The sequence below is a fragment of the Streptomyces sp. PT12 genome (genome assembly GCF_003311645.1).
Classification (GTDB): Bacteria; Actinomycetota; Actinomycetes; order Streptomycetales; family Streptomycetaceae; genus Streptomyces.
This window is the reverse complement of sequence record NZ_QEST01000235.1, coordinates 1-57,339: the sequence shown is the minus strand read 5'-3', so window position 1 is coordinate 57,339 and position 57,339 is coordinate 1. Positions and strand designations below refer to the sequence as shown.

The following is a 57,339-nucleotide window of genomic DNA, read 5'->3' as shown; positions in this document are numbered from 1 at the left end:
GCCGCCAGCCCCTCCAACGCCTCGGGCAGCACGCGGTAGTAGACCCAGGTCCCGCGCCGCTCGCCGTCGATCAGCCCGGCCTGGCGCAGCCGCTTCAGATGGTGCGAGATCGTCGGCTGGGACACGTCGAACGCGGGCGTCAGCTCGCACACGCACACCTCGCCGCCCTGCCGCGAGGCGATCAGCGACAGCAGCCGCAGCCGCAGCCGCACCGGATCGCCCAGCGCCTTGAACACCTTCGCCAGCTCCCCCGCCCGGTCCTCGCCGAGCGGCGCTGCGGACAACCCGGGCGGCACGAGCCGTCCACGCCCTGACCGAGCACCACGAACTCCTGTTTCGACATGACTCTGTATTGATGACTTTCGATCCACCGCGCAAGCCGCGTCCATGGACCCACGACCGGCGCCTTGAGGCCCAGCGGGCGGTGCCGACGTCCCGTTCAGCCCCAGGTGAGCGGGTCCAGGTGCAGGTAGAAGCGCTGGCGTTCGGAGTCGAGCGCGGTGCCGCGGCGGCGGGCGAACGCCTCGTCCGCCGCTCTCGCCCGGTCCGCGTCGGGCCAGGTCTCGCGCGCGTTGGCGAGCAGGAGCGCGATGTCCGCGTACGGGTCGGCCCTGCCGAGGCGGCCCAGGTCGATGAAGCCCGCCACCTCACGGGTCTCGGGGTCGAGGACGATGTTCGGCAGGCACAGGTCCCCATGGCACACGACGGCCTCGGCGGCCTCCTGGGCCAGGCGGCGTTCGAGCTGGGGGGCGAGGCGGGCAAGCAGCGCGTCGGGGGGCGTGTGCCGCTGCTCCTCGGGGAGGAAGTCGGGGTTGACCGCGCCCCGCGCGACGACGTCGCGCGCCAGGGCGAACATCCCGGCGAGGCCGCGGCCGAACGGGCAGCGCCGCACGGGCAGTTCGTGCAGGCGACGCACGGCGTCCGCGATCGGCTCCCACGCCGCCCACAGCTCGGGCGCCGTGAGGCGGTCGGCGGGGACGCCCTCGACCGCGCTGGTCACCAGGCGGGCGCCCGCGGCGTCGGCGTGCCAGTCGAGGACGCGCGGCGCGGGGATCCCCTGGGCGCCGAGCCAGCCGACGCGGTCACGCTCCGCCTCAAGCGCGGGCGTTGCCTCGGCGGGAACGCACTTGGCATAGCGCGAGCCGTCGGCCGAGCGCAGGACGCGGGCCCCCGACTCCCCCGCCGCCACAGGCTCCCATTCCGCACGCATGGCCGTCGGCACTCAGCTCAGGCGGGCAGGCGGGCCCGCAGAAGGCAGAATTCGTTGCCCTCGGGGTCGGCCAGGCAGTGCCAGGACTCCTCGCCGGTCTGGCCGACGTCGGCGGGGCGGGCCCCGAGCGCCAGCAGGCGTTCGAGCTCGGCGTCCTGGTCGCGGTCGGTGACGTTGACGTCGATGTGCAGCGGCAGCTTGCCGGACCTGGGCTCGGTCGAGGGGCTGAAGACCAGGGTCGGCTGCAACCCGCCGAAGCCCTCCCTCGGGCCGATCTCCACCGCGCCATCGTCCTCGGTGCCGAGCACGACGAAGTCGAGCACCTGGCACCAGAACGCCGCCAGCCGCCGAGGGTCGCGGCAGTCGATCACGAGCTCGGAAATGCGACAGGCCATGACCGGCACTCTAAGGGGCGGCGCCCGCGCGCGGCCAACCGTTTGAACGGTCGGGCGGTCGGGCGGTCGGGCGGTCGGGCGGTTGAACGGTCGGGCGGGGGTGACGGAGGGCGCTGCTAAGCCCCCTCACATGCCCGCCCCGCCTTCGTCACCGCAGGGCCGCGCCGTTCCTTCGTCCCAGCGAGGACTGCTCACCGAGCGCATCGCACGCCAGCCCGGGCACGAGATCAGGTCAGGGGAGATCGCGGTCGGGACGAAGCTGCCGTCCGAGCGCGAGCTGGCCGCGCAGTTCCGCGCGCCTCGACCAGCGCCCGCTGCCCGCCGTGGAGGACTGGGACAGCGCCGCCTATCTGCGGCACGTTCCGCGCGTGGTGGAGGCGGTGCGCGCGGAGTTCGGGCCCCCGCGCCCTCCGCGCCGCCGCGCTCCCCGGGGCGGCGGTCTCAGCCGGGGCGCCGTTCGACGATGACGACGGGCAGCGTGCGGCGGGTCATCGACTGGTAGTCGGCGAACGCCTCGACCTCGGCGGCGGCCCGCGCGAAGAGGCGGTCGCGCTCCCGGCTCCCGGTGGGGACGAGGCGCCCGAGGGCGGCGTAGGTCTCCTGGCCCGTCTCCACCGTCATCCTCGGGTCCTTGATGAGGTTGTGATACCAGGCGGGGTCGGTGTCGGCGCCGCCGTTGCTGCCGATGATCAGGAGGTTCCCGTCGTCCAGCCGGAACGACAGGGTGGGCACGGTGCGGGGCCGCCCGCTCCTGGCGCCCACGGTCGTGATGAGGATGAGCGGGGCGCCCTCGAACGGCGGTCCCACCCTGCCGCCGTTCTCGCGGAACTGCCTGATCACCGGGAGGTTGTAGGCGCCGGGGGCGTCTTCGGCCGGGCTGGTGGGCGCGGGGTCGAACGGCGGGGTCTGCTGGGGGTCTGCTGGGGGGTCTGTTCGGGGGGCATGGGCGTTTCCTCTGCTCGGTGGGGCAGCTCGATGGGGCGCGGTCAGCGGGGCGTGGCCGGGCGGGGCACGCCGAGCGTGGGCAGCAGGTGCTCCTCCTCGTAGGCGAAGTGGGCTTCGAGCCCGTCGACGGTGCGCTCCAACTCCTCGCGCACCCGCGGCAGATCGCCTCCCTCCTCCGATTCGAGGAGCGCCGTGAGCCGGTCGAGCGCCGCGTACACGCGCTGGTGCTCCGCGCGCAACCGCTCGATGACAGGGGCGAGTTCGGGGAAGCGGCGCTCGAAGACCGCGAACGCGCCGTTCTCCTTGGAGTGGTGGTGATGCAGCCCCGCGCAGTAGGTGAGGCAGCGCAGCCGCAGCTGGTCGGGGAGCGCGAGGCTCGCGCGGGCGGCGCGCGGGTCGGGCGGGCTTGCGCCCCCGTCCGCGAGGGCGGCCCTGATCCCGGCGAGCTGGGCCCGTAGCTCACGGTGGCCCGCGAGCAGCTGCTCCCCCGCGGCCCGGGCGGCGATGCGCTCACCGGCTTCCTGACCGGCTTCCATGGACAGCCCCTTCATCTTTGCTTTCAAAGCAAACCTAGATGCAGGGTAACGAGCCCCGCCGCCCCGCGTCAATCGCGGACGCCGGGCAGGAGCGCCCCTTGACCGGCCCGCCGATGCCACCCCGCGCCACCACGGCGACCTCGACGCGCCGATCCCGCGGGTGTGGTACCTGTCGGGGATGGACGACGCAGGGGAGGCCGAGTGCCCCGGGCCGCATCGGCAGTGTCAGGCATGCGGGGGGCAGACGATCGAGTTCCGCGAGACGCTGTACGTCCCGCGCGCCGGGCGGCCCATGGGTCTGGCGGCGCCGCACGCCTGCTGGCACTGCCGGGGCAGCGGCCACGTGTGCGAGGCCGAACGCCGCTGCTCGCCGCCGCGCGACTGACGCTCACACCCCCGCGGCGCGCAGCGCCAGGTGCCACGGGTAGGCGTCGGGGCTCGCCTGGCCCGGGGGCAGCGGGACAAAGCCGTCGGGCGCGCCGAGGAGCACGCGCACGCCCGCGTCGCGCAGCGTGGCGACCGAGCGGCCGAACTGCGGATGCGTGGCGTAGGCGGCGTTCACGCACGGCATCACCAGCAGCGGCCAGCGCTTCCCGATGGCCTCGCACGCGTAGGCCGCGACCCACGAGGGGGTGAGGCCGAGGGCGATGGTGTTGACGGTGTTCAGGGTCGCGGGCACCACGGCGGCCACGGTCGCCGGGGGCCAGTCGTCGGCCGCGCCGGGCGTGCGGTGACCGACGCGGACGGGGCGGCCTGTCAGCTCGGCGAGCTCGGGCAGCCGGTCGCCGAACCACGACGCGGCCGTCGGCGTCAGCCCGACGCACACCTCCCAGCCACGCTCCGTGGCGGCCCGCACCGCGCGGCCGACGTCGAGCACGGGAGGGGCCGCGCTGCCGAGGAGGTAGAGCACCTGAGCCATGCCGCCATCCCACCACACGCGCCGGGCCCGCCGCGGCGGAGAAGCGGTTGCGGCCGTTTCCGGCGTGGTTCTTAGCATGGAGGGCGTGAACGGCCGTGATCTTGCTGGGGAGTTCTACGCGCGCGAGGTGAGGCCGCTGCTCGGGGACGTCCCGCACGCGGCGGCCCTGCTCGGCGACGGCTCCGAGGTGCTGGGGTTCGACGACGGGGTGTCCCCCGACCACGACTTCGGCCCGCGGGTGCAGGTGCTCGTCGGCTCGCCGGGGGACGCGGACGCGGCGCGGGCGGCGCTTGGCGCGCTGCCCGAGGCGTTCGAGGGGTTCCGCGTGCGGTTCGCCGGGGGCGATCACGCGGTCGAGGTGGCCACGGCCCCCGCGTTCTTCACCGCGCGGCTCGGCGTCGACCCCGCGGCGGGGATGGGGCTGGCGGACTGGCTGCTCACGCCCACCCAGCGGCTTGCCACGATGGTCGAGGGGCCGGTGTTCCACGATCCCGCGGGTGAGCTGGCGCGGCGGCGCGCGGCGCTGCGCTGGTATCCGGCGGATGTGTGGCGCTATGTGCTGGCGGCGGCGTGGCTGCGGGTGTCGCAGGAGGAGGCGTTCATCGGGCGCGCCGGGAGCCGCGGCGACGAGCTCGGCAGCGCGGTGGTGGCGGCGCGCGTGGCGCGCGACCTGGTGCGGCTCGCGTTCCTGGTCGAACGCCGCTGGGCGCCGTACGGCAAGTGGCTAGGGACGGCGTTCGCGCGCCTGCCGCTGGCCCCGCGCGTGGGGCCGCACCTGGACGCGGCGCTACGGGCGGGGGCCTGGCGCGAACGGGAGGCCGCGGTGTGCCGGGCCGCGAGCGAGCTGGCCGCGGCGACAAACCGCCTCGGCCTCGCCGAGGAGTTGGACCCTGGGCCGCGGCGCTTCCACGCGCGCGATATCAGGGTGCTCGCCGGGGAGCGGTTCACCGAGGCGCTGGTGGCCCGGATCACGGATCCCGGGGTGGGGGCGCTGGTGGACCGGCTGGGGCGGCGGGCCGACGGCTCGGTGGGGCGGCTGCCGGGGGCGATCGACTAGGCGGTGGACACCGTGGACGTGCTGACCCACCCGGGGCGCTGCCGGGCCGCGGCCCCGATGCTCGGCCTGTGAACGCCGCGCGGCCCCCGCGAGAGCGCGCCCAAGCGCGGGCCTGACGCGCCCAAGCGCGGGAGGCACGGGAACGCGCCCCTGGCGTGGGCCCGGGGCGCGAGGGCGGCATCGGAGGGATCGGGGCGGACGAGGGCGGACCGGGGTGGACCGGGGTGGACCGGGGTGGATGGCGCCGGTCAGTACGCGCTGTCGACGTTGTCCATCGAGCCATAGCGGTCGGCCGCGTAGTTGCAGGCCGCCACGATGTTGGCCACCGGGTCGTACAGGTCCTTCTCCGTGCCCTTGACGTGGTAGGCGTCGAAGGTCGGGTCGATGACCTGGAGCAGGCCCTTGGAGGGGATGCCGTTCTGGGCGTTGACGTCCCACGTGTTGATCGCGTTCGGGTCACCGCTCGACTCGCGCATCACGTTCCGGTGGATGCCGTCGTAGCTGCCGGGGATGTCGTTCTTGTCCATGATGGACAGGGCCTCGCGGATCCAGCCGTCGAGGTTGTTCTCGTAGGTCTCGGGCTTGGCGTCGCCCTTGCTTTCACCCTTGCTTTCGGGCTTGTCGGCCGCGGGCTTGTCGGGCGCGCGCTGACCCGGCGCGCCCTGATCGGGCGCCCTGGGCGTGCCGGTCCGGCTGTCGGCGCTGAACGCGGCCGGGGCGGCGGTGGCGGAGGCCACGCGCTCGGCGGTCGCGGGGGCGGCCGAGGCGTCGCCGGGGACGAGCGAGACGGCCACCGCGGCGGCACCGGCGGTGGCGATACCGGCGAGCGAGACCTTGCGGGCGTTGAGGGGACCGCGGGCCTTGAGGGGACCGCGGGCCTTGAGGGAACTGCGGGCCTTAAGGGAATTAGGGACACCGAAACGATGCGCGGACATGAACGCCCACCTCTCAAAAGTGGTCTGATAACACAATGTGCTGACATTTGCCATGTGTAGTCGCTGGCGAGCGGGGGCACAAGGGCGTGATCTACGGCCCCGCGCCGTAGCCCACGCCCCCCGGCGCGACCACTCGCCACGGGGCCCGACGGGGGCGCGGACGCCCCTCCTATCGCCCCTCGTATGTGGCGCGCGTCACGTGCCGGGCGTCACACCCGAGCGCGCGGACGGTCGACGGAATCGCGCCAACTGCCTGCGGAGCGTCATGGGTTGCCGCCCGTCGAGGCGGCCGGTCATGTCATAGGGTCGGCCTCGGGCCGGTACGCGGATGTCCGGCGCCCCTGTGGGAAGGAGAGCCCGTGACGGAGCGGCGGACCGATGAACCCTCACTGACCGGAGTGCGGAACTTCCGCGACCTGGGCGGGCTGCCCACCGCGGACGGGCGCACGGTGCGCGGCGGGCTGCTGTTCCGCAGCGGCCATCTGGCGCACGCGACGGCCGAGGACCGCGCGTTCATCGAAGGGCTCGGGCTGCGCACCGTCTTCGACTTCAGGAACGCCGCCGACGAGGCCCTCGAGGGCCCCGATGTCGTCATCGCGGGCGCGCGCCACATCAGCCTGCCGCTCACCGAGCCCGACGACGGCGCGGCGTTCTGGGCGCTGGTGCGCGAGGGCAGCGTCGTGGAGCTGCGCGCCGAGCTGACCGACGGGCGGGGCGAGGCCCGGATGGTCGCGATGTACCGGACGATGGTCCGGGCCAGGACCGCCGAGCACGGGCGGGTACTGAAGATCCTCAGCCGCGACGGGCTGCCCGCGCTGCTGCACTGCTCGGCGGGCAAGGACAGGGCAGGGCTGACCATCGCCGTGGTGCTGCTCGCGCTCGGCGTGTCACGTGAGGTGATCCTGGCCGACTACCTGGAGTCCAACGCCCCCCACCGCCGCTACCCCGTGCGGCGCGGCCCCGGCGCCGATGGCTGGGACGCGGGGGTCGCCGACGAGATCACGCGGCTGCTCGCGCCGGCGTTCGACGCGAGGGCGGAATACCTCCAGGCGGCGTTCGACCACATCGACGAGGGCTGGGGCGGCACCCAGGCGTATCTCGCCGACGCCCTTGGCCTGACCCGTGAGGACCGCGCGCGGCTGAGCGACCGGCTGCTCGTGGACTCCTGAGTCGCCGCGACGGCCGGTGGCCGCCCGAGGCCGCTCCCGGGCGGCCGACGCGCCGCCTACCTCTGGCGGATCACCACGAAGTCGGCGAGCGCGGTCAGGCGTTCGCGGACCTCGGTCGGCATGGGGACGCGGCCGAGGGCGGCCACCGCCACGTCGTACTGGCGCCTGGCCTCGGCCTCGGTCCAGGACCGGCCGCCCGCCTCCTCGATCAACGCGGCCCTGACGGCGAACTCCGCCTCGTCGAATTCCTCGAACTCCTGCTGCGACTTCTTGGTGTCGGCCGTCATCAGGGCCGTAAGGCGCTCGGCCGCGCTCCCCTCGGCGCCGAGCGCGGCCACCACGGGCAGCGACTTCTTGCGCTGCCGCAGATCGCTCCACGCCAGCTTGCCGGTCGACCGCGGGTCGCCCCAGATGCCGAGCAGGTCGTCCACCGCCTGGAACGCCAGGCCCAGGTGCTGGCCATAGGTCTCGAGCGCGTCGGCGAGCGCGTCGTCCGCGTCCCCGAGAACCGCGCCGATGGAGGCGGCACACGCGAGCAGGGCGCCCGTCTTGTTGCCCTCCATCTCCAGGCACTCATCGACGCCGACCCGCTCCCTGTGCTCGAACGCGATGTCCTGCGCCTGCCCGTCCACGAGCCTGCGGCTGGCCACCGCGAGCCGGCGCGCGGCGTCCCCCGCCCGCCGCGAACCCGCCCCCAGAAGCAGCTCGTTGGCCAGCGCGAACAGCGCGTCGCCCACCAGGATCGCCTGGGCGGGTCCGTGCACCTTCCACACGGTGTCGCGGTGCCTGCGCTGCTCGTCGCCGTCCATCAGGTCGTCGTGGAGCAGGGAGAAGTTGTGCACCAGCTCGACGGCGACCGCCCCCGGCACCCCCACCTCGGCCTGAACGCCCGCCGCCTCGGCCGAGAGCAGCGCGAGCGCGGGTCTGATCGCCTTGCCGCTGCCGCTGTCCGAGGGCCGCCCCTCGGCGTCGATCCAGCCGAAGTGGTAGGCCGCCACCGTGTTCATCGGCGGGGCGAGCAGCCCGACGGCGTCCCTGAGCGCCGGGGCGGTCAGCGCCCGGCAGCGGTCGAGCAGCGCGGGAACGCCACCGTCGGGGGGATTGTCTGCCTGGTTCACACGCTCTCTCCTCCATCCGTTCCGTGGGACCCGGCCGTTCCGTGGGACCCGGCCGTCGCGTGGGACCCGGGCCCTCTGTGGGGCCAGGCCGCCCCGCCCGCGACCGCCCGAGCCGCGGCGAGGCCGCTGCGCACCGCGCCCTCCATCGTGGCGGGCCACCCGGTCGCGGTCCACGCGCCGGCCAGGTACACGCCGGGGAGGCGCGTGCGGGTCTCCGGCCGCAGCCGCCCGACGCCCGGCGCGGGCGCGAACGTCGCCGTGCGCTCCCGGGTGACGAAGAAGTCGCGCACCCGCGCGCCCGCCGCCCGCGGCAGCAGCCTGGCCAGCTCCGGCAGATACCGCTCGCGCAGCGCGTCCACCGGCCGGTCGATCTCGTCGTGAGCCGCCGACTGGGACAGTGCCAGATACTGCCCGGGAGGGCTCCCGGGAGCGCCGACGAGCCGCGCGGGGCCCGTGCGGTCGAAGATCCACTGCACGGGGCCGCCGAGCGCCGCGACGAACGGAACGCGCATCACCTGGCGGTCGTAGACCACATGGACGTTGAGGATGGGCGCGGTGCCGATGCCGAGCAGCCGGTCGGGATCGTCGAGCGCCCCCGGGGGCAGCAGCCCGTGCGCCGCGTCGTGCGGCACGGCGAGCACGACCGATTCGGCGGCCAGCGCGCGCCGTTCGCCCCGTGCCGCGACGTCGACGAGCCACCCGCCGCCCTCGCCGCGGCGCAGCGCGCGGGCCTTGGTGGCGAGCAGGGTGGTGACCCCGGAGCGGTCGAGGGCGGCGCGGGCGTGCGTGTCGTGCAGCTCGCCCAGCGGAACGCGCGGGATGCCGAGGTCGGCGGCGCCAGGGGCCGTCAGCAGGCCCGTGCGGAACACCATGGCGGCCAGCGCGAGCGAGACGTCGCCCGCCCTGGCGTTGAGGGTGGCGACGCCGATGAGGTCCCACAGGGCGGCGATGGCGCGCTCGCTCTGGCCCCTGGCGCGCAGCCAGCCGCCGAAGTCCTGGCCGTCGAGCGCGGGGTCGGCGGGGTCGAGGTGGCGCAGCGCGAGCGTGGCGCGGGCCGCGGCGGCGCGCTCGCCCGGCGACAGATGGGGGTAACGGGCCAGGCTGGCCGCCAGGTGCAGGGGCGCGGGCAGCCCGTTGCGGCGGATCCGGCCCGCCCGGCCGCGCCCCGCGTCCAGCACGGGGACGTCGAGTCGGCGTTGCAGCGGGGCCAGCGCCGTGGCGCCGAGGCGGCGCAGAAAGCCCGCGTAGGCGGTGCAGCAGCGCAGATACACGTGCTGGCCGTTGTCCACGGTCAGCTCGCCCACCGGGGAGTCGCGGCGGAAGGAGAACGCCAGGCCGCCGAGCCTGGGCCTGGCCTCGATCAGGGTGACGCGGGCGCCGCGGTCGGCGAGCGCGAGGGCGGCGGTCGTCCCGGCGAGGCCGCCCCCCACGACCACCGTGCGGGCCCCTGCGCCCCCGGCGCTCGCGCTCAAGGGCCCGGCCGCCGCGCCGCGGCCCTGCGGGCCTCGATGCCGGTCAGGCCCCGGACGGCGACCAGCACCTTCTGGGTGCCGGGCAGGCTCACCCGCCCGCGCAGCACGGCCACGGGGTTGGCCGCGATGCGGTCGAGCAGGCGGTGGTAGATGCCCGCCATGGCGGACACGCAGGCGCCAGAGCGGCGGTCGAGCAGCGGCAGCAGCCGCAGCCCCTCCGCGAACAGCTCGCGCGCCCGCCGCTCCTCGAAGCGCACCAAGCCGTCGAAGTCGGCCAGCGCGCCCGGCGTGACGATGCCGGTGTTCTCGGGGCAGCCGAACTTCCGCAGGTCCTCGGCTGGCAGATACACCCGGCCGCCCTCGGCGTCCTCGCGGATGTCGCGGAGGATGTTGATCAACTGGAGCGCGAGGCCGAGCGTGTTGGCGAACGAGGGGGCGCGATCGGCGTCGGGCACGCCGGGGCGCACGCCGAAGACGCCGAGCGTGAGCCGCCCGATCGCGCCCGCGACGCAGCGGCAGTAGTCCCGCAGCTCGTCCCATGTCTCGTACGTCCGGCCCTCCACATCCATCAGAACGCCGTCGATCAGCTCGTCAAGCCCTTCGAACGGGATGGGGTAGCGGCGGACGGCGTCGGCCAGGGCGACGGCCACCGGGTCGGTGTCGTCCTCGTCGACCGCGCCGTCACGCACCCGCCCCACCAGCGCCCTCGCCTCGGCCAGCCTGGCCGTCTTGACGTCGGGCGGCAGCCCGCCGTCGCCGATGTCATCGACGCGCCTGGCGAACGCGTACAGCGCGGACAGCGCCCGCCGCTTGGGCGCGGGGACCAGCCGCGCGCCATAGCTGAAGTTCTTGGCGTGCTGACCGGCGACGACCACGCAGTAGTGGTAGGCGGCGACCACGGAGGGGGACGGGGCTGTGCTGGTACTCACGGGCTCGAAGCTCACGATCCTCTGCGCAGTGTGGTGGCCATCGCGCGGAGCAGTCCGCTCCGTGACGCGGTGGGCGGCCCCGCCAGCACGTCGTACCGGGCGTCGGCGATGGCCTGGGCCGCCGCCCTGCCGCCGCCGATGAACCCGGCGAGCAGCAGCCGCAGCCGCCCGGACACGCCGGACATCAGGGGCGCGCCCTCGTCGAGCAGCCTACGTGCCCGATCGTTGAGCCAGGCCACCAGGGTGCGCACGGACGCGTTGGCGGTCGGCGCGGCCAGGTCGTCCTCGGTGACGCGGAAGCGGGCCATCGCGTCGGCCGGGAGGTAGATCCGGTCCCTGCGCAGGTCCTCGGCGACGTCCTGGAGGTGCTCGATGAGCTGGAGCGCGGTGCACACGGCGTCGGAGCGGCGCGCGCGCTCGGGGCTCGCGGTGCCGGTGACGGCCAGGACGAGACGCCCCACGGGGTTGGCCGAGAGCTCGCAGTAGCCGAGCAGCTCGTCAGAGGTGGCGTAGCGGCGCTTGCGCTGGTCGAGGCGGTTGGCCTCGATGAGGTCCTGGAACGGCGCGGGCGTGAGGCCGCCCCTGCGCACCGCGGGGATCAGCCCGCGCATCAGGGGGTGGCTGGGCGGCGTGGAGCCGCGGGCGGAGGCGAACACGCGGTGGAGGTCGGCCTCCAGGGCGTCGAGCAGGACCAGCCGGTCTTCGGCGCTCGGGTCGCCGGGGGCGATGCCGAGCAGGGCGGCGTCGGCGCCGCCGGGGGCCAGATCGCCGTCGCCGATGTCGTCGACGAGGCGGGCGAAGCCGTAGACGGCCATCAGGTCGTCGCGCCAGGCGCGGGGCAGGAAGCGGGGGGCCACGGGGAAGTTCTCGTGGGCGGCCTTGGCGAGCACGGCCTCGGAGGCGGGCGGGGCCGCGCCGGTCAGCACGGGCGGCCCGCGGTGGTGTTTGCCGTCATGGTCACCCTGCCACCCTATAGTCGGACAACTCCCGCCCCGGATCGGCCACCTCGCGGCCGACCGCTTCCCCGGGGCGGGCACATCCGCCGCGGCCTACTTGCCGGTCTCCTCCTCGTACGCCTTGAGGACCTGCTCGGTGGGCCCGTCCATGACCAACTCGCCCTTCTCCAGCCACAGCACGCGGTCGCAGGTGTCCCTGATCGACTTGTTGTTGTGGGAGACGAGGAAGACGGTGCCCGCCTCGGCGCGCAGCTCGCGGATCCTGGCCTCGGAGCGCTTCTGGAACTTCTTGTCGCCCGTGGCCAGCGCCTCGTCGATCATCAGGACGTCGTGGTCCTTGGCGACGGCGATCGAGAACCTGAGCCTGGCGCCCATGCCCGACGAGTAGGTGCGCATCGGGAGGCTTATGAAGTCGCCCTTCTCGTTGATGCCCGAGAAGTCGACGATGCTCTGGTAGCGCTGCTTGATCTGCTCGCGGGTCATGCCCATGGCCAGGCCGCCGAGTATGACGTTGCGCTCGCCCGTGAGGTCGTTCATCAGCGCGGCGTTGACGCCCAGGAGCGAGGGCTGGCCGTCGGTGTAGACCCGGCCGCGCTCGGCGGGCAGCAGCCCCGCGATGGCGCGCAGCAGCGTGGACTTGCCCGAGCCGTTGGTGCCGATGAGGCCGATCGCCTCGCCGTGGTAGGCGACGAAGCTGACGCCGCGCACGGCGTGCACCTCGCGGACCCGGCCGCTGGGCTGGCGGCGGATCATGCGGCGCAGGGCCGCGGTCGCGGCGCCGCGCCCGCCGCCGCCGTGCACGCGGTAGACGATGTGGAGGTCGTCGGCGATGACCGTCGGGATGCGTCCGTCGTCCACGACGACGGCGGGATTGTTGCGCTCAGCCACGGCCGTACCGCTCCTCCGCCTTCCAGAAGTACAGGAACCCGCCGATCCCCACGACCAGGGCCCAGCCCAGAGCGTACAGCCCCGTCGCGGCCGGGATCGTGTCGCGGTAGTCGCCGTCGATCAGCGCGTAACGCACCAGGTCCATGTAGACCGCGGCGGGGTTGGCGGCGAGCACGTCGGCGGTCCAACTCGGCCAGTTCGCCCGCGTCTCGACCATGTGGCGCAGCGGGAACATCACGCCCGACGCGTACATCCACGTGCGCAGGATGAACGGCATGAGCTGCGCCAGGTCGGGCGTGCTGCTGCCCAGGCGGGCCATGATCATGGCGAGCCCGGCGTTGAAGACGAACTGGAGCGCGAGCACGGGCACCACGAGGAGCCACGCGAACGACGGCATGTGCCCGAAGGACACCGTGATGACCAGCAGGATGACCATCGAGAAGAGCAGCTGCTGGAGCTGCTGGAGGGAGAACGAGATCGGCAGCGACGCCCTGGGGAAGTGCAGCGCCCGCACCAGCCCGAGGTTGCCCGAGATCGACTTCACGCCCGCGAGCACCGACGCCTGGGTGAAGGTGAAGACAAAGACCCCGGTCACCAGGAACGGGATGTACTCGCTGTTGTCCATGCCCCCGCGCCCCTGGAGCAGGATGCCGAAGATCAGGAAGTAGACCAGCGCGTTCAGCAGGGGGGTGGCCACCTGCCACAGCTGGCCGAGTTTGGCCTGGCTGTACTGCGCGGTCAGCTTCGCCTGGGAGAAGGCGACTATGAAGTGCCTGCGCCCCCACAACTGCCGCACATACTGCGGCAGGGAAGGCCGGGCACCACTGACGGACAGACCGTGACGGGCCGCGAGCTCGGCCAGCGGAACATCACGGGGGGGCGCACTGTCGTGCGTGGTCTCACTCACCTTGAACTCTCGTCCTCACAGGGCACAAGCGGGAAGTTGCCGCTACGCGGCGGCATCTGGATCGTCTCAGACCCGAGCTTGTCAGATGACAGGAGGTCGCCCCAGCCGGGTCAGGCGCCACACCGTACGCCACCTCATGGGTCTGCGGGGACCGCACGGCGTCCGCCAGCCCTCGACGAAGCCCCCGAACCACGCCCGCAGCGCCGCCCGCGACGGCCTGCGCAGCACGGTCAGCAGCAGCCAGTCCAGCAGATAGACGGGGATGAGGGGCAGCGGCAGGTTGCGGCGTGCCAGCCACACCCGGTTTCTCGCCACCATGCGGTGGTAGACGGCGTGCCGGGACGGCGCGGTGGCCGGGTGGTGCAGCACGAGGTCGGCCCGGTAGTCGATGCTCCAGCCCGCGTCCAGGGCGCGCCAGGCGAGGTCGGTCTCCTCGTGGGCGTAGAAGAAGTTGTCCGGAAGTCCCCCCACCTGCTTGAAGACCTGGGTGCGCACGGCGTTGGCGCCGCCGAGGAACGTCGTCACGCGCGAGGAGCGCAACGGGTCGGACGCGCGCAGCCTGGGCACGTGGCGGCGCTGTGTGGAGCCGTCCTGGGGGTCGCTGATGCGGAAGCTGACGATGCCGAGCTGGGGGTCGGCGTCGAAGGCCGCGCGGACCAGCTCGGCCGTGCCGGTGTCGGGCAGCAGCCCGTCGTCGTCGAGGAACAGCAGGACGTCGACGTCGCCGCCCGCGGGGCCGAACGCCTCGATGCCGACGTTGCGGCCGCCGGGGATGCCGAGGTTGTGCGGCAGTTCGAGGCTGCGGACGCCGGGCGGGAGATCGGGCAGGGAGGCGCCGTTGCCCACGACGACGACCTCGATCGGCGCGCCTTCCTGCGCGGCCACGGAGCGCAGCAGCGCCCGCAGTTCGTCGGGCCGGTCACCCATGGTGAGGATGACCGCTCCCACTCGCAGCTGCGCCGTACCCACCACGGTCACCTCAGCCTGCTGGACGCCAGTACGGACACCAGGTGCAGAAGGGTCTGCACCAGCGCCACGGCTGCCAGGAGGGCCACGCCGAGGCGGGTGAAGAACAGCTCGCCCTGGATCAGGTCGAGGACGGCCACGAAGAGGATCAGCAGGGACGCCTCGACGCCGCCGACCAGCCGGTGGAACTTGAGCGCGGCCGCCGCCCTGCGGGCCACCGCGAGCCCCGAGGAGCGCGGGGTGGCCGACTCCTCCCTGGCCGCGGGCAGGCCACCGCGCGAGCGGGCGACGTCCACCAGGTCCGTCTCGGCCTTGATCAGGATCGCGCCGAGCGCGGCGAGCGTCCCGAGGAACGCCCACAGCCAGTTCGGCGCGGGCTCGTCGACCGCGAAGACGTCGGCCGCGCGCAGCCCGAAGCCGGTCAGCAGCGCGGCCTCGGCCAGGTAGTGGCCGACGCGGTCGAGGTAGACGCCGGTGATGGAGGTCTGTCCCCGCCAGCGGGCGACCTCGCCGTCCACGCAGTCGAGGAGCAGGTACAGCTGGATGAGGAGCGCGCCCGCGAGCGCCCCGGCGAGCCCTGGGATCAGCAGCGCCGCGCCCGCGGCGACGCCGGTGAGAACCATCAGATAGGTGAGCTGGTTGGGGGTGACCCTGGTGGCCACCAGGTGCCTGGTCCAGCGCAGGGAGATCTCCCGCATGTACAGGCGCCCGGCCCAGTGCTCACCGCTGCGCCGGTCCTTGACCCCTTCGGGGTGCACGACCGGCCTGAGTTCAGCTACCGATGGTTTTGACATAGTCGGCGTAAGAGTCCCTGATCTGGTCGGTGGTCAGGTCGAGGTGTTCGAGGATGGTGTAGCGCCCCGGCCTGGTGCGCGGGGCGAAGGCGACGGCCGTCACGAACTCGTCGGCGGAGAAGCCGATGTCGTCGGGCAGCACGGGCAGGCCGTGGCGCCGCAGCGTCTCGACGATCAGCCCGCAGCCGTCCTGCTGCCCGCGCAGGTGCATGGCGAACGCGGCGCCCAGGCCCACCTGTTCGCCGTGTGGGGCCGAACGCTTGGGGTAGAGCAGGTCGAGCGCGTGGGAGATCTCGTGGCAGGCGCCCGAGGAGGGCCTGGTGTGGCCCGCGATCGACATGGCGATGCCGGAGAGCACGAGCGCCTCCGAGAGGACGGTCAGGAACGCGTCGTCCGCGCAGCCGCCGGGGTGGCGCAGCACGGCCTCGCCCGCCTGCCTGGCCATGGCGGCGGCGAGCCCGTCGATCTGCTCGCCGGTCTCCCTGTGGGACAGCTCCCAGTCGGCGATGGCCGAGATGTTGGAGACGGCGTCGCCGATGCCGGAGCGGACGTAGCGCAGGGGGGCGTGGCGGATCACGTCGAGGTCGATGACCAGCGCGATGGGCGTGGGCACGCCGTAGGAGCCGCGCCCCGCGTCGTTGTCCAGGGTGGAGACGGGGGAGCAGATGCCGTCGTGGGAGAGGTTGGTGGCGACGGCGACCATGGGAAGGCCCACGCGGGCGGCGGCGTACTTGGCGACATCGATGATCTTTCCGCCGCCCAGGCCCACGACCGCGTCGTAGTGGCCCGAGCGCATGGCGTCGGCGAGCTGGACGGCCGCGTCGATGGTGCCGCCCGCGACCTCGTACCAGTCGGCGCCTGGCAGGGCGGGGCTGACGCGTTCGCGCAGCGTGGCGCCCGAGCCGCCGCTGATCGCGATGGCCAGGCGGCCCGACGAGGAGACGCGCTGGTCGGCGAGGACGCCCGCGAGGTTGTCGAGGGCGCCCGCGGTGATGTCGACGGAGACGGGGGACGGGATGAGGCGGGTCAGTACCGGCACGCGATCTCCCGTCCCCTGGCGAGGTCGTCGTGGTTGTCGATCTCGACCCAGCTGACGTCGCCGATGGGCGCGGTGTCGATGCGGAAGCCGCGCTGGATCAGCTCCTGGTACCCGTCCTCGTAGTAGAGCTGGGGGTCGCGCTCCCACGTGGTGCGCAGGGCGTCGGCCAGGTCGTCGGCCGCCTCGGGCTCGATGAGGGTGACGCCGATGTACTCGCCGGTGGCGCTCGCGGGGTCCATCAGCTTGGTGATGAGCGAGACGCCCTTCTCGGGGTCGGCGACGACCTTCATCTCCTCGTCGGCCAGCCGCTTGACGGTGTCGACGGCGAGGATGACGCGGCCGCGCCCCGGCAGCGCGGTGCCGCGGGCGGCCAGCAGGGTCTTCTCGACCGATGGCGGGTGGACCGTGTCGCCGTTGGCCAGGATGACGCCCTCGCGGATGATGTCGCGGGCGCACCAGAGGGAGTAGGCGTTGTTCCACTCCTCGGCCTTGTCGTTGTCGACGAGGGTGAGGGTGACCCCGTAGCGGCGCTCGAGGTCGGCCTTCCGCTCGTAGACGGCCTCCTTGCGGTACCCCACGACGATGGCTGCGTCGGTGAGGCCGACCTCGGCGAAGTTCGCCAGGGTGAGGTCGAGGACCGTTCTGCTGTCCGCCGCGTCCGGCGAGATGACCGGCACCAGCGCCTTGGGCAGGGTGTCGGTGTAGGGGCGAAGGCGCCGTCCGGCGCCAGCGGCCAGCACAAGGCCGATCATGCGGGTTCTCCTGTTTCGTCGTGTACGGCCGGTGCCTGGGAGGAGACCCAGAAGCGGATGCTCTCCCCCAGGACCAGGAGCGCCGTGGCCCCGCCAAGGACCGTGAGCGCGGTGGTGAAGCCCTGGCCGCTCGCCCAGAGGGCGGCCGCGGCGGTGACCGCCAGGACGCGGCCCTCGTGTCCGCCGGTGGCCAGGACCAGCCGCCTCGGGGGCGCCCCGGCGCCGCCTCGCAGGCGGTACACCGTGTCGTAGTGATGGTAGGCACAAGCCGCCACCAGAAAGAAAGCCGCGGGCAACGCTCCGTTCACCCCGCCGCGGGCGGCGAGGATCAGGACGGCCAGGTACTCGCCGCAGCGGAGGAGCGGCGGGACCAGCCAGTCGAACGGGCGGGAGAGCGGCGCCGCGATCGCCAGGCCCGCGCACAGCGCGTACCACGCGGCGGCGAGCACCGCGGTCCAGCCGCCCCGGTCGTCGGGCCCGAACAGCAGCCAGCCGAGCAGCCCCGCGGTCCCGGCCGCCGCCCACAGCGGCGCGGCGAGGGGGCCGCCCGGCGAGCGGGGCGCGACGCGGGCGACGGCCTCGGCGACCGGGCCGCTGTCGGCGAGACCGGCCAGCGCCCGCGCGCCCTCGGGGCCGCCGCCCGGCAGCCTCCTGGAGCGCAGCAGGCGGCCCGCCGTGGTGTAGCAGGCGGCGCAGCCCGAGGCGATCAGCAGCACGGTGAACGTGACGCGGGGCGTCGTCAGGGCGGTGAGGACGGCGATCAGGGCCCAGCGTTCGCCGATGGGCAGCACGATCACGCGCCGCAGCCAGACGGTCCAGGCGATGCGGTCGAGGCGCCCCGAGAGCGCGGTGGCGCCGCCAGGGGCCGCACCCTGGGCGGCGGGGTCCGGCGCGGGGAGGGTGAAGGTGAAGGCGAAGTCCACGACGTGGCGGGCGGTCTGGAGAACCATCGCGCCCAGGGCCAGGGCCCAGACGTCGTCGTCGCCGCGGGCGGCGCCGAGGGCGAGCCCGGCGTAGAAGGCGTACTCCTTGGCCCGGTCGAACGTGGCGTCGAGCCAGGCGCCCAGGGTGGAGAACTGGAGCGAGTAGCGGGCGAGTTGGCCGTCGACGCAGTCGAGCACGAACGAGACGAGCAGCAGGGCGCCCGCCGCGATCATCCCGGGGCGGGTGCCGGTGGCGGCGCAGCCCGCGGCGATGAGGGCGGTGACCAGCGACGCGGTGGTCACCTGGTTCGGCGTCAGGCCGCGGCGGGCGCACCAGCGGGCCAGGTGGCGGGAGTAGGGGCTGACGAAGTGCGTGGTGAAGAAGCCGTCGCGGGACTTCACGGCCGAACGCAGCCGCACCGCCTCGTCGTCCACGGCGGCCACCGCCGCCTCGGCCTCGGCGCGGGCGGCCTCGGTGGTGGGCACGGTGGCGACCAGGGTGCCGAGGTCGGGCGCGTGGACGGGGGTGCCGGCCGCGGCCAGGCCCGCGGCCAGGCGGTCGGGCAGGCAGTCGGTGGCGGGCGGCGCCGCGACCGAACGGCCGCCGCCGCCTGGGGCGATGGCGGCGCCGTCGCGGCCCGCGGCGCTCCCCGGCGCGAGCGCGGCGGTCAACGCGCCCCGCGCGCCCGGCAGTACGGTCAGCGCGCCGGGGACGGCGGCGGCGGGGAAGCGCGGGTCGGTCAGGCCGAGCCTGAGGCTGTGCAGGTGCCCGGTGAAACGGGCGTCGACCACGGCGACGCGCTCGGCCGCCGGCACCGCGGCGATCGCCCGCGCCACTCCGCCGTTCCCGTCCGCCACGCGCACGGTGAAGCCCAGGGCGCGCAGGTCGCGTTCGATGGACGCCCCGGGGGGTGGGGCGCCGGTGAGAATGGCGGTCGACAGCGAACTCACTCCTTGGGGCAGAACCGTCTCTGCGGCTGCACGTCGGCAGAGATTATCTGATGACCACCGCGCGGCAAGCATGGCGTTGACACCAGGAAACCCGGAGTTCATGTCGGGGCGCCTCCCGGGCGGTCAGTGCGACCCTACGCGATCGGGCGACTACGTCTAGCAATCGACGTGTGCGGCACAGACGTTAGGCTGCCGCCATGACCTGGTTGATCACCGGTGGTGCCGGTTACATCGGGGCGCACGTCGTGGAGGCGATGCGGGCCGATGGCGAGTCCGTCGTGGTGCTCGACGACCTCTCCACCGGGGTGGCCACACGCCTTGGCGCGGATGTGCCGCTGGTGACCGGCTCGGTGCTCGACCGGCCGCTGCTCGACGCGGCGCTGGCGCGGCACGCGGTGACCGGGGTCGTGCACCTGGCAGCCAAGAAGCGGGTCGGGGATTCGGTGGCCGAGCCGCTGCTCTACTACCGGGAGAACGTCCACGGGCTGACCGTGCTGCTGGACGCCGTGGCCGCCGCGGGGGTGCGGCGCTTCGTCTTCTCCTCGTCCGCCGCGGTCTACGGCACGCCCGATGGCGGCGACGGCGGCGTTCCCGACCTGGTGACCGAGCGGTCGCCGTGCCAGCCCGTGAGCCCCTACGGCGAGACCAAGCTTGCGGGCGAGTGGCTGGTCAGGGCGGCCGGGCGGGCGCATGGCATCGCGACGGTGTGCCTGCGGTACTTCAACGTCGCGGGCGCGGCAAGGCCCGAGCTCGCGGACGCCGGGGCTGCCAATGTCATCCCGATGTTCTTCGAGCGGATTACGCGGGGCGAGCGCCCCGAGATCTTCGGCGACGACTACCCCACGCCCGACGGCACGTGTGTGCGCGACTACGTCCATGTCGCCGACCTGGCGCGGGCGCACCTGGTGGCCGCGCGGCACCTGGCGGCGCCCGCCGCGGGTGCCGCCGGCGACCTGACCGTCAACGTCGGCACGGGCCGCGGGGTCTCGGTTCGCGAGCTGGCCGAGCTGGTGGCCGAGGTCACGGGCCACCCCGAGCTGACCCCGCGGGTCGCCGCGCGGCGCCCGGGCGACCCGGCGCGCGTGGTGGCGTCGGCCGATCTGGCCAGGGAGAGACTGGGGTTCACAGCGGAGCGCGCGTTGGGTGAGATGGTGGCATCGGCCTGGGATGGCTGGCGCCTGCTCCACCCCTGACGAGGATCGCCTCCGCGACCGGACCGGTGCGGCCAACTGGCCGCGACCGAAGGACCGACATCGAGAGAAATGCCAGGGAAAACGTGGACATGCCCCGCAGCACCGCCGTCGCGGCGGACCCGGTCATGCTTGAGCTGGTCGACGAGGAGGGCGCGACGGTCGGCACGTCCGAGAAGCTCGCGGCCCACCGCGCCCCGGGGCGCCTGCACCGGGCCTTCTCCGTCTTCCTCTTCGACACGGCGGGGCGGCTGCTGCTCCAGCGGCGGGCGCTCGCCAAGTACCACTCGGCGGGGGTCTGGTCCAACACGTGCTGCGGCCACCCGTTCCCCGGCGAGCCGCCGTTCCTGGCGGCCACCCGGCGGACCGCCGAGGAGCTGGGGATCGCCCCCTCGCTGCTCGGCGAGGCGGGGACCGTGCGCTACAACCACCCCGACCCGGGCTCCGGTCTGGTCGAGCAGGAGTACAACCACCTCTTCGCCGGGCTGGTGACCGCGCCGCCGAAGCCGGATCCGGCCGAGGTGATGGAGACGGCGTTCGTCAGCCCGCGGGAGCTTGACCGGATGCGCGAGGACGGGGCGTTCTCCGCCTGGTTCCCCACGGTGCTCGACGCCGCGCGCCCGGCGATCAGGGAGCTGACGGGGGCCTCGGGCGGCTGGTGAGGGGGCGAGCCCAATGGGCCGGGCGACCGGGGCGGGTCAGCTGGCCCGGTCGAGCGGGAGCGCGGCCCACACCACCTTGCCGCCTGTCGCGGTCGCGTCGACGCCGCAGTCGCCGCCCGCGTCAAGGGCCGTGGCCTGCACGAGCAGCAGCCCGCGGCCGCCGGTGCCCTGGCTATCGGGGTCGGCGTGCAGGGCCTTGGGGCGATAGGGGTGGCCGTCCTCGACCGACAGGCGCAGCCAGTGGGCGTCGAGCGTGACCTCGACGCCGATCCGCGGGGTGAGCAGCGCGGCGTGCCGCACGGCGTTGGTCACCAGCTCGGAGACGATCAGCAGCGCGCCGTCGACCGCGTCGCGGGAGAGCGGCGCGCCCCGCCGCGCGATGAGGTCGCGCACTGCGTGGCGCACCTCGGGCACCGACACGTCGACGGGCGCGACGGTGAACCTCCAGACCCCCGTGTGGGTCGGCGCCTCGGCGGCCCCAGGAAACGCCGCCGCGCCTGATCGACTTTCCATGGTCTCCCGTTCCCATCGTCTCGCTGCGCGCTGGCTCCCCCTCGTATCGAGTGTTGGCATGTGCCACGGCGACATGACCCAGTGAGCGTAACTCGCCACATATGAGGCGCACCCCGATCAACTCGTTTCATTTCTGATCGATTTACGACCGAGGCGGGTCCGGCTCGGGGATGCGCGGTCCCGTTGCGCCGGCGGGCGCGCGGCGCGTTCCGCGGGCGCCGCCCGACCCACGCGTCACCCGAGCGGACGGGCGCACCGTTGCGAACGCGCGGCGGACCGCCGCGACGGCGTGAGCGCCGGTGTGTGCTCGTCATGCGACGTGAAGACAAGCAAGATGAGAAATCGCACCGACAAGGAGCGAAGCATTCGTTCGTTTTGGCGCACGCGACGGCCGCCATGACTACTATCACCATGTATATGAATTATCCTGAACCAGAAGCAAAAGGGGCAGACCCTTTCCCTATCGACATTTCGGCGAGTGTTCGACGCGTATCAGGGGCAAGGTCATTCCGACTGAATCCCCAGGACGTTGGAGTCCGTCGTCATGGCTCTGCCGCAAGGCCCCCTCGAGCATCGTTACCAGGGTGAACACCCGGTCCGCACGCTCGCCTACCTCTTCCGCGGAGACCGCATCCGGCTGTTCGTCGCCGTCTTAGCGTTCATCGTCAAGCACAGCCCCGTCTGGCTGCTTCCCCTGGTCACGGCGAACATCATCGACGTCGTCGTGGAGAAGCGGCCCATTTCCGAACTCGGCGCCAACACGATCGTGCTCGTGGTGGTCCTGATGCTCAACTACCCAACCCATCTCCTGTATGTCCGCTGTATGCACGGCAGCATCCGCCGCACCGGCACGGGGCTGCGGTCGGCGCTCTGCCGCCGCATGCAGGAGCTCTCCATCGGCTACCACTCCCGGGTCAGCGCCAGCGCGTTGCAGACCAAGGTCATCAGGGACGTGGAGAACATCGAGGTCTCGGTGCAGCAGAGCGCGGACACGGGGCTTGCCGCGTTGATCACCCTCGTCGGCGGCCTCGCGGTCATCACGGTCCGCGTCCCCGCGGCGCTGCCCGCGTTCCTCGTGGTGGTCCCCGCCACCGCGCTGCTGATCCGCAGGCTGCGCGGCAGACTGCGCAGCCACAACGAGAAGTTCCGCAGACAGGTCGAGCAACTGTCGTCCCGCGTCGGCGAGATGACCAGCCTGATCCCGGTCACCCGCGCCCACGGCCTGGAACGGGCCGCGCTCGGGCGGGTGGACGGGACGCTGCGCCAAGTGCTCACCGCGGGTATACGGCTCGACCTGCTCAACGGCCACTTCGGGGCGCTCGCCTGGATCCTGCTGAACGTGATCAGCATCGGCTTCCTCTCCGGCGCCGCCCTCATCTGCTACTACGCCTGGCTGCCGATCACGGCCGGGGACGTGGTCATGCTGAGCACGTTCTTCACCACCCTGACCGGGTCGATGACGATGATGATGGGGCTCGCGCCCATCATCACCAAGGGCCTTGAGTCGGTCCGTTCGGCCGGCGAGGTCCTCCAGGCCCCCGACCTGGAGGTCAACGCGGGCAAGACGCAGGTCTCCGCGGTCAAGGGCCGCATCGACTTCGAAGGGGTCAGCTTCGCCTACGACGCCGACGGATCGGCCGCCGCGGTCACCGACTTCACGCTCTCGGTGCCACCAGGGGAGACCGTCGCCCTCGTGGGCGCCTCGGGGGCGGGCAAGTCGACGGTGCTCAACCTGCTGATCGGCTTCATCAGGCCCACCAAGGGGCGGATCCTGCTGGACAACGTCGACATGGGCAGCCTCGACCTGCGCACCTACCGGCGCTTCCTCTCGGTGGTGCCCCAGGAGTCGGTGCTGTTCGAGGGCACCATCGGGGAGAACGTCGGCTACGGCATGACCGAGGTCGACACCCAGGCGGTGCGCGACGCGCTGCGGGACGCCAACGCCCTGGAGTTCGTCGAGCGGCTGCCGCGGGGTCTCGACACGGTCGTCGGGGAGCGCGGCGCCCGGCTCTCCGGCGGGCAGCGGCAGCGGATCGCCATCGCCAGGGCGCTGATCAGGGACCCGAGGATCCTGGTGCTCGACGAGGCCACCTCCGCCCTGGACACGCGCTCCGAGGCGCTGGTGCAGGAGGCGATGGACCGGCTGATGCGCGGCAGGACCGTGTTCGTGGTCGCGCACCGGCTCTCCACGGTGCGGGGCGCCGATCGCATCGTGGTCCTCGAACACGGCCGGATCTCGGAGATCGGCACCCACGCCGAGCTGCTTCGGCGCGGGGGCGCGTACGCGCGGCTCCAGGCGACCCAGATGAGCTGACCGGAGCCGGGGCCCGGCGAGGGGCGCGCCCCAGGGGAACGCCCATCGCCGGGCCGCCCCGGCAATCCGCCTACAACCGCCTACAGCGGCTCCTCATCGGCGAGTTCGCCGTCGAGGCGCAGCCAGCGCGTGATGCCGATCCCGCGCAGGAACGGAACGTCGTGGCTGGCGACCACGAGCGCGCCCCGGTAGGACTCGAGGGCGGTGGTGAGCTGGCGGACGCTGTTCAGGTCGAGGTTGTTCGTCGGCTCGTCCAGCATCAGCAGCTGAGGCGCCGGCTCGGCCAGCATGAGCGCCGCGAGCGACGCCCGGAACCGCTCGCCGCCCGACAGCGTGCCCACCCGCTGGTCGGGGCGGCCCTTGCGGAACAGGAAGCGGGCCAGCTGCGCCCTGATCCGCTGGACGTCGGCGCCGGGCGCCAGCTCCCTGACGTTGTCCAGGATCGAGCGCGACTCGTTAAGGATGTCGAGGCGCTGGGGCAGATAGCGCAGCGGCACATGCGCGGTCACCTCCCCCGCGACCGGCGCCAGCTCGCCGGCGACGGTGCGCAGCAGCGTGGTCTTCCCCGCGCCGTTGCGCCCGACCAGCGCGATCCGCTCGGGGCCCTGGACCTCCAGGTGGGCCCGCGCGCCGTAGCGCAGCTCCACCGCGTCCAGGGTGAGGACGCGGCGGCGCGGCGGAACGGCGGTGTGCGGCAGGTCGACGCGGATCTCGTCGTCGTCGCGCACCGCGCTCTCGGCCTCGGCCAGGCGCTCCCTGGCACCGGCGAGCCGCTCCTCGTGCAGGATGCGGTGCTTGCCCCCTGACTCCTGGGCCGAGCGCTTGCGGGCGTTCATGACGATCTTGGGCTCGCGCTTGTTCTCGAACGCCTTCCTCGCCATGCGGGCGCGCCCCGCCAGCTTGTCGTGCGCCTCGATCAACTCGCGCCGCTGCCGCCGCACATCGGCCTCGGCGACGCGGACCATGCGCTCGGCGGCCTCCTGCTCGACGGCCAGGGCCTCCTCGTAGGCGGAGAGCGTGCCGCCGAACCAGCGGACCTCGCCGTCGCGCAGGTCGGCGACCTGGTCGACGTGTTCGAGCAGCTCGCGGTCGTGGCTGACGACGACGAGCACGCCCTGCCAGGCGCTCACGGCGTCGTGGAGGCGGCGCCTGGCGTCGAGGTCGAGGTTGTTGGTCGGCTCGTCGAGCAGCAGGATGTCGGGGCGGCGCAGCAGCAGGGCGGCCAGGCACAGCAGCACCGTCTCGCCACCCGAGACCTCGCCGACCGTGCGGTCGAGGCCGATGTGCGCGAGGCCGAGCTCGTCGAGGGTGGCGCGGGTGCGCTCCTCGATGTCCCAGTCGTCGCCGACGACGGCGAAGTGCGCCTCGTCAGGGTCCCCGGCCTCGATGGCGTGCAGGGCGGCGCGCGTGTCGGCGATGCCGAGCACCTTGTCGACGGGCAGGGCGGCGTCGAGCGCGAGGTTCTGCGGGAGGTGGCCCACCTCGCCGCTGACCCTGACGGTGCCGGACAGGGGCGAAAGCTCGCCCGCGACCAGCCTCAGCAGGGTCGACTTGCCCGTGCCGTTGAGACCGACAAGACCGGTGCGGCCCGGACCGACGGCCAGGTCGAAGTCGGTGAGGACAGGGGTGCCATCGGGCCAGGCGAACGTCACCCGGTGGCACGAGACATGGGTGGTCAGGGTGGACATGAGGGCTCTCCGGTGTGCGTGAAGGGGGATATCAGCGACACATGGAGACACCGGGCCCGGACCTGGGCTGGCGATTCGGAGGAGAACGGGCGGGAAGGCGCCGGAAACGTCCGAGGTCGTGCGCGAGGGCGTGGCCGCCGCGGGGTCAGCTCGGGGGCTGAACGCACGGGGCCTCGCGGGCTCACGGTGTCCGCGACCTCAGATCTTCAACGGGGCTCCCGGGGACGGCGACAGGGCCAGGCTCGAGCGTAGACCTGATCGCCTGGCCCGGGCAACCGCGTTCAGCCCTCGGCGCGCGCGGCCCTCGCGGCGAGGCGGGCGCGGCGGGCGGCAAGCCGCTCCTCCAGCACCCGCGCCTCGGCGTCGAGGCCGTCCATGAACGTGCCGAGCTCCTCCTGCGCCTTGCGGCCCTCGGGGCCGAGCCCCGCGAGGTCCATCGCCTTCAGGAAGCGGATCACGGGCTGGAGCACGTCGTCGTGGTGGATGCGCAGGTTGTATATCCCGCCGATGGCCATGCGGGCGGCGGCGCGCTCGAATCCGGGGATGCCATGGCCCGGCATGCGGAAGCCGACGACCACGTCGCGCACCGCGCGCATGGCCTGGTCGGGGGCGATCTCGAACGCCGCGCGCAGGAGATTGCGATAGAAAACCATGTGGAGGTTCTCGTCGGTGGCGATCCTGGCCAGCATCCGGTCACACACCGGATCACCGGACTCACGGCCGGTGTTGCGGTGCGAGATGCGGGTGGCCAGCTCCTGGAAGGCGACATAGGCCACGGAGTGCAGCATCGAGTGCTGGTTGTCGGACTCGAAGCCCTCGGACATGTGGGCCATGCGGAAGTTCTCGAGCTGGACCGGGTCGACGGCCCTGGTGGTGAGGAGGTAGTCGCGCATCACGATGCCGTGGCGGCCCTCCTCGGCAGTCCAGCGGTGCACCCAGGTGCCCCACGCGCCGTCGCGGCCGAAGATCGAGGCTATCTCGTGGTGATAGCTCGGGAGGTTGTCCTCGGTCAGCAGATTGACGACCAGGGCGGTGCGGCCGATGTCGGTGACCTTCGACTGCTCGATGGACCAGGGCTCGCCGTCGAGCGGCCCGTCGAAGTTCCGGCCTTCGCTCCAGGGCACGTACTCGTGCGGCATCCAGTCGCGCGCGACGGCCAGGTGGCGGTTCAACTCCCGCTCGACCACCTCCTCCAGGGCGTAGATCAGCCGGGTGTCGCTCCACTCGCCCGGCCTGGCTATGGGGGTGGCGTCGATGGTCACGAGGGCTCCTGCGGGTCGTTCACTGGCGAAGTACCTACGTCTCCGTAGGTTACGGCACCGTAAGTTGTTACCCGCCGGTCTGGCAACAGCCCTGCCCCGCCTTCGCATACGCGAAGACCCGGACCGGGTGGACGCCATGGGCGATATCAGGGGCCGCCATGACGGCGATCCACATCCGCACCGGCTGGCTCGCGCGCTGGGCCCGCCAGGTCCAGGCAACGCCGCGGCGGCGATACGTCAGGACGCACGCGCCGAAGGCATCACACAGAACGGGCAAAGGCCCGCACCGTCCATGGGGACAGTGCGGGCCTCGTCCTAGAGGTGCCCACGACGGCACCGGGCTGGCCCCGTGGACCTCCCGGCCAGGGACTACCGCTTGCCGCGCTCGGAGTTGAGCAGGCCCGCCCTGCGCAGGGCGTCGGCCATCGCGCTGTTGACCGGCGGGGCGTCGCGGCGCTGGCCGCCTCCCCTGCCGCCCTCGCGCCCGCCGCCGCGCCGGTCGCGCTGGCGCGGGGCCCCGCCGCCCCGGCCGCCGCGCTCCTCGCGCCCGCCGCGGTCGCCCCGCTCGCCCCGCTCGCCCCGCTCCCCGCGCCCTCGCCCGCCACCCGGCGAGCCCGGCTCCTCGTCGAGACGGAGCGTCAGGGAGATCCGCTTGCGCGGCACATCGACGTCGAGCACCTTGACCCTGACGATGTCGCCTGGCTTGACGACCTCGCGCGGGTCCGACACGAACTTCTTCGACATAGCCGACACATGCACCAGGCCGTCCTGGTGGACGCCGACGTCGACGAACGCGCCGAACGCCGCGACGTTGGACACCACGCCCTCGAGCACCATGCCGGGCGCCAGGTCGCCGATCTTCTCCACGCCCTCCTTGAAGCGGGCGGTCCTGAACGCCGGGCGCGGGTCGCGGCCCGGCTTCTCCAACTCCTTGATGATGTCGGTGACCGTCGGCAGGCCGAACGTCTCGTCGACGAACGCGGACGGGTCGAGGCCGCGCAGCACCGAGCCGTTCCCGATGAGGGCCGGGACATCGGTGCCCGAGGAGGACGCGATACGGCGCACCACGGGGTATGCCTCGGGGTGCACGGCCGAGGCGTCGAGCGGGTCGGTGCCGCGGACGCGCAGGAACCCCGCGCACTGCTCGAACGCCTTGGGCCCGAGCCTGGGCACCTGCTTGAGCGAACTCCGGTCGGGGAAGGGGCCGTTGGCGTCACGGTGCGCCACGATGTTCTCGGCGAGGGTGGAGCCGATGCCCGAGACCCTGGCCAGCAGCGGCGTCGACGCGGTGTTGACGTCGACCCCCACGCCGTTCACGCAGTCCTCGACCACGGCGTCGAGGGAGCGGGAGAGCTTCACCTCGGACAGGTCGTGCTGGTACTGGCCGACGCCGATGGACTTGGGGTCGATCTTCACCAGCTCGGCCAGCGGGTCCTGGAGGCGGCGGGCGATGGACACCGCGCCGCGCAGCGAGACGTCGAGCCCCGGCAGCTCCTGCCCGGCGAAGGCCGACGCGGAGTACACCGATGCGCCCGCCTCGGAGACGACCATGCGCGTGAGCTTCTGCTGGGGCAGCAGGGCGACCAGCTCGCCCGCCAGCTTGTCGGTCTCGCGCGAGGCCGTGCCGTTCCCGATGGCGATCAGCTCGACGCCGTGCTCGACGGCCAGGGCGGCCAGCGTCTTGAGCGCCTCGTCCCAACGCCGCTGCGGGGCGTGGGGGTAGACCGTGTCGGTGGCCGCGACCTTGCCCGTGGCGTCGACGACGGCGACCTTGACTCCGGTCCGCAGGCCGGGGTCGAGGCCCATGGTGGGGCGCGTGCCCGCGGGGGCGGCGAGCAGCAGGTCCCTGAGGTTGGCCGCGAAGACGCCGACGGCTTCGTCCTCGGCCTGGGTGCGCAGCCGGGTGCGCAGGTCGATCCCGAGGTGGACGAGAACGCGCGTGCGCCAGGCCCAGCGGACCGTCTCGGCCAGCCACGCGTCGGCAGGGCGGCCGCGGTCCGCGATGCCAAAGCGGTGGGCGATGGCGCGTTCGAACGACGTGGGGCCAGGCTCCTGTGACGGCTCCTCCGGCTCGAGGGTGAGGTCGAGGATCTCCTCCTTCTCGCCGCGGAACATCGCGAGCACGCGGTGCGAGGGCAGCTCGGTGAACGGCTCGGAGAAGTCGAAGTAGTCGGCGAACTTGGCGCCCGCGGCCTCCTTGCCGTCCCTGACCCGGGACACCAGGCGCCCCTTGGTCCACATCCGCTCGCGCAACTCGCCGAGCAGGTCGGCGTCCTCGCCGAACCGCTCGGTCAGGATGGCGCGCGCGCCCGCGAGGGCGGCGTCCGCGTCGGGCACGCCCTTGTCCGCGTCGACGAACGCGGCCGCGGCCGCCGATGGCTGGACGGACGGGTCGCCGAGCAGCCCGTCGGCCAGCGGCTCGAGCCCGGCCTCGCGGGCGATCTGCGCCTTGGTGCGCCGCTTGGGCTTGTAGGGGAGGTAGATGTCCTCGAGGCGCGCCTTGGTCTCAGCCGCGCGGATCGTCGCCTCGAGGGCGGCGTCCAGCTTCCCCTGGCCACGCACCGATTCGATGATCGCCTCGCGCCGCTCCTCCAGCTCGCGCAGATAGCGCAGCCGCTCCTCGATGGCGCGCAGCTGCGCGTCGTCGAGCGTGCCGGTGACTTCCTTGCGGTAGCGGGCGATGAACGGGACGGTGGACCCGCCGTCGAGCAGCCCCACGGCCGCCCGCACCTGGCCCTCCCTTACGCCCAGCTCCTCGGCGATCCTGTCCTCGATGGACCGGCCTGCGACGGACTCTGTCACGATCAACGCTCCGCTTTCCCGGCGCGCTCTGCGCCGCGGTTGCATTGTGGCAGGAGGCACCGACAACCGGGCGCACAGGCGCGCGAAGTGCCCACGCGTTCAGGCGGGTGGGGCGGCGCGGGTGGCGAGCGCCGCGTCGCGCACATCGGGCCACGGGTGGCGGCGCAGATAGCCAAGCAGCTCGCGCCAGGGGTCGGGCCAGCCGGTGCGCGTGCCGCCCGCGTCGGTCAGCCGGACGGCGAACAGGCCGGTGGCCAGGCCGCCTTGGGCGGCCAGCCGGGCCGCGGCCGTCAGCGTCTCGCCCTCGGCGGGCGGGTGGGTCGCCCAGAGCCGGTCGGCGAGCGCGTCGGCGGTGCGCCAGGCCAGCGCGGGGCGGTGCTCGTGGAGCGCGGCCAGCCTGCCCAGGGCCGTGGCCAGCGCGTCGCCGGGGGCCGCGAGGTCCAGGGCGGCGACCAGCAGCCGCGCGGCCTCGCCCTCGAACTCGGGGTGACCGGCGAGGAGTTCGGCGGTCTCGGCGGCGAAGGGGCGGGCGGCGTCGCCCTGCTGGTCGGCGGCGCGCACCAGCAGGCCGACCAGCGCCTCGACGCGGCGGCGGCCAGGGAGGTCATGGCCGCCAGGGAGGTCATGGCCATCGCCGCCCGCCCCCGTGGCGTCCACGGTGGCCAGGCGCGTGACGGCGTCGGCGAACGCCGCGCGCGCCCGGGCGTCCGCGCGGGCCAGCGGCGCGAGGGCGGCGAGGGCCGACTCCCATGTGGCGCTTTCCCGCAGGTCGGTCAGGGCGGCGCTGAGCACGTCGGTCGCGGTGTCGGCCCATGGGCCCCACGGGGCGAGGGCGCGCAGGGCGGAGTTGGCGACGGCGGGGTCGTCGGCGGCGCACAGCGCGACCACGAGCCGGGCGTAGCGCTCCCTGTGCCGCTCGGGGAGGTCTCCGGGGCCCGCGCGCAGCACCGCGCGTGCGGCGGCGACGCCGTCGGTCACGGCCGCGTCGAGGACGCGCCACACCCGGCCCTCGTCGAGCAGCCCGACGGCGTGGGCGGCGCACGCGGCGCGGATGTCCCGGTGCGCGCCGGGGAGTTCGAACGCCTCGGTGAGCAGCGTGGCGGCCTCGGCCGCGGGGAGCCTGGTGGCGGCGACGCGCACGGCCTCCTTGGCCGCCCGCACGGTGAACGGCGCGCCGGGCTCGGGCAGCAGCAGGGCGCGCAGGTGCGGGGCGAGCCGGGCGGGCGGCACATGGCGGGCGGCCCTGGCGAGCGCGGGGACGGCCGCCGCGGCCAGGGGCCCATGGGCCTGGGAGCGTAGCTCGGGCAGCGCGTCGCCAGGCCTTGGCCCGGTGGCCAGGGCGTCGACGGCGGCCGCGGCGAGCGCGGGCTCGTCGGCGTGGACCCAGCCGCGCACGGCGGCGGCGCCGCGCTCGTCGAGCCATGGCAGGGCCGCGATGGCGGCGGCGCGGGCGAGCAGCGGAACGTCGGCGGCGGCGGCCTCGCGCGCGTACCGGCGGGCGGCGGCCCGGCGCTGGTGGGGCAGCCAGCGGCGGGTGTGAGGGCCTGTGGGCGGCAGCCAGGTGGCGCCCTCGGGAAGGAAACGGCCCCGGGGCGGGGCGTCCCCGAGCACGGTGTCGAGCAGGTCGGTGCGGCGGGTGGCGAGGACGCGCAGCACGGGCGGCAGAACGGCGGCTGAGGCGTCGAGGGCGAGCACGCGGGCCACGCGTTCGTCGCGGGTGGCGGGGTCGGCGAGCCAGAGCCCCACGGCGGTGCTGGCGGTGGGGACGGTGCCGAACTGGACGGCCTGCCACAGGAGTTCCTGGAGCTCGGGCATGCCGCGCGCGCGGCGGCCCACCGCGCGGGCCAGGGCGAACGTCAGCCCGTGGTCGGCCTTCTCGGCTCCCGCGTCGAGCCAGGGCCGCAACGCCTCGAACACCTGGTGCTCCTGGCCGCGGCGCAGCGTGTGGTCGAGGCGGCCGAGGTCGGCGTCCCCGGTGTGGCCCGAGATGCGGACCAGGGTGCGTAGGGACCAGCTGAGCAGGGCGCGCCGGTCGGTGGCGGCGTGTTCGCGCAGCACCGCGAGGGCGAGGCGGCCGAGGGCGGCGCGGGCCGCGGGCGAGGAGTCGCGCGCGGCGAGGGCGTCGGCGGCGACGCGGTCGAGCCCGTCCGCGGCCTCGTCGGCGAACAGCGCGGGGTGGACGGCGGCCAGGGCGTTGAGCGCGGCGGAACGGACCTGGTCCTGCTCGTCGCGCAGCTCGTCGGCGCGTCCGAGCAGGGCGGTGAGGGCGTCGGGGTCGCCGGAGGAGGCGGCGTTGCGGATGAGCAGGGTCCAGCCCTCGGCGCGTTCCTCGGGGGCGGGGCGGCGGGCGGCGGCGCGCAGCGCGGGCTCGGCCTCGGCGACGGGCAGGTGCGCGATGGCGGCGAGGAGCGGCCCCTCGCCGAGGCGGCGCTCGCGGGCGCGGGCGGCGAGCCGCCTGGCCGCCATGTGCCGGGTGGCGCGGGGCAGTTCGGCGAGCACGGCGTCGGGGATCCCGCGTTCGCCGCCGTCGTGGGCGTCGGCGGTCGCGGCGGCGTGGGCGGCGGCGCGGCGGCCGGGGGGCAGGGCGTGCAGCAGGGCGGCGAACCGCGCGGGGCGGGTGGCGGCCCAGCGCCGCGCGAGGTCGGCGAGCTCGGGCGGGTCATGGGCGACGAGGCGGCGCAGCGCGGTCTGCGAGAGGCGGCGGGTGCGGCGGTCGGCGAGGTGGTCATGGGCCAGCATCAGGCGCAGCGTGCGGCCGGGGTCGACGGCCAGCAGCCGGGGCAGCGCGGCCCAGCCGGGCCAGTCGACGGCGCCGTGGTCGTGGCGTTCGAGCAGCGCGAGGGCGCGGGCGGGGCGGCGGACGGCCGCCTGGGCGACGGCCGGGTGGTGCCGCGCCCACCACGCGCCGTGCGAGGGCGGGGCGAGCGCGGCGAGCTGGGCCTCGGCGACGTCGATGACCGGGTCGGGGTGGCGCGAGGCGAGGGCGCGCCAGCCGGATATCGCGTGGAACAGCTCGGGCAGCAGCCTGACGACCGTGGCGGGGCCGCAGCCCGGCAGCAGGCGGGCGGCCTCGGCGTCGCCCCAGCGCGCGCGGTGGGCGTCGACGAGCTGGTCGGCCAGCCGGGTGCGGCCCTGGGCGACGACGGCGCCGAGCAGACGGTGGCGCAGGGCCGAAGGGGCGTCCTCGAGGGCGACCTCGATCGCGTAGTCGCCCACGCCCGCGGGCCCCGCGGCGGCCAGCGCGCGGGCGCGCACGACCGGGTCGAGGTCGGTGAGGCGGCTGGCCAGGTAGCCCGTGTCGCGCCCGACGGCGGCGGCGACGACCGCGAGGCGCGCGCCGTGCTCGCCGTGCCTGGCCAGGCCCTCGACCAGGTCGCGCAGCTCGCCCCGGCCCGCCGCGAGCCTGGCGCGGGCGGCGAGCTCGCGCATGCGGCGCGGGTGGGGAAGCGGGGCGAGCTCGCTGAGCAGCCGGTGGGCTCCTGCGTCGGTCATGGCGGAATTCTGCCGCTCGCGCCCGCGCCATGGGGCGGCAGCCCCGCGACGGGCCCGCGGGCGCCCGCCGTACGATGCCCCCATGGGACACGAGGCGGCGCCCCTGGGGTCGCGCGAGCGCAAGAGGCGGCGCACGAACGGCGATCTGACCCGGGCAGGGCTCGAACTGTTCCTGACGCGCGGGTTCGAGAAGACGACGGTCGGGGACATCGTGCGGCGGGCCGACGTGTCGGAGCGGACGTTCTTCCGCTACTTCTCCAGCAAGGAGGAGCTGATCCTGCGTCCGCTGCGCGCGGCGTGCCGGGCGCTGCTCGCCGAGGTGGCGCGGCGTCCCGAGGCGGAGGCGCCGCTGCGGGCGCTGCACGAGGGCGGCCTGGTGGCGCTGCGCCGGGTGACGGGCGAGCGGCCCGAGCGCTATCTGGCCACGCTGCGCGTGGTGTGTGCCGAGCCCGGCGCGATGGCGGCCTGCCTGCGCTTATCCACCGAGCAGCAGCACGAGCTCGCCCGGGTGCTCGCCGCGCGCGAGGGGCTGCCCGACGACGATCCGCGCCCGCTCGTCCTGGCGGGCGCGTTCATGGCGACGGTGGTGCGCGCGGTGCTGAGCTGGGACGAACGGGGCGACGGCACGCTGGAGTCCCTGGTGGAGGCGGCCCGTTCCCATGTGGCGCTGCTGGGTCCCGCGCTGGCGGGCAGCTGGCGTTGAGGCCATGCCCCGGTGTCAACCGTTTCACCCCCGCGAGTGATATGAACTCCACACGTGCAGCTGAATTCCTTGCGGACTCCCGGGAGTTAGGGGCAGGGTGCCACAGGTGACACAGTGCACTCACTCCATCACGCCCACGGAGTCAGGAGGGATCATGACACTCATCGGCCAGGACGCCGGTACCCAACGCCGCTCGCACAGCTGGGCGCTGACGGCCCGTCGGGAGGACCTGGCGCGCTTCCGGCGCCTGGCCTCGCTGGCGATGCGGGAGTGGGGGCAGCCATCGGCGGTGGCCGAGGTGGTGCTGCACGGGGTGACCGAGCTGCTGTCCAACGTCGCGCGGCACGTGCCGGATCCGCGGTGCACGCTGGAGTTGACGCTGGTGGGCGGCGGGGTCCTGGTGACGGTGCACGACCGTTCGCCCGCGCTTCCCGTGATCACGCTGCCCGACTGGACGGCCGAGGAGGGCCGCGGCCTGTGGCTGCTGCGGGAGATGGCCGACGACCTCGGGTACGCGAGGACCGAGGACGGCAAGCGGGTGTGGGTGCGGGTCGCCGGGGAGGCGCCCGACGCGTGAGGCGCGCCGGGCACCTCGCGCGGGGTCGCCGGTCAGCCGGACAGCCGGTCAGCCGGTCAGCCGTCGGTGAACGGCTCGTTCCGCTCGGCCCTGGCGCGCAGCGAAGCGGGCGGCGCGAAGCGGGCGCCGTAACGGGCCGCCAGCGTCTCGGCGCGGGCGGCGAAGCCCGCGGGGCCGCCCGGGTAGCCGTTGACGTACTGGAGGACGCCGCCCGTCCAGCCGGGGAAGCCGATGCCGAGCAGCGAGCCGACGTTGGCGTCGGCGACGGTGCCGATCACGCCCTCGTCGAGGAGCCTGGCGGCCTCCAACGCCTCGGAGAACAGCAGCCGTTCGCGCATGTCGTGGAACGGCACGCCCGCGTCCTTCCTCGCGAAGTGGGTGCGCAGGCCCGGCCACAGGCGCGTGCGCGCACCGTCGTCGTAGTCGTAGAACCCCGCGCCGCCCGCGCGCCCCTCGCGCCCGAACTCCCCGGTCATCCGCTCCAGCACGGCCTGCCCTGGGCGCGGCTCCCAGCGCCGCCCCTCGGCCTCGGCGGCGGCGCGGCCCTCGGCCCACACCCGCAGGGGCAGCCCCAGGGACATCTCGTCGAGCAGGGCGAGCGCGGGCGTGGGGTAGCCCGCCATGGCGGCGGCCCGTTCGAGCGAAACGGGGTCGACGCCCTCGGCCAGCATGTCGAGCGCCTCCTCCAGGAAACGGCCGATGACGCGCGAGGTGAAGAAGCCGCGGGAGTCGTTGACCACGATCGGGGTCTTGCCGAGCCGCCGCGCCAGGTCGAACGCCCGGGCGACGGCGGCGTCCCCGGTGGCCGCGCCCCTGATGATCTCCACGAGCGGGCGGCGTTCGGCGGGCCAGAAGAAGTGCAGCCCCACGAAGTTCTCGGGGCGCGTGACGGCCTCGGCGAGGTGGGTGACGGGCAGGGTCGAGGTGTTGGTGCACAGCAGCGCGTCGGGGGCCGCGGCGTCCTGGATCTCCTGGAACACCTTCCGCTTGAGCGCGCTGTCCTCGAAGACCGCCTCGATCACCACGTCGCAGCCCGCGAGCTCGGCGGGGTCGGCGGTCGCGGTGACGCGGGCGACGGCGGCGTCCCGCTCGTCGGCGGTGACGCGGCCCGCGGCCAGCGCCTTGTCCAGCAGGGCCACGCCATGGGCGCGCCCGCGCTCGGCGGCGTCCCGCGTGACGTCCTTGAGCACGACGTCGAGACCCGCGGCGGCGCACACGTGGGCGATGCCCGCGCCCATCATCCCGGCGCCGACCACGGCGACGCGGGCGGCGGGGCGCTCGGGGACGCCACGGGGGCGGGCGGCGCCCGCGTTGACGGCCCTGAGGTCGAAGAAGAACGCCTGGATCATGTTCTTCGACGTCTGCCCCGTGACCAGCTCGGTGAAGTACCTGGCCTCGATGGCCGACGCGGTCGCGAAGTCGACCTGGGCGCCCTCGACGGCCGCGGCCAGGATGGCGCGCGGGGCGGGGTAGGGCGCGCCCTTCGTGCGCCGGGCCAGGGTCGCGGCGAACGACGGCAGGACCGCGGCGAGCCGGGGATCGGCGGGGGTGCCACCGGGGATGCGGTGGCCATCGGTGTCCCATGGCTGCCTGGCGTCGGGGTTCTCGCGGATGAACGCCCTTGCCCGGTTCAGGAGTTCGGCGCGGCTGGTGACCAGCTCGTGCACCAGGCCCAGGTCGAGCGCGGCGCGCGGGCGGTGGCGGCGGCCCTCGAGCAGCACGCCGGTGAGCGCGTCCGCGACGCCGAGCAGCCGGACGGTGCGGACGACCCCGCCGCCGCCCGGCAGCAGGCCCAGGGTGACCTCGGGCAGGCCGACGCGGCAGTCGGGCGCCTCGGGGCCGTGGAGCAGGATCCGGTGGTGGCACGCGAGGGCGATCTCAAGACCGCCGCCGAGGGCCGATCCGTTCAGGGCGGCGACGACGGGCCTGCCCAGGGTCTCGATGCGCCGCAGGGCCGCCTTGACGCGCATCCCGAGGTCGAAGACGCGCCCGGCGTCCGCGGGCGTCGCGGCGCGCAGGTCGCGCAGGTCGCCGCCCGCGAAGAACGTCTTCTTGGCCGAGGTGACGATGACGCCCGTGACGCTCTCGCGCTCGGCCCCGAGGCGGTCGGCCACGGCGGTCAGCGATTCGACGCAGGCGGCGTTCATCGTGTTGGCGGACTGGCCCGGGTCGTCGAGCGTGAGGGTGACGACGCCCTCGGCGTCCCGCTCCCAGCGGATGGTGGGGGTCTCACTCATGGTGGCGCGGCTCGCTCCTCTTGGGCTCACTTCGGCTCACTTCGGCGGTCACACGCGTTCGACGACGGTGGCGATGCCCATGCCGCCCCCGACGCACAGGGTGGCCAGGCCGTGGCGCAGGTCGCGGCGCTCCAGCTCGTCCACGAGGGTGCCGAGGATCATGGCGCCCGTCGCGCCGAGCGGGTGGCCGAGCGCGATAGCGCCGCCGTTGACGTTGACCTTCGCGAGGTCGAGGCCCATCTCCCTGACGAAGCGCAGGACGACGGCGGCGAACGCCTCGTTGACCTCGACCAGGTCGATGTCGTCGATCGTCAGCCCGGCCTTGGCCAGCGCCTTGCGGGTGGCGGGGGCGGGCCCCGTCAGCATGATCGTGGGCTCGGACCCGGTGACGGCGGCGGAGACGATACGCGCCCTGGGGGTGAGGCCAAGGCGCTCGCCGACCTCGGCGTTCCCGACCAGGACGAGGGCGGCGCCGTCGACGATGCCCGAGGAGTTCCCGGCGTGGTGGACATGGTCGACGCGCTCGATCCAGTGGTAGCGCTGGAGCGCCACGGCGTCGAACCCGCCCCGCTCCCCCAGCGCGGCGAACGACGGCTTGAGCCTGGCCAGGCTCTCGGCCGTGGTGCCGGGGCGCGGGTGCTCGTCGCGGTCGAGGACGGTGAGCCCCGAGCGGTCGGTCACGGGCACGACGGAGCGCGCGAACAGCCCTTCCTTCCAGGCGCGCGCGGCCCGCTCCTGCGAGAGCGCGGCGTACTCGTCCACGTCGCGGCGGCTGAAGCCCTCGACGGTGGCGATGAGGTCGGCGCTGATGCCCTGCGGGACGAACCCGGTGGCGAGGCTCGTCTCGGGGTCCATGCTCCAGGCGCCGCCGTCGGAGCCGATCGGCACGCGCGACATGGACTCGACGCCGCCCGCGACGACCAGGTCCTCCCAGCCCGAACGCACCTTGGCCGCCGCCAGGTTGACGGCTTCGAGGCCCGAGGCGCAGAAGCGGTTCTCCTGGAGCCCCGCGACGGTCTCGGGCAGCCCTGCGGCCAGGGCGGCGATCCTGGCGATGTCGGAGCCCTGGTCGCCGTGCGGGCTGACGACGCCGAGGACGATGTCGTCGATGGCGGCCGTGTCGAGCCCGGGGAGCCTGCGCGGCAGCTCGCGCAGCAGCCCGGTGACGAGGTCGATCGGCTTGGTGCCGTGCAGGGCGCCGTCCGGCTTGCCACGCCCGCGCGGGGTGCGGAGGGCGTCGTAGAGGAACGCTTCGTGGGTCACGGTGTCTCCTGTGCGCTTCCGGGGCGGTCGGCGAGGAGCGATCGGCCGATGATCTCCTTCATGATCTCCGTCGTGCCGCCGTAGATGGTCTGGACGCGCCCGTCGGTGAAGGCGCGGGCCACCGGGTACTCGGTCATGTAGCCGTAGCCGCCGTGGAGTTGGAGGCAGCGGTCGGCGACCCGCTTCTGGAGCTCGGTGGCCCACCACTTGGCCATGGCCGCCTGCACGGCGTCGATGCCGCCCGCCGCGTGGTCGGCCACGCAGCGGTCGACGAACGTCCGGGTGACGGCGCACTCGGTGGCCATCTCGGCGATCTCGAAGCGGATGTGCTGGTGGCCCGAGAGCGGGCGGCCGAACGCCTCGCGCTCCTTCACATACCGCGTGGTCAGGTCGAGCACGTGCTCGGCGGCGGCGATCGCGCCCACGGCGATGCTCAGCCGCTCCTGCGGGAGGTGGGCCATGAGGTGGGCGAAGCCCCGGTGCTCCTCGCCGAGCAGGTTGTCCTTGGGGACGCGGACGCCGGTGAACGACAACTCCGCGGTGTCCTGCGCCTTCTGGCCGATCTTGTCGAGGTTCCTGCCGCGCTCGAAGCCGGGCATGCCGCGTTCGACCACGAGGAGGCTCAGGCCCTTCGAGCCGCCCTCGGGGGTGGTGCGGGCGACCACGACGACCAGGTCGGCGAGTATGCCGTTGGAGATGAACGTCTTGGCCCCGTTGAGCAGCCAGTGGTCGCCCTCGTCGGTCGCGGTGGTGCGGATGCCCTGGAGGTCGGAGCCCGCGCCCGGCTCGGTCATGGCGACGGCGGTGATCAGCTCGCCCGAGCAGAAGCCGGGCAGCCAGCGCGCCTTCTGCTCGTCGGTGGCCAGGGAGGTCAGATAGGGGCCGATGATGTCGTTGTGCAGGGTGACGGCGAAGCCCCTGGCGCCCGCGCGGGCGAACTCCTCGCCGAGCACGGCGCTGTAGCGGTAGTCGGGCGCTCCACCGCCGCCGTACTCCTCGGGCACCGCGAGGCCGAGCAGGCCCTGCCGCCCGGCGGCGAGCCACGCCTCGCGGGCCACGATGCCCTCGCGCTCCCAGCGCTGGAGGTGGGGCGCCACCTCCTTGGCGATGAAGGTGCGGACCACGTCGCGGAACGCCTCGTGGTCGTCGTCGAACAGGTGGCGCTTCATCCGGGGTCCTCGGCGCTTCGCGGGTGGTGGTGGTGGCGGCGGTGGTGGTGGGCGGGGTCGGGTGGTGGGGCGGCGGGTGGGGCGGCGGCGAGCCCCGGCAGGCCCCAGTCGGCGGCGACCGACGCGGCGTCGGCGCCCGGCACCGCGGGGCCGGCGGTGACCGCCGTGGGGGTGGCGGAGAAGCGCGGCGCGGGCGCGGGCTGTACGGTGCCCGCGTGCTCGGTGAACGTGCCACGCGCCGTCAGATGCGGGTCGCGGTGCGCCTCGCGCAGCGACAGCACGGGCTCCACGCACGCGTCGGAGCCCGCGAACACCTCGGTCCACTCCGCGCGCGTCCCTGTGGCGAACCTGGCCGCGATGAGGGCGCGCAGCGCGGGCCAGCGCGCCGGGTCGTCGCGGTCCTTCGCCGCCTCCTCGCCCTCGATGCCCAGCAGCCGCGTGAACTCGGCGTAGAAGCGCGGCTCGAGCGCGCCCACCGCCATGTGCCCGCCGTCGGATGTGGCGTAGCACGCGTACCAGGGGCAGCCGCCGTCCAGGAGGTTGGCCGCGGGGCGGTCGCGCCAGGCGCCCGCGGCGAGGAGGCCGTGCAGGAGGGTGCCGAGGTGGGCCACGCCGTCCACGATGGCGGCGTCCACGACCTGGCCCTCGCCGGTCGCGCGGGCGTGCAGCAGGGCGGCGAGGACGCCGACGGCCAGATACAGGGAGCCGCCCGCATAGTCGCCGAGCAGGTTGGCGGGCGCCACGGGCGGCCCATCGGCGGGGCCCGTCATGCCGAGGGCGCCCGTGCGCGCCAGATAGCCGAGGTCGTGCCCGGCGCGGTCGGCCAGCGGGCCCTCCTGGCCCCAGCCGGTCATCCGGCCGTAGACCAGGCGGGGGTTGCGGGCGTGGCAGTCATCGGGGCCGACGCCAAGGCGCTCGGCGACGCCCGGCCTGAAGCCCTCGATCAGCACCTCGGCGCGCGCGGCCATCTCACGCGCGTGCTCGGCGCCGTCGGGCGACTTGAGGTCGAGGGTCAGTGAGCGCTTGTGGCGGTTGGTGAGGTCGAGGGCCGGGTCGGCGCCGAACCCCGGGGGCCCTGGCCGGTCCACGCGGACGACGTCGGCGCCCAGGTCGGCGAGCAGCATCGCGGCGAACGGCGCGGGGCCGAGGCCCGCGAGCTCCACCACCCGGGTACCGGCCAGCGGGCCGCGCCGCGCCCGCCTCGCTGCCGTCGTCATCGGGGCCCCCAGCCGTGTCAGCGTCGGACGCGCCGACACGGGCGAGAATAAGAACACGTTCCACTTTTTCGCAAGTGCGGGGGCCGAACGCGCCTCCCGCCGAACGCCGTCGTGCCCGCCGCCCGTTCGGCACGGCCCGTTCGGCACGGCCCGTTCGCCGCCCGTTCAGCGCCGCCCGTTCAGCGCCGCGGGGGCGCCCACCCGGCCGCCGCGTTCGATGAAGTCGGCCAGCGGGAGCGTCGCCGCGCCGACGGCCACCGCGTCGGTGCCGAGGCGCGCCAGCTCGATGCGGGCGCGGGCCGCGGGGTGGCGCAGGGCGTAGGAGCGGGCCGCGGCGCGCACCCGCGGCAGCAGGACGGGGCCGAGCAGCAGCCCGGCCCAGCCGCCGAGCACGATCCGCTCGGGGTTGAACAGGTTGACCAGGTCCGCGATCCCGGCGCCCAGGTACTCGGCGGTCTCCGCCAGGAGCTCCACCACCCGCGGGTCCGCCTCGTCGGCGGCGGCGAGCAGCCGGGCCAGCGCGGCCTCCTGGCCCTCGCCGTCGACCACCTTCCCGCCCGCCTCGGCCCAGCGTTCGAGCAGCGCGGCCGCCCCCACATACGCCTCAAGGCAGCCGAGCGCGCCACAGCGGCAGCGCCGCCCGCCCACCCGCAGCGTGGTGTGGCCCCACTCCCCCGCGGCGCTGCCCGCGCCCCCGTAGGGCGCGCCCCCCGTGACGATGCAGGCGCCCACGCCCGAGCCGATCAGGGCGATGACGGCGTCCCGCGCGCCACGCCCCGCGCCGAACCACATCTCGGCCTGCCCGAGCGTCCACGCGCCGTTGGCCACAAAGATCGGCACCCGCGGCGGCAGGTCGACGGCCGCGCGCAGCAGCGCCTCGAACGGCACCGCGTCCCAGCCCACGGTCTGCCCGTGCACCACCGCGCCCACCCCCTCGGGCCCGTGCCGTTCCACGATGCCCGGCACCCCGACGCCGACGCCGAGCAGCCGCTCGGGCCCTGGCGACACCGCGTCGAGCACCGCCGCCACGCCCGCCTCGATGTGCCGGACGACCAGGCCCACATCGTGCCCCTGGCCGGTCAACGGGTGGTCGGCGCGGGCCAGTTCGGACAGGGACAGGTCGAAGAGCTCGACCCGCACCCGGGTTTCGCCCACGTCTATGCCTATGAGGTGGCCGCACTCGGGAACGACGCGCAGCAGCGTCCTCGGCCGCCCTCCGTCGGAGTCGACCGAACCCGCCTCGCGCAGCAGCCCTTCGACCAGCAGCCCGGCCGTGACATTGCTGACCGTCCCCGAGCTCAGGCCCGTCGCCTGCCCCAACTCGTGGCGGCTCAGCGGCCCGTGGAAGTACAGGTGCCGCAGCACGGCGGCCCGGTTGGCCCGCCGCAGATCGCGGACGGTCCCTCGCTTGCTCTCAGGCATGTCTCCTCCGACGGGCAACCTACCGCCGCGGGACCGCCGCGAGATCGGCGCCCGCCGCTCCCCTCACAGGTTGTTGAGCTGCACGGCGGTGACGGTGCGGACGCCCGCGCTGACGTAGTACACGACGATGGCGCCCGAGACGGTTGCCTCGCGGTAGTCGCGTTCCCCCTTGATCGGGGTCGAGCCATGGGCGTACGGGGCGCGGCCGACGGTGCCAGCCATCGCGGCGTCGAACCGGCTCCTGCGCCCGGCCGCCATCTGCCGCCTGGCGGACTCGGCCTGTCCGGCGTACGCGAGGCGGAGGACCACCTACCCGGTCCCCTCTTCCCCCGCGCCGGGCTCGTCGCCCGGCTCGTCGCCCAACTCCCCGCCCAACTCCTCGTAGGGGAAGACCACTCCGGAGAAGTCCCCCGCCCTGAGCCAGGCCACGATCTCGTCGTTCGCCTCCGCCGCGTCGGGGCGGGTGGCCAGCGCCCAGCGCGCCAGCACCCGGTAGAGGTCCTGGCCAGGGGTGCGGCTGACCTCCACGTCGAACGCGGCGCGCTCGGCGTCCGTCGGCAGCGCGGCGCGGATCCCGTCGATGGTGGCGGGCAACTCGACGCGTTCGTCGCGGATATAGGTGACCCATGTGGCATGGGCGGTGTCGTTCACCTCGGCTCCCCCTCTCCCGGTGCTCCTGATGCCCCTCGTGCCCCTTGAATCCTGACAGCTCGTACCCTGACAGCTCGTACCCTGACAGCTCGTACCCTGACAGCTCGTGGCCTGACAGCTCGTGGCCTGACGCAAGCCTGCCAGGCTCAGGCGGGGAACGGCGCGGGGCCGCGGAAGCGCATGGCGCCCGAGCTCGCCTCGTACAGATAGGCCATGGGCCCCTCACCCGCGTAGTCACCGGCCTGGTCAAACGCCAACTCCCGTGCCACGCCCCGGTATCGGGAGGAACGCAGCCGGTCGAGAAGCCGCCCGCGGCTGAGCGCGTCGCCGCCCTCGACGACGCCGCGCATGCCCTCGACGGTCAGCCTGGCCAGGTCGTACGCCTCGGCGGCATACGGCTCGGCGGCGTCGCCGAACCGCTGCCGGTGCACGGAGGCGAAGCCACGGGCGTGGTCGTCGGCGACCGGGTCGGTGTAGGTGGCGATGAACCACCAGCCGGTGCCCGCGTCTCCCGCTTCGGCGAAGAAGTCGGGGCCCATCGCCTCCTGGGTCGCCAGCCCGGTGCCGTCGAAGCCCTCGTCGGCCAGCGCGCGGGCCAGCCGCCCCGCGCCCCTGGCGAACCCGCCGTACACCACCGCGTCCACCCCGGCGGCCACGAACTCCGCCGCCACGGGCCCGAAGTCCTCGGTCCCCGCGGGCAGGACGCGGGGCAGCAGGTCGATCAGCTCCCGGTCGATCGTGCCGCTGACCGCCCGCGTGGTCCGCGCGCTGTACAGGTCGGCGCCGCGGTCGTCGACCAGGCCGACGCGGCGCGCCCGCACCGTCTCGGCGAGGTGGGCCGGGATGGCCAGGCTGCTGTGCCCCGTGCTCGGCCGCGCGTGCAGCAGCGTGCCGAAGCCGTCCCTCGGCTCGACGGAGCCGACGGACAGCGCGAGCAGCGGAACGCCCGCGTCGGCGTAGATCCCGGCGACCCGCGGGGCGATGGCGTCGGCCGTGGGTCCGATGACGGCCATCACCGTGGGGTCGGCGGCCAGCTCCGCGGCCAGCTCGGTGGCAAGCCCAGGCTCGCCCCGGTCGTCGACATGGCGCAGCGTCAGCCGGAACGGCAGGTTGCCCAGGGTCCGCAGCTCGTCCACGGCCATCGTGACGCCCCGCAGCTGCCCTCGGCCCAGGCCCGCGTAGGGACCCGTCAGATCGGCGTGGAGCGCGAGGGTGACCAGGGCGCCCTCCTCGGCGACCGCCTCGTGCGACGACGGGTGCACGATCCGCCACACGCCCAGCCCGGCGGCGACGGCGAGCGCGGCGGTGCCGCCGAGCAGCAGCACACCCCTGCGCCCCGACGCCCAGCGGGGCGCGGGCCCTTGGGGCGCGCCGGGCCCGTCGTCGTCCTCGGGCGGCGGCATATGGGGGTCGGGCACGGGCAGCGGCGCGGCGCAGCGTTCGGCGACCTCGCCCGCGACCGGCTCGGGCAGCCACCCGGGAACGTCGTCCACGGCGAACTCGGCGCGCAGGTCGGCCGCGGTGGGCCGGGGCAGCGGGTCGCGTTCGAGGCAGGCGCGCACCACTTCGAGCAGGCTGCGCGGCACGTCGGCCAGGTCGGGCGGCTCGTGCAGGGCGCGCAGCAGCAGGTCTGCGTCGGCGCCCTTCCCGAACGGCGAACGCCCGGTGGCCGCGTACGCCAGCACGCAGCCCAGGGAGAAGATGTCGCTCGGCGGGCCCATGCGTCCGGTGTCGCCGAGCGCCTGCTCGGGCGAGACGAAGCCGGGCGGGCCCGCGAGCGTGCCGCTGCCGCCGAAGCCGGTGAGCCACGGCCCGTCGGGGGTGAGCAGCACATGCCCTGGGCGCACGTCGCGATGGGTCAGACCGGCCTCGTGCACGGCCTGGAGCGCCTCGGCGAGCCGGGCGCCGAGCACGCGCACCGAGCGCGGCGGCAGCGGGCCATGGGCGGCGACGGTGGCATCGAGCGGTGGCCCGGCGACAAAGGGGAACGCGGCCCAGCTCGTGGCGCCCGCGGTGTCGGCCGCCGTGACCGTGATCAGCCAGCGGGCCGCCACATGGCGGGCGGCGGACACATCGCGTTCGAAGCGCGCGCGGAAGTCGGCGTCCGCGGCGTGCTCGTCGCCGATCACCTTGAGCGCGGTGGGCACGCCGCCGAGGGAGGCGGCGTAGTAGAGCCTGCCGGTGCGGCCGTCGGCCAGCCTGCGGAGCAGCCGGTAACCGCCGATCCGGCGGGGATCGGTGGGTTGGAGATCCCTCACCGTGTCTCGCTTCCGGCCGCTTGGGCCCTGTCAGAAGAGGAACGGAGTAACCCTCAGGGCACCGGGATGACCGGCGCACGGCGCCGCGGCATGGAGAATGCGAGGAGCGGTCGGCGGTGTTCGCGGGTCCCCCGCCCGCCCGCCGCCCGGCGGCACGATGTCAGACTGTAGCGAAGCCGTGGCGCTCCGCGCCACCCGAGGACTCCTGGTGAACACAGTGGACGCTTTGGACAGTCTGGCCCCCGGCGAATACGCCCCGGCGACGACCTATCTGGAGACCGCCGCGCACGGGCTGCTGCCCGCGCGCACGGTGGCGGCGCTCACCGAGGCGATGGCCGGGATGAGCGACGGAAGGACCGACACCGCCGCCTACTTCGCCGCGGTGCGCGAGGCGCGGGCGGCGTTCGCGGCGCTCGTGGGCGTGGCGCCCGAGCGGGTCGCGGTGGGGGCATCGGTGGCCGTGCACACCGCGGTGATCGCAGGGTCGCTGCCGCCGGGCTCGGAAGTGGTGTACGCGCGCGACGAGTTCAGCTCGCTGGTGACGCCCTTCGCACAGCGGCCCGAAGTGCGGCTGAGGAAAGCGGAGTTGACGGAGCTGGCCGAGGCGATCGGCCCCGGCACCGCGCTGGTCGCGGTCTCGGCGGTGCAGTCGCTCGACGGGCGCTCGGCCGACCTGCCCGCGATCAGGGCCGCGGCGCGGCGGCACGGGGCGCGCACGCTGGTCGACCTGACGCAGTCGGCGGGCTGGTCCCCGCTCTCGGCCGCGGACTTCGACTTCACGGTGTGCGCGGGCTACAAGTGGCTGCTGTGCCCGCGCGGCACGTCGTTCCTCACGGTCCCCGACGACGGCGGCGGGCTGCTGCCGCTGCACGCGGGCTGGTCGGCTGGCGAGGAGCCATGGCGGAGCACCTACGGGCCGGTCGCCCGCCTCGCGGCGAGCGCGCGGCGGTTCGACGAGAGCCCGTCCTATCTGCCGTACATCGGCGCGGCCAGGTCGCTCTCGCTGGTGAACGAGCTGGGCAGGGCGGCGATCGAGGCGCATGACCTGGCGCTCGCGCGGCGGTTCAGGGAGGGGCTTGGGGCGCTCGGCCTCACGCCCGTGCCTGGCGACTCCCCCGTGGTCGCCGTGCCGGGCCTCGGCGGGGTCGCGGCGCCCCTGGCCGAGCGGGGCGTCCGGGTCTCGGCGCGCGGGGACAGCCTGCGCGCGGCGTTCCACCTCTACAACTCTGCCGCCGACGTGGAGCGGGCGCTTCGGGCGTTGGAGCCGCTTGTCGCCTCTGGGGTCGCCTCGCGCAGCGCCTGACGGCACAGCCGGTCGGCCTGCCGGGTGGTCTCGGGCAGCCGGGGGCCGCGACTCAGGTGGAGGGTGTGGGCGCAGGCGTCGTCGAGGGTGGTGCGGTGGCCCGCGGAGACGAAGACCGGCTTGACGCCGTCCCTGGTCACCAGCGCCCTGCCGACCTCCTCGTCGCCGTCGAGCAGCGGCGTGTGGGCGCCGCGCCGCAGGGGTGGCGGCTCGTGGCGGAAGCGGAAGCGGTTCTTGGCGACGCCGAACGTCGGCAGCCCGGTGAGCACCCCCAGGTGACTGGCGAGGCCGAACCTCCGTGGGTGCGCCACGCCGTGGCCGTCACACACGAGAAGGTCGGGCGGGTGGGAGAGCCGGTCGAGGGCGGTGAGCACGGCGGGCAGCTCGCGGAAGGCGAGCAGCCCCGGCACATAGGGGAACGCCACCGGTCCGACGGCCGTGGCCCGCTCGGTCACCTCGAGGGTGACCGCGTCGAGGGCCACGGCCGCGGCGGCGACCAGGCCGCGGGCGTCGTCGTAGGCGACGTCGACGCCGACGACGGTCCCGGGGGCGCCGGGCGCGGGGCCCGAGCCGTCGAGCACCACCCGTTCGCGCAGGGCGAGTTGGACGGCGACGGCCTCGGCCTCCGAGCCGGGCGTGGTGTGGGCGGTCAGCTGAGATCGATCCCCGGGTAGAGCGGGTGCTTGGCCAGCAGGTCGGCCGAACGCTCGGCGACCTGCTTGGCGACGCCGTCCTCCAGCGCGTAGGCGGCCTTGGACGGCTTGCCGCTCCTGGTGGTGCCCACGGAGGTGCGGGACAGAACGGTGTCGATCAGCTCGGCCACCTCGTCCATCTCCGCGGTCGTAAGGCCCCTGGTGGTCAGGGCCGGGGTGCCGACGCGGATGCCCGAGGTGTACCAGGCGCCGTTCGGGTCGCGGGGGATGGCGTTGCGGTTGGTGACGATGCCCGCCTCGAGCAGGGCCTCCTCGGCCTGGCGGCCCGTGAGCCCGTACCCGGAGACGTCGATGAGCGCGAGGTGGTTGTCGGTGCCGCCGGTGACCAGCCGTGCGCCCCTGCGGGTCAGGCCGTCGGCCAGGGCGCGGGCGTTGTCCACCACGCGCTGGGCATAGGCGCGGAACTCCGGCTGCCTTGCCTCGGCGAGGGCGACGGCCTTGGCGGCCATGACGTGGGGCAGCGGGCCGCCGAGCACCATCGGGCAGCCGCGGTCCACCTGGTCGGCGAGCGAGTCGTCGCACAGGACCATGCCGCCGCGCGGGCCGCGCAGCGACTTGTGGGTGGTGGTGGTGACGATCTGGGCGTGCGGCACCGGGTCGAAGTCGCCGGTGAGCACCTTGCCAGCGACGAGGCCAGCGAAGTGGGCCATGTCCACCATGAGCGTGGCGTCCACCTCGTCGGCGATCTCGCGCATCAGGCGGAAGTTGACCAGCCTCGGGTAGGCGGAGTACCCGGCGATGATGATCAGCGGCCGGAACTCGCGGGCGCTGGCGCGCAGCGCGTCGTAGTCGATCAGGCCCGTCTCGGGGTCGGTGCCATAGCTGCGCTGGTGGAACATCTTGCCCGAGATGTTCGGCCTGAAGCCATGGGTGAGGTGGCCGCCCGCGTCGAGGGACATGCCCAGCATCCGCTGGTCGCCCAGGTCGCGGCGGAGCGCCGCCCAGTCCTCATCGGTCAGCTCGTTGACCTGCCTGACCCCGGCGCGCTCCAGGGCCGGGCTCTCGACGCGCTGGGCGAGGACGGCCCAGAACGCCACGAGGTTGGCGTCGATGCCGGAGTGCGGCTGGACGTAGGCGTGGCGGGCGCCGAACAGCTCGCGGGCGTGCTCGGCGGCGACGGCCTCGACGGTGTCGACGTTACGGCAGCCCGCGTAGAAGCGGCGCCCTACGGTGCCCTCGGCGTACTTGTCGCTCAGCCAGTTCCCCATGGCGAGGAGCACGGCGGGGGACGCGTAGTTCTCGCTGGCGATCAGCTTCAGGGACGCGCGCTGGTCCTCGATCTCGGCGCCGATGGCGTCGGCGATCCTGGGCTCGATGCCGCGGATCACGTCGAGGCCGCTGCGGAAGGCGGTGGACTCGGTGGTGCGGGTGGGTTCTGCGCTCACTGGGGGCCTCCTTGACCTGACGTCGCGAGGGCCCAGGCGCACGGCACCACGTCGCAGAGCAGGACCGCTCCCCGATGGTGGACTCCATCCGAAACGCGCCAGTCACGGCCCGGTGCGAGGGTAGCACCGGGCCCCGGTCCTCCTCTGTGCCGGTCACGTTCCGTGCGGTCGCGGAAGGCCGCCCCCTGGGGCACGGTGGAGGGCATGAGTGAGCACACCTACCGGGTGACCGAGATCGTCGGCTCGTCGCACGAAGGGCTCGACGACGCGATCCGCAACGCCCTGGCCCGGGCCTCCCGGACGCTCCGTCAGCTGGACTGGTTCCAGGTGACGGAGGTCAGGGGGAACATCGAGGAGGGCTCGATCGCCCACTACCAGGTGGGGCTGAAGGTCGGCTTCCGCCTGGAGGACGCCGGGCACGGCGGGGACGCCGGGCACGACGGGGACGCCGGGGCCTGAAGGGCCCGAGCGGCGTCAGGCACCCCTCCCCCCGCCGCCGGCGAGCGCGCCCGCCGAGGTCAGCGCCGCGACCCAGCGGCACACCACGTCGGCCACCTCCCTGCCGTGGTCCGACATCATCGTGCAGTGGTCGCCCGGCACCTCGGCGGAGTCGTGGGCCAGCGGCCAGACCGCGCGCCAGTCCGCGTCCTGCGTCATCGGCTCGTCGGGCGACCCGGGGATGCACCGTTCGGGCCGCACGAACAGCGTGGGCGCGAGCAGGGGCCCGGGGCGCCGTCCCTGGAACATCCGCATATAGGTGTCGGCCGCCGTGATCGCCGTGAAGTCCAGGGTGGCGAACGACCGCCTGCGCTCGAACAGTTCGTAGTCCAGCGCCCTGCGCAGCCGCCCCGTCATGGCGTCAGGCGGATAGGTGTCCAGCAGCGCGAGGCCCGCGGGGCGGACCCCGACCGACTCGAGGCGCGCCGCCACGGCGTGTGCCAGGAGGCCGCCCGACGAGTAGCCGAGCAGGGCGAAGGGCCGCGTCCCCGCGATCGCGGTGACCCGCTCGGCCATCACCTGGGCCAGCACGTCGAGCGTCGCGGCCAGCGGCTCACCGGCGAGGAAGCCGGGGACCCGGAGCACCGACAGGTCGACCAGCCCGCGGCAGTGCTCGGCCATGGTCGTGAACTGGACGACGCCGTCGACCGCGACCAGGGGCGGGAACGCGATGAGCGCGGGCGCCCCGTCCGCGGACGCGAGCCCTTCGGCCCCGGGGAGGTCGCCGTCGCCCGGGGCGAGCGCCGGAGCCGAGGGGGTGTCGAAGCGCTCCCGCAGGGCGGAGGCGCCCGCGGCCAGCATCTCGGCCTCCTTGGTGCGCCCGAGCAGCACGATCTCGCGGAAGATCGCGCCCAGGCTCTCCACCCCCTGGCCCTCTGCCCCCTGGTCCTCCCACGGGGCGGCGAGGGCCTGGCCCGCGGGCGCCCCGTCGCCCGCCGCGGCCAGCTGGGTCTCCAGGTGGTCGGCCAGCGCCTCGGGCGTGGGGTGGCGGAAGGTGAGCGTCGCGGCGAGGCGGAGGCCGGTGGCGCTGTTGAGCCGGTTGCGCAGCTCGATCGATGTGAGCGAGTCGAAGCCGATCGCCTGGAAGCGCTGGTCGGCGCGGACGGCCCCGGGGTCGGCGTGGCCGAGCACGGCCGCGGTCTGGGCCACCACCAGGTCGAGCAGGGCCCTGCGGCGCTCGGCCTCGGGGAGCGCGACGAGACCGGTGCCAGGGGCCGCGTTCGTGCCCCGGCCCGTGGCCGGCGCCCCGGCGGGACGGGCGGGGCCCGCCCCGCCCTCGGCCAGGCCGCGCAGCAGCGGGGAGCCGGTGCCGGTGGCCGCCATCTCCCTGATCGCGTCGGGGTCGAGGCGGCCAGCCACCAGCATCGGCTCGCCCGTGGTGAGGGCGGCGTCGAGCAGCGCCAGTCCCTCGGCCGGGGTGAACGGCGCGACGCCCGCGCGGTTGACCCGCCGCTGGTCCACGTCGTCGAGCGCCTCGGTCATCCCGCCGCGCTCCGCCCACATGCCCCAGGCCAGGGACAGGGCGGGCAGCCCCGCCCCGGCACGGTGCCTGGCGAGCGCGTCGAGGAAGGCGTTGGCCGCGGCGTATCCGCTCTGCCCCGCGGCGCCGAGCGTGCCGGTCATGGAGGAGAACAGCACGAACGCGGACAGGTCGAGGCCCGCGGTCAGCTCGTGCAGGTGCGCCGCCCCGTTGGCCTTGGGGCCCAGCACCGTGTCGAGCCCGGCCGCCGTGGTGGCCTCCACGACCCGGTCGTGCAGGACGCCCGCGGTGTGCACGACGGCGGTCAGCGGGTGCTCGGCGGGGACGCCGCCGAGCAGCCGGGCGACCTGCGCCCGGTCGGACACGTCGCACGCGGCGAGGGTGACGCGGGCGCCGAGCGCCTCGAGCAGGGCCCTGTCCTCGGCCGCCCCCGGCGCGTCGGGCCCTCGGCGCGAGGCGAGCAACAGGTGCCGCGCGCCATGGCGTTCGACGAGGTGGCGGGCCACGCGACGGGCCAGAGCGCCGGAGCCGCCGGTGATCAGCACCGTGCCCTCGGGGTCGAGCGGCCGGTGGAGGGTGAGGACCATCTTGCCGACGTGCCGCCCCTCGCGCATGTGGCGGAACGCCTCGGGCGCGCGCCTGATGTCCCACGCGGTGACCGGCAGGGGCCGCAGCACGCCCCTGGCGAACAGCTCCATCAGCTCGGCGAACATGCGCCTGATGCGGTCGGGCCCCACGTCGAGTAGCAGGAACGCGTGGTAGGCGGCCCCCGGGTGGGCCAGGGCGATCTCGGCGGGGTCGCGGAGGTCGGCCACGCCGAGCTCGACGAACCGCCCGCCGGGGGCGAGCAGCCGCAGGGAGGCGTCGACGAACTCGCCAGCGGTCGCGTTGAGCACGACGTCCACGCCGCGCCCCTCGGTGACCTGGCGGAAGTACGGCTCGAACTCCACGGTGCGCGACGAGGCGATCTCCTCCTCGGTCATCCCCGCGGCGCGCAGCACGCCCCACTTGCCCTCGCTCGCGGTGCCGAGCACCCGGGCGCCGATGTGGCGGGCCAGCTGCACGGCGGCCATGCCGACCCCGCCCGCGGCGGAGTGGACCATGACGGTCTCGCCCGGCCGCAGCGCGGCCACCCCCATCAGGGCGTGCATGGCGGTGAGGAACGCCACGGGCACCGAGGCGGCCTGCGCGAACGACCAGTCGTCGGGGATCGTCGCGACCATCCGCCGGTCGGCGACGGCAAGCGGCCCGAACGCGCCCGGCCACACGCCCATGACGCGGTCGCCGGGCGCGAGGTCGGTCACTCCCGGGCCCGTCTCGACGACGACGCCCGCGCCCTCGAGGCCGAGGATGCCGCCGTCGCCCGGCAGGACGCCGAGGGTGTTGAGGACGTCGCGGAAGTTCATGCCGCCCGCGCGCACGGCGATCCTGATCTGCCCCTTTGTCAGGGGCGCGGTGGCGTCGTCGCACACCACGGCGGTCAGGTGGTCGACGGTGCCGCGCTCGCCGACGTCGAGGCGCCAGGCGGGCACCGCGGGGGGCGTGAGGGTGTCGGCGGCCGTCCCGGTCAGCCGGGGCCCGTACAGGCGGCCGCCGCGGATGGCCGTCTGCGGCTCGCCGGACGCCAGGGCGCCGGGGAGGGCGGACCCCGAGACCTTCTCGCCGTCCCAGTCGACCAGCGCGAACCGTTCGGGGTGCTCGATCTGGGCGGAGCGCACCAGCCCCCAGACCGGCGCCTGGGCCACGTCCACCCCGCCGCCCCTCGTGCCGGGGTCGACGGCGTCGCGGGTGATCACGGCGAGCCGCGCGGCCGCCCAGCGCTCGTCGGCCAGCCAGGCCCGCACCTGGGCGAGCGCGGCGCGGGCGCCCGCGCGGGCCCCCGCCGCGGGGCCGCTGCCCGCCTTGGCCGCGGGCACGGACCACACCACGCCGCGGGGCGCGGGCTCTTCGCCCGCGTCGACGGCGGCGGCCAGCGCGGCCAGATCGGGGAAGTGCGCGACGGCGCCGAGGAGTTCGCCGGGGGCCTGGCCCACGACGACCCATCCGTCGGCGAGGCGGCCCGAGCGGCCCATCCGCGCGGGCAGGGCCTGCCACTCCTCCCTGAAGAGGGCGGCCCCGGTACCGGCCTGGCGCAGCACGACCGACGCGATCGACGCGACGGGCGCGCCGCCCGCGTCGGCGAGGGTGACATGGACGCCATCGCCCGCGTCGGCCCCGGCGATCCGCACCCGCAGCGCGGCGGCGCCCGGGGCGGCGACGCGGACGCCCGAGAAGGAGAACGGCGGCCCGAACGCGCCGAGGTCCCCGAGGGCGACGCCGTGCAGGGCGGCGTCAAGGAGCGCCGGGTGGAGGGCGAACGACTCGGCGTCGACGGCCGTTCCGCCCGTCAGGGCCACCTCGGCGAAGACCTCGTCGCCGCGCCGCCAGGCCCGGGTGAGCCCCCGGAACTCGGGGCCCAGCTCAGAACCCCTGCGGGCCAGGTCCTCGTAGAAGCCGTCCAGGTCCACCGCTTCCGCGCCCGCGGGCGGCCACGCCTCGGCCCCGATCCGGGCCGAGGGGTCGGCGGGCGCCGCGTTCCCCGGCGCGAGCGTCCCGTCGGCGTGGCGGGTCCAGGGCGCCTCGTCGCCGCCGTCGGACGCGCGGGCGAGGACGCGGAGCGCGCGGCGCCCCGAGGCGTCGGGCGCCTCGACCACCACGCGCAGGTCCTTGCCCCCGCGCTCGGGAATGTCGAGGGGGGCCGTCAGCAGCAGCTCCTCCACAAGACCGCAGCCGGTCGCGTCGGCCGCCCGGAGCGCCAGCTCGACAAAGGCCGTGCCGGGCAGCAGCAGCCTGCCGTGCACGCGGTGCCCGGCCAGCCACGGGTGGGCGGACAGGGCGAGGCGCCCGGTGAACTCCACGCCGCCGCCCTCGGGTTGGCGGACCGCGGGGCCGAGCAGGTGGTGCCGGGCCTGCCGACCGCCGCGCGCACCGCCCCCGCCGCTCCCGCCGAGACCGCCGCGCCAGTAGCGCTCGCGCTGGAAGGCGTAGGTGGGCAGCTCGACCACGCGGGCGGCGCCCGGCCCCTCCCGGGTGAAGCAGCCGCTCCAGTCCACGGGCAGGCCATGGGTGAACGCGGCGGTCAACGCGTCGCCGAACGCCTCCACCTCGGGCCTGCCCCGGCGCTGGCTCGGCACGACCGCCGCTCCCCGGTCACCGGCCAGGACCTCGTCGGCCATCGCGGTGAGCACCGCGTCGGGGCCGATCTCCACATACGCGGTGACGTCCTGCTCGCCCAGCACGCGCAGCCCGTCGAGGAAGCGCACGGGGTGGCGGACCTGGTCGACCCAGTACGCGGGGGTGCTCAGCAGCCCCGGCTCGGCGATCCTGCCGGTGAGGTTCGCGACGACGGGGATCTCGGGCTCGCCGAAGGTGACGCCGCGCAGCGCCTCGGCGAACGGGGCGAGCATCCCCTCCATCAGCGCGGAGTGGAACGCGTGCGACACCCGCAGCCGGTGGGTGCGGCGGCCACGGGCGGCGAACGCGGCGGCCACCGCCTCGACCGCGGGCGAGGCGCCCGACACCACGACCGACGAGGGACCGTTGACCGCGGACAGCCCCACCGCGCCCCGCGCGCCGGCGCGTTCGATCTCCGCGCGCGCCTCCTCCTCCGTCGCCTCGACGGCGGCCATCGCGCCGCCCGCGGGCAGGGCCTGCATGAGCGAGGCGCGCGCGGCGACCAGCCGCGCGGCGTCGGGCAGGGAGAGCACGCCCGAGACGTGCGCGGCCGTGATCTCGCCGAGCGAGTGGCCGATCAGCAGGTCGGGCGTGACGCCCCAGGAGCGCCAGAGCCGGTACAGGGCCGTCTCGTAGGCGAAGAGCGCGGGCTGGGCGAGCCCGGTGCCGTCGAGCGCGACGGCCGTGGCGGCGTCGGTGCCGAAGACCGTCCGGCTCAGCGGCGAGGGCAGCAGCCCGTCGAACGCCGCGCAGACCCGGTCGAACTCCTCGGCGAAGACGGGGAACGCGCGGTGGAGGTGTCTGCCCATGCCGGGCCGCTGGGCGCCCTGGCCGGTGAAGAGGAACGCCGTGCGGCCCGCGCGGGGCGTCGGTGTCGCCCCGTCCCGCGCCGGGTCACCGGCCGCGAGTGCCTTGAGCCCTTCGGTCAGCTCCCCGGTGTCCCGGCCCCACAGCACGGCGCGGTGGTCGAGCGCGGCCCGGCCCGTCGCCAGGGACAGGCCGATGTCGGCGGGGCGCGCGCCCTGGTGGTCATCGAGGTGGCGCAGCAGGCGCCGCGCCTGCTCCCGCAGGGCCGCGGGGCCGCGGCCCGAGAGCACCCAGGGCACCCTGCCGCCCGGCATGGCCGCCCCGTCGGCGGGGTCGGCGGTGCCCCTGCCCTGCGCGGCGGGGTCCTGTGGCTCGTCGGGGGCGGGCGCCTCAGGGGCCTGCTCGACGATGACGTGGGCGTTGGTGCCGCCGATCCCGAAGGCGGAGACGGCGGCCCTGCGCTCCCGGTCGGATGCGGGCCACGGGCGGGCCTCGGTGACCAGCTCGACGGCGCCGGAGGACCAGTCGACAAACGGGGTCGGCGCGTCCACGTGCAGCGTCGCTGGCACGAGCCCGTGCCGGATCGCCAGCACGGTCTTGATCAGCCCCGCGACGCCGGCCGCGGCCTGCACATGGCCGATGTTGGACTTGAGGGCGCCGAGCAGCAGCGGGCGCTCCGCGGGGCGTTCTGCGCCATAGGCGGCCAGGATCGCCTGGGCCTCGATGGGGTCGCCGAGCCGGGTGCCGGTGCCATGGGCCTCGACGACGTCGACATCGGCGGCGGCGAGGCCCGCGTTGGCCAGCGCCTCGCGGATGACCCGCTGCTGCGAGGGGCCGTTGGGCGCGGTGAGCCCGTTGGACGCGCCGTCCTGGTTGATCGCGCTGCCGCGCAGCACGGCGAGCACGCGGTGGCCGTTGGCCCGGGCGTCGGAGAGCCGTTCGAGCAGGACGAGGCCCACGCCCTCGGCCCAGCCCGTGCCGTCGGCCGCCGCGGCGAACGGCTTGCAGCGGCCGTCGGGCGCCAGGCCACCCTGCCGCGAGAACTCGGCGAAGGCGATCGGCTGCACCATGACGGCGACGCCGCCGGCCAGCGCCAGGTCGCACTCGCCCGCCCGCAGCGCCTGGACGGCCATGTGCACGGCGACCAGGGACGACGAGCAGGCCGTGTCGACCGTGACCGCGGGGCCCTCGAGGCCGAGCGCGTAGGCGATGCGGCCCGAGAGCACGGCCATCGAGCCGCCGGTGAGGCTGTGGCCCGCGGTCTCGGCGGTGGCCAGGGCGCCCTCGCCGTAGCCGCTGGGGCTGGCGCCCGCGTAGACGCCGGTGCGGCTGGTGCGCAGGCCGCTCGGGTCGATCCCGGCCCGCTCCAGCGTCTCCCAGGCCAGCTCGAGCAGGTGCCGCTGCTGCGGGTCCATGGCGAGCGCCTCGCGGGGCGAGATGCCGAAGAACGCCGCGTCGAAGTCGCCCGCGCCGTCGAGGAACCCCCCCTCGGTGGGCGTCGCCCTGCCCTCGCTCCCCGCCTCGGGGCCGTAGACCTCGGCCAGGTCCCAGCCGCGGTCCGCGGGGATGGGGCCGATGGCGTCACGCCCTCGGGCGACTAGGTGCCACAGCTCCTCGGGCGTGGTGATCCCGCCGGGCAGCCGGCAGGCCATGCTGACGATCGCGATCGGCTCGCCGAGCCTGGCCTCCGTCTCGGCGAGGCGCTGCTTCGTCACGCGCAGGTCGGCCATCGTCTTCTTGAGGAAGTGACGCAGCTTGTCCTCGTTGGTGGATTGCACCGTGGAGGCCTCGTTGGCCATGGGAACCGTTCCTCCCATCAGGAGATGCCGAACTCGTCACCGAGCATCTCGAACAGCTCGTCATCGGACGCCGTTTCCAGCTCCGCCGTACCTTGGTCCTGGCCCTGCCAGCGGGCCAGGATGTCTGTCAGCCGCGCCGTCACGCGGGCGCGGGCGGCGACCGTGCCGCCGGTGGCGGCCAGTGCCGTTTCGAGCCGGTCGAGCTCGTCGAAGACCGACGAGCTCCCCGGGGTACCGCCGTCGCCGAACTCCTCGCGGAGGCGTTCGGCCAGGGCGGCCGTGGTGGGGTGGTCGAAGACGACGGTGGGGGGCAGCCGCAGCCCGGTGGTGGCGTTCAGCCGGTTCCGCAGCTCGGTCGAGGTCAACGAGTCGAAGCCCAGCTCCTTGAAGGCCCGGTCGACCGCGATGGAGCGCGGCGAGTCATGGCCGAGGACCGCGGCCACCTGGCCGCGCACCACGTCGAGGAGCGTGGCGGCGCGCTCGGCTGCCGACTGCCCGTCGAGGCGGGCGCGGAAGGCGGCCGCGGTGTCGGCGCCGCGGGCGGAGCTCTCCTCATCGGACGCCAGGTCGGCGGCCAGCACGTCGCGGGCCTCGGGGACGCCGGTCAGCAGCGGGCTCGGGCGCCGCGCGGTGAAGGAGCGGATGAACGGCTCCCAGTCGACATCGGCCACGGTCAGCACCGCGTCGCCCGCGGCCACGGCCCCGCGCAGCGCCGCCACGGCCAGCTCGGGTGGCATGGCGCGCAGTCCGCGGCGGCCCAGGTAGCGGGCGTTGGCGTCCACCGTGGACATGCCGCCGCCGCCCCACGCGCCCCACGCCACGGAGGTGGCCGCCCGGCCGAGCGCGCGGCGGCGCAGGGCGAGCGCGTCGAGGAGGGCGTTGCCCGCGGCGTAGGCGCTCTGCTCGGCGCTGCCCCAGGTCGCGGAGGCGGACGAGAACAGCACGAACGCGTCGAGCGGCGCGTCACCGAGCAGCGCGTCCAGGTGCAGCGCGCCCGCGGCCTTGCCCGAGACGACGCGCGCGAACTCCTCCGGCGTCTGCTCTCCCGCGGCGGCGAAGCCGGTCACGCCCGCCGCGTGCACCACGGCGGACAGCGGCGCGTGCACGGGGACGGAGGCGAGCAGGGCGGCCACCGACTCCCGGTCGGCCAGGTCGCAGGCCGCGACGGTGACGTCGGCGCCGAGCGCGCGCAGCTCGGCGGCGAGCGCGTCCGCGCCCTCGGCCGCGGGGCCGCTCCTGCTGGCGAGCAGCACGTGCGCGGCGCCCTCGCGGGCCAGCCAGCGGGCCACGTGCCCGCCGAGCGCCCCGGTGCCGCCGGTGACCAGCACGGTGCCGCGCGGCCGCCAGCCGCCCTCGGTCGGCGCGGCGCTCCCGGGGGCGCGCACCAGGCGGCGCACGAACGCGCCCGACGGGGTGATCGCGATCTGGTCCTCGCCGTCGCGGGCGGCGAGCGCGGTGGTGAGCAACGCGGCCGAGCGGTCGTCGGTGGCGTCGGGAAGGTCGACCAACCCGCCCCAGCGCTCCGGCAGTTCGAGCGCGAGGGCCCGCCCGGCGCCCCAGGTCTGCGCCTGGGCGGGGCGGACGGCGGCCGCGCCGCCCGGCGCGGCGACCGCGCCGCGCGTGGCGCACCACAGCCGGGCGTCCGCGTCCGCGACGGCCGAGGCGAGCGCCAGGTTGAGCAGGAGCCCGACGGGCACCCCAGGGTCGCCGCGGTGGGGGTCTTCGGCGAGGGCGAGCAGGGAGAGGACGCCGACGGGTTCGCCGTCCCGCGCCGCCTCGGCCAGCGCGGCGCGCACCGGGCCCGCGAGCGCGGCGGGGTCGGATGCCGCGGCGGGCGCCCCGGCCAGCGGGCGCGGGGCG

45 protein-coding genes, 2 pseudogenes and 1 riboswitch (2 of these 48 cut by a window edge) are annotated in these 57,339 nt (G+C 74.8%); of the genes and pseudogenes, 12 read left to right on the top strand and 35 right to left on the bottom strand.

Going from position 1 to position 57,339, the window contains the following annotated elements; all coding sequences use genetic code 11:
* A protein-coding gene (locus tag DEH69_RS24535) for a hypothetical protein (protein ID WP_113689154.1) crosses the window boundary here: on the top strand, positions 1-39 show its end. It extends 765 nt beyond the left edge of the window; only the last 39 of its 804 coding nucleotides appear in the window; the start codon falls outside the window, past its left edge; the stop codon is at positions 37-39.
* Here DEH69_RS24535 and DEH69_RS24530 read toward each other — a convergent pair.
* The 3 genes and pseudogenes from DEH69_RS24530 to DEH69_RS24520 form a co-directional block, all read right to left on the bottom strand.
* A pseudogene (locus tag DEH69_RS24530) lies at positions 1-343 on the bottom strand (ArsR/SmtB family transcription factor); it reaches 37 nt to the left of the window's first position. The gene DEH69_RS24535 and the pseudogene DEH69_RS24530 sit on opposite strands and share 76 nt — an antisense overlap.
* Positions 344-439: 96 nt before the next feature.
* On the bottom strand, positions 440-1,210 hold the full coding sequence (locus DEH69_RS24525; RefSeq protein WP_113689152.1) for an APH(3'') family aminoglycoside O-phosphotransferase: 771 nt from the start codon (positions 1,208-1,210) through the stop codon (positions 440-442).
* Positions 1,211-1,227: 17 nt separating this feature from the next.
* Entirely contained in the window at positions 1,228-1,605 is a 378-nt protein-coding gene (locus tag DEH69_RS24520; protein WP_113689151.1) for a VOC family protein, read from the bottom strand.
* Between the two features lie 130 nt (positions 1,606-1,735).
* Between DEH69_RS24520 and DEH69_RS24515 the strand changes: the two are divergent.
* Positions 1,736-1,909 (top strand): annotated as a pseudogene (locus DEH69_RS24515) (GntR family transcriptional regulator); the annotation flags it as partial.
* 137 nt (positions 1,910-2,046) lie between these two features.
* On the opposite strand, the gene DEH69_RS24510 reads toward DEH69_RS24515, so the two are convergent.
* The gene (locus DEH69_RS24510; protein ID WP_258534930.1) at positions 2,047-2,445 is read right to left on the bottom strand and encodes a nitroreductase family deazaflavin-dependent oxidoreductase; all 399 of its coding nucleotides are present in this window, start codon (positions 2,443-2,445) and stop codon (positions 2,047-2,049) included.
* Between the two features lie 146 nt (positions 2,446-2,591).
* Positions 2,592-3,086: a hemerythrin domain-containing protein gene (locus tag DEH69_RS24505; protein ID WP_181727589.1), complete on the bottom strand. Its 495-nt coding sequence runs from the start codon at positions 3,084-3,086 to the stop codon at positions 2,592-2,594.
* 178 nt (positions 3,087-3,264) lie between these two features.
* Here DEH69_RS24505 and DEH69_RS24500 point away from each other — a divergent pair, with 178 nt between their 5' ends.
* Positions 3,265-3,471 carry a hypothetical protein gene (locus DEH69_RS24500; protein WP_147255827.1) on the top strand — a complete coding sequence of 69 codons (207 nt, stop codon included), beginning with the start codon at positions 3,265-3,267 and terminating at the stop codon, positions 3,469-3,471.
* A gap of 3 nt (positions 3,472-3,474) precedes the next feature.
* On the opposite strand, the gene DEH69_RS24495 is transcribed toward DEH69_RS24500, so the two are convergent.
* Entirely contained in the window at positions 3,475-4,005 is a 531-nt protein-coding gene (locus DEH69_RS24495; protein ID WP_113689147.1) for a flavoprotein, read from the bottom strand.
* 76 nt (positions 4,006-4,081) lie between these two features.
* Here DEH69_RS24495 and DEH69_RS24490 point away from each other — a divergent pair, with 76 nt between their 5' ends.
* On the top strand, positions 4,082-5,062 hold the full coding sequence (locus DEH69_RS24490) for a DUF4037 domain-containing protein (protein ID WP_220131336.1): 981 nt from the start codon (positions 4,082-4,084) through the stop codon (positions 5,060-5,062).
* Between the two features lie 248 nt (positions 5,063-5,310).
* Here DEH69_RS24490 and DEH69_RS24485 read toward each other — a convergent pair whose 3' ends face one another.
* Positions 5,311-5,997, bottom strand: coding sequence for a transglycosylase SLT domain-containing protein (locus DEH69_RS24485; RefSeq protein WP_113689146.1), 687 nt, complete (start codon positions 5,995-5,997; stop codon positions 5,311-5,313).
* A gap of 359 nt (positions 5,998-6,356) precedes the next feature.
* Between DEH69_RS24485 and DEH69_RS24480 the strand changes: the two genes are divergently transcribed.
* A complete protein-coding gene (locus DEH69_RS24480; RefSeq protein WP_113689145.1) occupies positions 6,357-7,166 on the top strand; it encodes a tyrosine-protein phosphatase in 810 nt (269 codons plus the stop codon).
* A gap of 56 nt (positions 7,167-7,222) precedes the next feature.
* On the opposite strand, the gene DEH69_RS24475 is transcribed toward DEH69_RS24480, so the two are convergent.
* The 11 genes from DEH69_RS24475 to DEH69_RS24425 form a co-directional block, all read right to left on the bottom strand.
* The gene (locus DEH69_RS24475) at positions 7,223-8,284 is read right to left on the bottom strand and encodes a polyprenyl synthetase family protein (protein ID WP_258534929.1); all 1,062 of its coding nucleotides are present in this window, start codon (positions 8,282-8,284) and stop codon (positions 7,223-7,225) included.
* On the bottom strand, positions 8,281-9,756 hold the full coding sequence (gene hpnE, locus DEH69_RS24470; RefSeq protein ID WP_258534928.1) for a hydroxysqualene dehydroxylase HpnE: 1,476 nt from the start codon (positions 9,754-9,756) through the stop codon (positions 8,281-8,283). Before hpnE ends, DEH69_RS24475 begins: the two co-directional genes overlap by 4 nt.
* The gene (hpnD, locus tag DEH69_RS24465) at positions 9,753-10,685 is read right to left on the bottom strand and encodes a presqualene diphosphate synthase HpnD (RefSeq protein ID WP_258534927.1); all 933 of its coding nucleotides are present in this window, start codon (positions 10,683-10,685) and stop codon (positions 9,753-9,755) included. The genes hpnE and hpnD overlap by 4 nt, the downstream gene beginning before the upstream one ends.
* 11 nt (positions 10,686-10,696) lie before the next feature.
* Positions 10,697-11,608, bottom strand: a complete 912-nt coding sequence (gene hpnC, locus DEH69_RS24460; protein ID WP_113689324.1) for a squalene synthase HpnC — start codon at positions 11,606-11,608, stop codon at positions 10,697-10,699.
* 126 nt (positions 11,609-11,734) lie between these two features.
* The gene (locus tag DEH69_RS24455) at positions 11,735-12,529 is read right to left on the bottom strand and encodes an ABC transporter ATP-binding protein (RefSeq protein WP_113689142.1); all 795 of its coding nucleotides are present in this window, start codon (positions 12,527-12,529) and stop codon (positions 11,735-11,737) included.
* Positions 12,522-13,436, bottom strand: coding sequence for an ABC transporter permease (locus DEH69_RS24450; protein WP_113689141.1), 915 nt, complete (start codon positions 13,434-13,436; stop codon positions 12,522-12,524). Before DEH69_RS24450 ends, DEH69_RS24455 begins: the two co-directional genes overlap by 8 nt.
* A gap of 81 nt (positions 13,437-13,517) precedes the next feature.
* Complete coding sequence (locus DEH69_RS24445) at positions 13,518-14,390, bottom strand: glycosyltransferase family 2 protein (protein ID WP_113689323.1); 873 nt, start codon at positions 14,388-14,390, stop codon at positions 13,518-13,520.
* Positions 14,391-14,410: 20 nt separating this feature from the next.
* A complete protein-coding gene (locus DEH69_RS24440) occupies positions 14,411-15,196 on the bottom strand; it encodes a CDP-alcohol phosphatidyltransferase family protein (RefSeq protein ID WP_113689140.1) in 786 nt (261 codons plus the stop codon).
* Entirely contained in the window at positions 15,174-16,235 is a 1,062-nt protein-coding gene (locus tag DEH69_RS24435; RefSeq protein ID WP_113689139.1) for an iron-containing alcohol dehydrogenase family protein, read from the bottom strand. The genes DEH69_RS24440 and DEH69_RS24435 overlap by 23 nt, the downstream gene beginning before the upstream one ends.
* On the bottom strand, positions 16,223-16,987 hold the full coding sequence (locus DEH69_RS24430; RefSeq protein ID WP_113689138.1) for a sugar phosphate nucleotidyltransferase: 765 nt from the start codon (positions 16,985-16,987) through the stop codon (positions 16,223-16,225). The genes DEH69_RS24435 and DEH69_RS24430 overlap by 13 nt, the downstream gene beginning before the upstream one ends.
* On the bottom strand, positions 16,984-18,852 hold the full coding sequence (locus tag DEH69_RS24425) for a CDP-alcohol phosphatidyltransferase family protein (RefSeq protein ID WP_258534956.1): 1,869 nt from the start codon (positions 18,850-18,852) through the stop codon (positions 16,984-16,986). The genes DEH69_RS24430 and DEH69_RS24425 overlap by 4 nt, the downstream gene beginning before the upstream one ends.
* Before the next feature lie 206 nt (positions 18,853-19,058).
* Between DEH69_RS24425 and galE the strand changes: the two genes are divergently transcribed.
* Both galE and idi read left to right on the top strand, forming a co-directional pair.
* The gene (gene galE, locus DEH69_RS24420) at positions 19,059-20,054 is read left to right on the top strand and encodes a UDP-glucose 4-epimerase GalE (RefSeq protein ID WP_113689136.1); all 996 of its coding nucleotides are present in this window, start codon (positions 19,059-19,061) and stop codon (positions 20,052-20,054) included.
* A gap of 89 nt (positions 20,055-20,143) precedes the next feature.
* Positions 20,144-20,713, top strand: coding sequence for an isopentenyl-diphosphate Delta-isomerase (gene idi, locus DEH69_RS24415; protein WP_258534926.1), 570 nt, complete (start codon positions 20,144-20,146; stop codon positions 20,711-20,713).
* A gap of 36 nt (positions 20,714-20,749) precedes the next feature.
* On the opposite strand, the gene DEH69_RS24410 is transcribed toward idi, so the two are convergent.
* Positions 20,750-21,226 (bottom strand): ATP-binding protein, encoded by a 477-nt coding sequence (locus tag DEH69_RS24410; protein WP_258534925.1) that lies wholly within the window; start codon positions 21,224-21,226, stop codon positions 20,750-20,752.
* Between the two features lie 544 nt (positions 21,227-21,770).
* Here DEH69_RS24410 and DEH69_RS24405 point away from each other — a divergent pair.
* On the top strand, positions 21,771-23,540 hold the full coding sequence (locus tag DEH69_RS24405) for an ABC transporter ATP-binding protein (protein ID WP_113689320.1): 1,770 nt from the start codon (positions 21,771-21,773) through the stop codon (positions 23,538-23,540).
* 80 nt (positions 23,541-23,620) lie between these two features.
* Here DEH69_RS24405 and DEH69_RS24400 read toward each other — a convergent pair whose 3' ends face one another.
* The 4 genes from DEH69_RS24400 to DEH69_RS24380 all read right to left on the bottom strand — a co-directional run bounded on the left by DEH69_RS24400 (position 23,621) and on the right by DEH69_RS24380 (position 32,784).
* Positions 23,621-25,228: an ABC-F family ATP-binding cassette domain-containing protein gene (locus DEH69_RS24400; RefSeq protein WP_113689135.1), complete on the bottom strand. Its 1,608-nt coding sequence runs from the start codon at positions 25,226-25,228 to the stop codon at positions 23,621-23,623.
* Between the two features lie 281 nt (positions 25,229-25,509).
* Positions 25,510-26,490 carry an acyl-ACP desaturase gene (locus DEH69_RS24395; RefSeq protein WP_258534924.1) on the bottom strand — a complete coding sequence of 327 codons (981 nt, stop codon included), beginning with the start codon at positions 26,488-26,490 and terminating at the stop codon, positions 25,510-25,512.
* 369 nt (positions 26,491-26,859) lie between these two features.
* The gene (locus DEH69_RS24385) at positions 26,860-29,292 is read right to left on the bottom strand and encodes a Tex family protein (protein ID WP_258534923.1); all 2,433 of its coding nucleotides are present in this window, start codon (positions 29,290-29,292) and stop codon (positions 26,860-26,862) included.
* A gap of 99 nt (positions 29,293-29,391) precedes the next feature.
* Positions 29,392-32,784 carry a hypothetical protein gene (locus DEH69_RS24380; RefSeq protein ID WP_113689131.1) on the bottom strand — a complete coding sequence of 1,131 codons (3,393 nt, stop codon included), beginning with the start codon at positions 32,782-32,784 and terminating at the stop codon, positions 29,392-29,394.
* An 82-nt stretch (positions 32,785-32,866) separates the two neighbouring features.
* Between DEH69_RS24380 and DEH69_RS24375 the strand changes: the two genes are divergently transcribed.
* Positions 32,867-33,487: a TetR/AcrR family transcriptional regulator gene (locus DEH69_RS24375; protein WP_181727588.1), complete on the top strand. Its 621-nt coding sequence runs from the start codon at positions 32,867-32,869 to the stop codon at positions 33,485-33,487.
* Positions 33,488-33,641: 154 nt separating this feature from the next.
* Positions 33,642-34,064, top strand: a complete 423-nt coding sequence (locus DEH69_RS24370) for an ATP-binding protein (protein ID WP_113689130.1) — start codon at positions 33,642-33,644, stop codon at positions 34,062-34,064.
* A 56-nt stretch (positions 34,065-34,120) separates the two neighbouring features.
* Here DEH69_RS24370 and DEH69_RS24365 read toward each other — a convergent pair whose 3' ends face one another.
* The 8 genes from DEH69_RS24365 to DEH69_RS24330 form a co-directional block, all read right to left on the bottom strand.
* Positions 34,121-36,301, bottom strand: coding sequence for a 3-hydroxyacyl-CoA dehydrogenase NAD-binding domain-containing protein (locus DEH69_RS24365; RefSeq protein WP_113689129.1), 2,181 nt, complete (start codon positions 36,299-36,301; stop codon positions 34,121-34,123).
* A 48-nt stretch (positions 36,302-36,349) separates the two neighbouring features.
* The gene (locus DEH69_RS24360) at positions 36,350-37,564 is read right to left on the bottom strand and encodes an acetyl-CoA C-acetyltransferase (RefSeq protein ID WP_113689128.1); all 1,215 of its coding nucleotides are present in this window, start codon (positions 37,562-37,564) and stop codon (positions 36,350-36,352) included.
* Positions 37,561-38,733: an acyl-CoA dehydrogenase family protein gene (locus DEH69_RS24355; protein WP_113689127.1), complete on the bottom strand. Its 1,173-nt coding sequence runs from the start codon at positions 38,731-38,733 to the stop codon at positions 37,561-37,563. The genes DEH69_RS24360 and DEH69_RS24355 overlap by 4 nt, the downstream gene beginning before the upstream one ends.
* Positions 38,730-39,950, bottom strand: a complete 1,221-nt coding sequence (locus DEH69_RS24350) for a CaiB/BaiF CoA-transferase family protein (protein WP_113689318.1) — start codon at positions 39,948-39,950, stop codon at positions 38,730-38,732. Before DEH69_RS24350 ends, DEH69_RS24355 begins: the two co-directional genes overlap by 4 nt.
* Before the next feature lie 165 nt (positions 39,951-40,115).
* A complete protein-coding gene (locus tag DEH69_RS24345) occupies positions 40,116-41,372 on the bottom strand; it encodes an ROK family transcriptional regulator (RefSeq protein WP_113689126.1) in 1,257 nt (418 codons plus the stop codon).
* A 63-nt stretch (positions 41,373-41,435) separates the two neighbouring features.
* Positions 41,436-41,630 carry a hypothetical protein gene (locus DEH69_RS24340; protein ID WP_258534955.1) on the bottom strand — a complete coding sequence of 65 codons (195 nt, stop codon included), beginning with the start codon at positions 41,628-41,630 and terminating at the stop codon, positions 41,436-41,438.
* A gap of 51 nt (positions 41,631-41,681) precedes the next feature.
* Positions 41,682-42,023, bottom strand: a complete 342-nt coding sequence (locus DEH69_RS24335) for a hypothetical protein (protein ID WP_181727587.1) — start codon at positions 42,021-42,023, stop codon at positions 41,682-41,684.
* 146 nt (positions 42,024-42,169) lie between these two features.
* Positions 42,170-44,281: a bifunctional serine/threonine-protein kinase/ABC transporter substrate-binding protein gene (locus tag DEH69_RS24330; RefSeq protein WP_113689124.1), complete on the bottom strand. Its 2,112-nt coding sequence runs from the start codon at positions 44,279-44,281 to the stop codon at positions 42,170-42,172.
* Positions 44,282-44,489: 208 nt separating this feature from the next.
* On the opposite strand from DEH69_RS24330, the gene DEH69_RS24325 reads away from it, so the two are divergent.
* Positions 44,490-45,584, top strand: a complete 1,095-nt coding sequence (locus DEH69_RS24325) for an aminotransferase class V-fold PLP-dependent enzyme (protein ID WP_309302902.1) — start codon at positions 44,490-44,492, stop codon at positions 45,582-45,584.
* On the opposite strand, the gene DEH69_RS24320 is transcribed toward DEH69_RS24325, so the two are convergent.
* Positions 45,500-46,237: an endonuclease V gene (locus DEH69_RS24320; protein ID WP_113689317.1), complete on the bottom strand. Its 738-nt coding sequence runs from the start codon at positions 46,235-46,237 to the stop codon at positions 45,500-45,502. The genes DEH69_RS24325 and DEH69_RS24320 overlap by 85 nt on opposite strands.
* Complete coding sequence (locus DEH69_RS24315; protein ID WP_113689122.1) at positions 46,234-47,682, bottom strand: glycine hydroxymethyltransferase; 1,449 nt, start codon at positions 47,680-47,682, stop codon at positions 46,234-46,236. The genes DEH69_RS24320 and DEH69_RS24315 overlap by 4 nt, the downstream gene beginning before the upstream one ends.
* A gap of 23 nt (positions 47,683-47,705) precedes the next feature.
* Positions 47,706-47,798: riboswitch (ZMP/ZTP riboswitch) on the bottom strand.
* A gap of 88 nt (positions 47,799-47,886) precedes the next feature.
* Between DEH69_RS24315 and DEH69_RS24310 the strand changes: the two genes are divergently transcribed.
* Complete coding sequence (locus tag DEH69_RS24310; protein ID WP_113689121.1) at positions 47,887-48,141, top strand: dodecin; 255 nt, start codon at positions 47,887-47,889, stop codon at positions 48,139-48,141.
* Between the two features lie 15 nt (positions 48,142-48,156).
* Here DEH69_RS24310 and DEH69_RS24305 read toward each other — a convergent pair whose 3' ends face one another.
* Together DEH69_RS24305 and DEH69_RS24300 are read right to left on the bottom strand one after the other, a co-directional pair.
* The gene (locus tag DEH69_RS24305; RefSeq protein ID WP_258534922.1) at positions 48,157-55,479 is read right to left on the bottom strand and encodes a type I polyketide synthase; all 7,323 of its coding nucleotides are present in this window, start codon (positions 55,477-55,479) and stop codon (positions 48,157-48,159) included.
* A 17-nt stretch (positions 55,480-55,496) separates the two neighbouring features.
* The coding region (locus DEH69_RS24300) for a beta-ketoacyl reductase (RefSeq protein ID WP_113689119.1) at positions 55,497-57,339 on the bottom strand (1,843 nt) is incomplete at its 5' end.

What these genes read in the sequence shown, in the direction of transcription:
- DEH69_RS24525 (WP_113689152.1), bottom strand. Translation starts at nt 1,210, where the DNA reads ATGCGTGCGGAATGGGAGCCTGTGGCGGCGGGGGAGTCGGGGGCCCGC.
- DEH69_RS24520 (WP_113689151.1), bottom strand. Translation starts at nt 1,605, where the DNA reads ATGGCCTGTCGCATTTCCGAGCTCGTGATCGACTGCCGCGACCCTCGG.
- DEH69_RS24505 (WP_181727589.1), bottom strand. Translation starts at nt 3,086, where the DNA reads ATGGAAGCCGGTCAGGAAGCCGGTGAGCGCATCGCCGCCCGGGCCGCG.
- DEH69_RS24500 (WP_147255827.1), top strand. Translation starts at nt 3,265, where the DNA reads ATGGACGACGCAGGGGAGGCCGAGTGCCCCGGGCCGCATCGGCAGTGT.
- DEH69_RS24495 (WP_113689147.1), bottom strand. Translation starts at nt 4,005, where the DNA reads ATGGCTCAGGTGCTCTACCTCCTCGGCAGCGCGGCCCCTCCCGTGCTC.
- DEH69_RS24490 (WP_220131336.1), top strand. Translation starts at nt 4,082, where the DNA reads ATGGAGGGCGTGAACGGCCGTGATCTTGCTGGGGAGTTCTACGCGCGC.
- DEH69_RS24485 (WP_113689146.1), bottom strand. Translation starts at nt 5,997, where the DNA reads ATGTCCGCGCATCGTTTCGGTGTCCCTAATTCCCTTAAGGCCCGCAGT.
- DEH69_RS24440 (WP_113689140.1), bottom strand. Translation starts at nt 15,196, where the DNA reads ATGTCAAAACCATCGGTAGCTGAACTCAGGCCGGTCGTGCACCCCGAA.
- DEH69_RS24430 (WP_113689138.1), bottom strand. Translation starts at nt 16,987, where the DNA reads ATGATCGGCCTTGTGCTGGCCGCTGGCGCCGGACGGCGCCTTCGCCCC.
- galE (WP_113689136.1), top strand. Translation starts at nt 19,059, where the DNA reads ATGACCTGGTTGATCACCGGTGGTGCCGGTTACATCGGGGCGCACGTC.
- idi (WP_258534926.1), top strand. Translation starts at nt 20,144, where the DNA reads ATGCCCCGCAGCACCGCCGTCGCGGCGGACCCGGTCATGCTTGAGCTG.
- DEH69_RS24410 (WP_258534925.1), bottom strand. Translation starts at nt 21,226, where the DNA reads ATGGAAAGTCGATCAGGCGCGGCGGCGTTTCCTGGGGCCGCCGAGGCG.
- DEH69_RS24405 (WP_113689320.1), top strand. Translation starts at nt 21,771, where the DNA reads ATGGCTCTGCCGCAAGGCCCCCTCGAGCATCGTTACCAGGGTGAACAC.
- DEH69_RS24400 (WP_113689135.1), bottom strand. Translation starts at nt 25,228, where the DNA reads ATGTCCACCCTGACCACCCATGTCTCGTGCCACCGGGTGACGTTCGCC.
- DEH69_RS24380 (WP_113689131.1), bottom strand. Translation starts at nt 32,784, where the DNA reads ATGACCGACGCAGGAGCCCACCGGCTGCTCAGCGAGCTCGCCCCGCTT.
- DEH69_RS24375 (WP_181727588.1), top strand. Translation starts at nt 32,867, where the DNA reads ATGGGACACGAGGCGGCGCCCCTGGGGTCGCGCGAGCGCAAGAGGCGG.
- DEH69_RS24370 (WP_113689130.1), top strand. Translation starts at nt 33,642, where the DNA reads ATGACACTCATCGGCCAGGACGCCGGTACCCAACGCCGCTCGCACAGC.
- DEH69_RS24365 (WP_113689129.1), bottom strand. Translation starts at nt 36,301, where the DNA reads ATGAGTGAGACCCCCACCATCCGCTGGGAGCGGGACGCCGAGGGCGTC.
- DEH69_RS24355 (WP_113689127.1), bottom strand. Translation starts at nt 38,733, where the DNA reads ATGAAGCGCCACCTGTTCGACGACGACCACGAGGCGTTCCGCGACGTG.
- DEH69_RS24350 (WP_113689318.1), bottom strand. Translation starts at nt 39,950, where the DNA reads ATGACGACGGCAGCGAGGCGGGCGCGGCGCGGCCCGCTGGCCGGTACC.
- DEH69_RS24345 (WP_113689126.1), bottom strand. Translation starts at nt 41,372, where the DNA reads ATGCCTGAGAGCAAGCGAGGGACCGTCCGCGATCTGCGGCGGGCCAAC.
- DEH69_RS24340 (WP_258534955.1), bottom strand. Translation starts at nt 41,630, where the DNA reads ATGGCGGCCGGGCGCAGGAGCCGGTTCGACGCCGCGATGGCTGGCACC.
- DEH69_RS24310 (WP_113689121.1), top strand. Translation starts at nt 47,887, where the DNA reads ATGAGTGAGCACACCTACCGGGTGACCGAGATCGTCGGCTCGTCGCAC.
- DEH69_RS24305 (WP_258534922.1), bottom strand. Translation starts at nt 55,479, where the DNA reads ATGGCCAACGAGGCCTCCACGGTGCAATCCACCAACGAGGACAAGCTG.